Origin of the sequence: Photorhabdus cinerea, from assembly GCF_011189575.1 — a bacterium.
In the GTDB taxonomy this organism is placed as follows: Bacteria; Pseudomonadota; Gammaproteobacteria; order Enterobacterales; family Enterobacteriaceae; genus Photorhabdus; species Photorhabdus cinerea.
This window is the reverse complement of record NZ_PUJW01000015.1, coordinates 1-57,671: the sequence shown is the minus strand read 5'-3', so window position 1 is coordinate 57,671 and position 57,671 is coordinate 1. Positions and strand designations below refer to the sequence as shown.

The 57,671-nt window shown below is 42.1% G+C and carries 54 protein-coding genes, 1 rRNA gene and 4 pseudogenes (1 of these 59 running past the window's edge); 32 read left to right on the top strand and 27 right to left on the bottom strand.

All coding sequences use genetic code 11. The features are described from left to right. Together gdhA and uspA are read right to left on the bottom strand one after the other, a co-directional pair. On the bottom strand, positions 1-926 hold the 5' portion of the coding sequence (gene gdhA / locus C5469_RS15050; RefSeq protein WP_166308236.1) for an NADP-specific glutamate dehydrogenase. 418 nt of this gene lie to the left of the window's left edge; the window shows 926 of its 1,344 coding nt (coding positions 1-926); its start codon is at positions 924-926; its stop codon lies beyond the left edge, outside the window. 259 nt (positions 927-1,185) lie between these two features. Then, entirely contained in the window at positions 1,186-1,617 is a 432-nt protein-coding gene (gene uspA, locus C5469_RS15045) for a universal stress protein UspA (RefSeq protein WP_054478764.1), read from the bottom strand. 879 nt (positions 1,618-2,496) lie between these two features. Between uspA and C5469_RS15040 the strand changes: the two genes are divergently transcribed. Beyond that, positions 2,497-2,925 carry a DUF4225 domain-containing protein gene (locus C5469_RS15040; RefSeq protein WP_166308233.1) on the top strand — a complete coding sequence of 143 codons (429 nt, stop codon included), beginning with the start codon at positions 2,497-2,499 and terminating at the stop codon, positions 2,923-2,925. A gap of 294 nt (positions 2,926-3,219) precedes the next feature. On the opposite strand, the gene C5469_RS15035 is transcribed toward C5469_RS15040, so the two are convergent. Next, the gene (locus C5469_RS15035) at positions 3,220-3,483 is read right to left on the bottom strand and encodes a type VI secretion system tube protein Hcp (RefSeq protein WP_339414505.1); all 264 of its coding nucleotides are present in this window, start codon (positions 3,481-3,483) and stop codon (positions 3,220-3,222) included. A gap of 421 nt (positions 3,484-3,904) precedes the next feature. Between C5469_RS15035 and uspB the strand changes: the two genes are divergently transcribed. Beyond that, complete coding sequence (gene uspB, locus C5469_RS15030) at positions 3,905-4,240, top strand: universal stress protein UspB (protein ID WP_166308230.1); 336 nt, start codon at positions 3,905-3,907, stop codon at positions 4,238-4,240. Positions 4,241-4,293: 53 nt separating this feature from the next. Here the strand turns inward: uspB and pitA are convergent, their stop codons facing one another. Then, complete coding sequence (gene pitA / locus C5469_RS15025; protein ID WP_166308227.1) at positions 4,294-5,784, bottom strand: inorganic phosphate transporter PitA; 1,491 nt, start codon at positions 5,782-5,784, stop codon at positions 4,294-4,296. A 300-nt stretch (positions 5,785-6,084) separates the two neighbouring features. Here pitA and C5469_RS15020 point away from each other — a divergent pair, with 300 nt between their 5' ends. Beyond that, positions 6,085-7,269, top strand: a complete 1,185-nt coding sequence (locus C5469_RS15020; protein ID WP_166308224.1) for an aminoacetone oxidase family FAD-binding enzyme — start codon at positions 6,085-6,087, stop codon at positions 7,267-7,269. A 221-nt stretch (positions 7,270-7,490) separates the two neighbouring features. Here C5469_RS15020 and C5469_RS15015 read toward each other — a convergent pair whose 3' ends face one another. Next, positions 7,491-8,132, bottom strand: coding sequence for an HD domain-containing protein (locus tag C5469_RS15015; RefSeq protein ID WP_166308221.1), 642 nt, complete (start codon positions 8,130-8,132; stop codon positions 7,491-7,493). Between the two features lie 115 nt (positions 8,133-8,247). Here C5469_RS15015 and C5469_RS15010 point away from each other — a divergent pair, with 115 nt between their 5' ends. Further along, positions 8,248-9,237, top strand: a complete 990-nt coding sequence (locus C5469_RS15010) for a GlxA family transcriptional regulator (protein WP_166308218.1) — start codon at positions 8,248-8,250, stop codon at positions 9,235-9,237. 232 nt (positions 9,238-9,469) lie between these two features. Here the strand turns inward: C5469_RS15010 and C5469_RS15005 are convergent, their stop codons facing one another. Both C5469_RS15005 and C5469_RS15000 read right to left on the bottom strand, forming a co-directional pair. Next, complete coding sequence (locus C5469_RS15005; protein ID WP_166308215.1) at positions 9,470-9,943, bottom strand: hypothetical protein; 474 nt, start codon at positions 9,941-9,943, stop codon at positions 9,470-9,472. Further along, a complete protein-coding gene (locus C5469_RS15000) occupies positions 9,943-10,428 on the bottom strand; it encodes a hypothetical protein (protein WP_166308212.1) in 486 nt (161 codons plus the stop codon). Before C5469_RS15000 ends, C5469_RS15005 begins: the two co-directional genes overlap by 1 nt. A gap of 809 nt (positions 10,429-11,237) precedes the next feature. Here C5469_RS15000 and C5469_RS14995 point away from each other — a divergent pair. Together C5469_RS14995 and C5469_RS14990 are read left to right on the top strand one after the other, a co-directional pair. Beyond that, the gene (locus tag C5469_RS14995) at positions 11,238-12,110 is read left to right on the top strand and encodes an alpha/beta fold hydrolase (RefSeq protein ID WP_166308209.1); all 873 of its coding nucleotides are present in this window, start codon (positions 11,238-11,240) and stop codon (positions 12,108-12,110) included. Between the two features lie 26 nt (positions 12,111-12,136). Next, a complete protein-coding gene (locus C5469_RS14990) occupies positions 12,137-13,648 on the top strand; it encodes a flavin-containing monooxygenase (RefSeq protein WP_166308385.1) in 1,512 nt (503 codons plus the stop codon). A gap of 99 nt (positions 13,649-13,747) precedes the next feature. On the opposite strand, the gene cynS is transcribed toward C5469_RS14990, so the two are convergent. From cynS to C5469_RS14965, 5 genes and pseudogenes are all read right to left on the bottom strand, one after another. Continuing rightward, positions 13,748-14,218: a cyanase gene (gene cynS / locus C5469_RS14985; protein ID WP_166308206.1), complete on the bottom strand. Its 471-nt coding sequence runs from the start codon at positions 14,216-14,218 to the stop codon at positions 13,748-13,750. Between the two features lie 351 nt (positions 14,219-14,569). Further along, positions 14,570-17,842, bottom strand: a complete 3,273-nt coding sequence (gene pulA, locus C5469_RS14980) for a pullulanase-type alpha-1,6-glucosidase (protein ID WP_166308203.1) — start codon at positions 17,840-17,842, stop codon at positions 14,570-14,572. 421 nt (positions 17,843-18,263) lie between these two features. Then, on the bottom strand, positions 18,264-18,752 hold the full coding sequence (locus C5469_RS14975; protein WP_166308200.1) for a GlcG/HbpS family heme-binding protein: 489 nt from the start codon (positions 18,750-18,752) through the stop codon (positions 18,264-18,266). Positions 18,753-18,853: 101 nt separating this feature from the next. Then, positions 18,854-19,480, bottom strand: a pseudogene (locus C5469_RS14970) (response regulator transcription factor). Further along, positions 19,480-20,817 (bottom strand): sensor histidine kinase, encoded by a 1,338-nt coding sequence (locus C5469_RS14965; RefSeq protein WP_242689483.1) that lies wholly within the window; start codon positions 20,815-20,817, stop codon positions 19,480-19,482. The pseudogene C5469_RS14970 and the gene C5469_RS14965 overlap by 1 nt, the downstream one beginning before the upstream one ends. Before the next feature lie 563 nt (positions 20,818-21,380). On the opposite strand from C5469_RS14965, the gene C5469_RS14960 reads away from it, so the two are divergent. The 3 genes from C5469_RS14960 to C5469_RS14950 all read left to right on the top strand — a co-directional run bounded on the left by C5469_RS14960 (position 21,381) and on the right by C5469_RS14950 (position 22,431). Beyond that, a complete protein-coding gene (locus C5469_RS14960; protein ID WP_166308194.1) occupies positions 21,381-22,001 on the top strand; it encodes a hypothetical protein in 621 nt (206 codons plus the stop codon). Next, positions 21,998-22,219 carry a hypothetical protein gene (locus tag C5469_RS14955; RefSeq protein ID WP_166308191.1) on the top strand — a complete coding sequence of 74 codons (222 nt, stop codon included), beginning with the start codon at positions 21,998-22,000 and terminating at the stop codon, positions 22,217-22,219. Before C5469_RS14960 ends, C5469_RS14955 begins: the two co-directional genes overlap by 4 nt. A gap of 74 nt (positions 22,220-22,293) precedes the next feature. Then, entirely contained in the window at positions 22,294-22,431 is a 138-nt protein-coding gene (locus C5469_RS14950) for a transposase (protein ID WP_166308188.1), read from the top strand. A 56-nt stretch (positions 22,432-22,487) separates the two neighbouring features. On the opposite strand, the gene C5469_RS14945 is transcribed toward C5469_RS14950, so the two are convergent. Both C5469_RS14945 and C5469_RS14940 read right to left on the bottom strand, forming a co-directional pair. Beyond that, positions 22,488-22,847 (bottom strand): IS3 family transposase, encoded by a 360-nt coding sequence (locus C5469_RS14945; protein WP_166308185.1) that lies wholly within the window; start codon positions 22,845-22,847, stop codon positions 22,488-22,490. 89 nt (positions 22,848-22,936) lie between these two features. Then, on the bottom strand, positions 22,937-23,251 hold the full coding sequence (locus C5469_RS14940; protein ID WP_166308182.1) for a transposase: 315 nt from the start codon (positions 23,249-23,251) through the stop codon (positions 22,937-22,939). A gap of 156 nt (positions 23,252-23,407) precedes the next feature. Between C5469_RS14940 and C5469_RS23665 the strand changes: the two are divergent. Beyond that, a pseudogene (locus C5469_RS23665) lies at positions 23,408-23,566 on the top strand (IS982 family transposase); the annotation flags it as partial. A 6-nt stretch (positions 23,567-23,572) separates the two neighbouring features. Here the strand turns inward: C5469_RS23665 and pyrF are convergent. From pyrF to C5469_RS14925, 3 genes are read right to left on the bottom strand one after another with little or no spacing between them, the layout of a single operon-like run. Then, positions 23,573-24,388 carry an orotidine-5'-phosphate decarboxylase gene (gene pyrF / locus C5469_RS14935; RefSeq protein ID WP_166308179.1) on the bottom strand — a complete coding sequence of 272 codons (816 nt, stop codon included), beginning with the start codon at positions 24,386-24,388 and terminating at the stop codon, positions 23,573-23,575. A 32-nt stretch (positions 24,389-24,420) separates the two neighbouring features. Further along, entirely contained in the window at positions 24,421-24,681 is a 261-nt protein-coding gene (locus C5469_RS14930) for a hypothetical protein (protein ID WP_166308176.1), read from the bottom strand. 22 nt (positions 24,682-24,703) lie between these two features. Then, entirely contained in the window at positions 24,704-25,717 is a 1,014-nt protein-coding gene (locus C5469_RS14925; protein WP_166308174.1) for an IS630 family transposase, read from the bottom strand. 303 nt (positions 25,718-26,020) lie between these two features. Between C5469_RS14925 and C5469_RS14920 the strand changes: the two are divergent. Continuing rightward, positions 26,021-26,326: pseudogene (locus C5469_RS14920) on the top strand (transposase); the annotation flags it as partial. Positions 26,327-26,561: 235 nt separating this feature from the next. Here C5469_RS14920 and pckA read toward each other — a convergent pair. From pckA to C5469_RS14900, 4 genes are all read right to left on the bottom strand, one after another. Continuing rightward, positions 26,562-28,181 carry a phosphoenolpyruvate carboxykinase (ATP) gene (gene pckA / locus C5469_RS14915; protein ID WP_166308172.1) on the bottom strand — a complete coding sequence of 540 codons (1,620 nt, stop codon included), beginning with the start codon at positions 28,179-28,181 and terminating at the stop codon, positions 26,562-26,564. 213 nt (positions 28,182-28,394) lie between these two features. Next, the gene (gene hslO / locus C5469_RS14910; RefSeq protein WP_166308170.1) at positions 28,395-29,261 is read right to left on the bottom strand and encodes an Hsp33 family molecular chaperone HslO; all 867 of its coding nucleotides are present in this window, start codon (positions 29,259-29,261) and stop codon (positions 28,395-28,397) included. Positions 29,262-29,287: 26 nt separating this feature from the next. Next, entirely contained in the window at positions 29,288-29,704 is a 417-nt protein-coding gene (hslR, locus tag C5469_RS14905; protein WP_166308168.1) for a ribosome-associated heat shock protein Hsp15, read from the bottom strand. A 63-nt stretch (positions 29,705-29,767) separates the two neighbouring features. After that, entirely contained in the window at positions 29,768-31,873 is a 2,106-nt protein-coding gene (locus C5469_RS14900) for an IgaA/UmoB family intracellular growth attenuator (protein WP_166308166.1), read from the bottom strand. 342 nt (positions 31,874-32,215) lie between these two features. Between C5469_RS14900 and nudE the strand changes: the two genes are divergently transcribed. Beyond that, entirely contained in the window at positions 32,216-32,764 is a 549-nt protein-coding gene (nudE, locus tag C5469_RS14895; protein WP_166308164.1) for an ADP compounds hydrolase NudE, read from the top strand. Positions 32,765-32,810: 46 nt separating this feature from the next. Here nudE and mrcA read toward each other — a convergent pair whose 3' ends face one another. Beyond that, positions 32,811-35,339, bottom strand: coding sequence for a peptidoglycan glycosyltransferase/peptidoglycan DD-transpeptidase MrcA (gene mrcA, locus C5469_RS14890; RefSeq protein ID WP_166308162.1), 2,529 nt, complete (start codon positions 35,337-35,339; stop codon positions 32,811-32,813). A 120-nt stretch (positions 35,340-35,459) separates the two neighbouring features. Between mrcA and pilM the strand changes: the two genes are divergently transcribed. From pilM to C5469_RS14815, 15 genes are all read left to right on the top strand, one after another. Then, entirely contained in the window at positions 35,460-36,290 is an 831-nt protein-coding gene (gene pilM, locus C5469_RS14885; protein WP_166308160.1) for a pilus assembly protein PilM, read from the top strand. Continuing rightward, entirely contained in the window at positions 36,287-36,841 is a 555-nt protein-coding gene (locus tag C5469_RS14880; RefSeq protein WP_166308158.1) for a PilN domain-containing protein, read from the top strand. Before pilM ends, C5469_RS14880 begins: the two co-directional genes overlap by 4 nt. Further along, a complete protein-coding gene (locus C5469_RS14875; RefSeq protein ID WP_166308156.1) occupies positions 36,828-37,373 on the top strand; it encodes a hypothetical protein in 546 nt (181 codons plus the stop codon). The genes C5469_RS14880 and C5469_RS14875 overlap by 14 nt, the downstream gene beginning before the upstream one ends. Then, positions 37,366-38,400 carry a type IV pilus secretin PilQ gene (gene pilQ, locus C5469_RS14870; RefSeq protein WP_166308154.1) on the top strand — a complete coding sequence of 345 codons (1,035 nt, stop codon included), beginning with the start codon at positions 37,366-37,368 and terminating at the stop codon, positions 38,398-38,400. The genes C5469_RS14875 and pilQ overlap by 8 nt, the downstream gene beginning before the upstream one ends. Before the next feature lie 368 nt (positions 38,401-38,768). Next, the gene (aroK, locus tag C5469_RS14865; RefSeq protein WP_012776266.1) at positions 38,769-39,290 is read left to right on the top strand and encodes a shikimate kinase AroK; all 522 of its coding nucleotides are present in this window, start codon (positions 38,769-38,771) and stop codon (positions 39,288-39,290) included. A gap of 46 nt (positions 39,291-39,336) precedes the next feature. Continuing rightward, positions 39,337-40,437: a 3-dehydroquinate synthase gene (gene aroB, locus C5469_RS14860; RefSeq protein WP_166308152.1), complete on the top strand. Its 1,101-nt coding sequence runs from the start codon at positions 39,337-39,339 to the stop codon at positions 40,435-40,437. Positions 40,438-40,585: 148 nt separating this feature from the next. Further along, positions 40,586-41,503 carry an SPOR domain-containing protein gene (locus C5469_RS14855; RefSeq protein ID WP_166308150.1) on the top strand — a complete coding sequence of 306 codons (918 nt, stop codon included), beginning with the start codon at positions 40,586-40,588 and terminating at the stop codon, positions 41,501-41,503. Positions 41,504-41,587: 84 nt separating this feature from the next. Continuing rightward, positions 41,588-42,400 carry an adenine-specific DNA-methyltransferase gene (dam, locus tag C5469_RS14850; protein WP_166308148.1) on the top strand — a complete coding sequence of 271 codons (813 nt, stop codon included), beginning with the start codon at positions 41,588-41,590 and terminating at the stop codon, positions 42,398-42,400. A gap of 61 nt (positions 42,401-42,461) precedes the next feature. Beyond that, positions 42,462-43,142 (top strand): ribulose-phosphate 3-epimerase, encoded by a 681-nt coding sequence (gene rpe, locus C5469_RS14845; protein WP_166308146.1) that lies wholly within the window; start codon positions 42,462-42,464, stop codon positions 43,140-43,142. After that, on the top strand, positions 43,132-43,836 hold the full coding sequence (locus C5469_RS14840; RefSeq protein WP_166308145.1) for a phosphoglycolate phosphatase: 705 nt from the start codon (positions 43,132-43,134) through the stop codon (positions 43,834-43,836). Before rpe ends, C5469_RS14840 begins: the two co-directional genes overlap by 11 nt. Positions 43,837-43,840: 4 nt before the next feature. Then, positions 43,841-44,878 (top strand): tryptophan--tRNA ligase, encoded by a 1,038-nt coding sequence (gene trpS / locus C5469_RS14835; RefSeq protein ID WP_166308144.1) that lies wholly within the window; start codon positions 43,841-43,843, stop codon positions 44,876-44,878. A 739-nt stretch (positions 44,879-45,617) separates the two neighbouring features. Continuing rightward, complete coding sequence (locus tag C5469_RS14830; protein ID WP_166308143.1) at positions 45,618-45,911, top strand: BufA1 family periplasmic bufferin-type metallophore; 294 nt, start codon at positions 45,618-45,620, stop codon at positions 45,909-45,911. A 24-nt stretch (positions 45,912-45,935) separates the two neighbouring features. After that, positions 45,936-46,862, top strand: a complete 927-nt coding sequence (gene bufB / locus C5469_RS14825) for an MNIO family bufferin maturase (protein ID WP_242689481.1) — start codon at positions 45,936-45,938, stop codon at positions 46,860-46,862. Then, entirely contained in the window at positions 46,831-47,580 is a 750-nt protein-coding gene (locus C5469_RS14820) for an HvfC/BufC N-terminal domain-containing protein (protein WP_166308142.1), read from the top strand. The genes bufB and C5469_RS14820 overlap by 32 nt, the downstream gene beginning before the upstream one ends. A gap of 1 nt (position 47,581) precedes the next feature. Continuing rightward, the gene (locus C5469_RS14815) at positions 47,582-48,061 is read left to right on the top strand and encodes a DoxX family protein (protein WP_166308141.1); all 480 of its coding nucleotides are present in this window, start codon (positions 47,582-47,584) and stop codon (positions 48,059-48,061) included. A gap of 10 nt (positions 48,062-48,071) precedes the next feature. Here the strand turns inward: C5469_RS14815 and C5469_RS14810 are convergent, their stop codons facing one another. Together C5469_RS14810 and C5469_RS14805 are read right to left on the bottom strand one after the other, a co-directional pair. Then, complete coding sequence (locus tag C5469_RS14810; RefSeq protein ID WP_166308140.1) at positions 48,072-48,272, bottom strand: zf-HC2 domain-containing protein; 201 nt, start codon at positions 48,270-48,272, stop codon at positions 48,072-48,074. Then, positions 48,265-48,855, bottom strand: a complete 591-nt coding sequence (locus C5469_RS14805) for an RNA polymerase factor sigma-70 (protein ID WP_166308139.1) — start codon at positions 48,853-48,855, stop codon at positions 48,265-48,267. Before C5469_RS14805 ends, C5469_RS14810 begins: the two co-directional genes overlap by 8 nt. 247 nt (positions 48,856-49,102) lie before the next feature. Between C5469_RS14805 and C5469_RS14800 the strand changes: the two are divergent. After that, positions 49,103-49,372 (top strand): annotated as a pseudogene (locus C5469_RS14800) (recombinase family protein); the annotation flags it as partial. A gap of 90 nt (positions 49,373-49,462) precedes the next feature. On the opposite strand, the gene yiiM reads toward C5469_RS14800, so the two are convergent. Continuing rightward, positions 49,463-50,134, bottom strand: a complete 672-nt coding sequence (yiiM, locus tag C5469_RS14795) for a 6-hydroxyaminopurine reductase (RefSeq protein WP_166308138.1) — start codon at positions 50,132-50,134, stop codon at positions 49,463-49,465. 118 nt (positions 50,135-50,252) lie between these two features. After that, on the bottom strand, positions 50,253-50,879 hold the full coding sequence (sodA, locus tag C5469_RS14790; protein WP_149617406.1) for a superoxide dismutase [Mn]: 627 nt from the start codon (positions 50,877-50,879) through the stop codon (positions 50,253-50,255). Positions 50,880-51,378: 499 nt separating this feature from the next. Here sodA and acs point away from each other — a divergent pair, with 499 nt between their 5' ends. The 4 genes from acs (at position 51,379) to C5469_RS14770 (ending at position 57,095) form a co-directional block, all read left to right on the top strand. After that, positions 51,379-53,334 (top strand): acetate--CoA ligase, encoded by a 1,956-nt coding sequence (gene acs, locus C5469_RS14785; protein WP_166308137.1) that lies wholly within the window; start codon positions 51,379-51,381, stop codon positions 53,332-53,334. A gap of 65 nt (positions 53,335-53,399) precedes the next feature. Then, entirely contained in the window at positions 53,400-53,711 is a 312-nt protein-coding gene (locus C5469_RS14780) for a DUF485 domain-containing protein (RefSeq protein ID WP_166308136.1), read from the top strand. Then, positions 53,708-55,357 carry a cation/acetate symporter ActP gene (gene actP / locus C5469_RS14775; protein ID WP_166308135.1) on the top strand — a complete coding sequence of 550 codons (1,650 nt, stop codon included), beginning with the start codon at positions 53,708-53,710 and terminating at the stop codon, positions 55,355-55,357. Before C5469_RS14780 ends, actP begins: the two co-directional genes overlap by 4 nt. Before the next feature lie 154 nt (positions 55,358-55,511). After that, positions 55,512-57,095 (top strand): phosphoethanolamine transferase, encoded by a 1,584-nt coding sequence (locus tag C5469_RS14770; protein ID WP_166308134.1) that lies wholly within the window; start codon positions 55,512-55,514, stop codon positions 57,093-57,095. 453 nt (positions 57,096-57,548) lie between these two features. Here C5469_RS14770 and rrf read toward each other — a convergent pair. After that, a 5S ribosomal RNA gene (rrf, locus tag C5469_RS14765) occupies positions 57,549-57,664 on the bottom strand. Positions 57,665-57,671 lie beyond the last annotated feature (7 nt).

Below are 57,671 nucleotides of genomic sequence, written 5' to 3'. Positions count from 1 at the left end.
TGTAATCCCTTTAAGAAAGTCAGTCCCCGTTCTTTGGCATACTCTTCCACACGGCCATAGTGTTGGTTTTTAATCTCTTCAAGATGAGCCAATTTCTCCAGCGTGAAACCCTCCTCATCAACCACTGTACCGCCGGAATCAGAAGCAGTAACCACTTTCGCACCCAATGCCATGCATTTTTCGATCGTATATTGCGCAACATTGCCTGCACCGGAAACCGATACACGCATACCTTCAAAGCCCATACCATGGCGTTTCAACATGGCATTGGTGAAATAAACCAGACCATAACCTGTTGCTTCCGGGCGAATCAAACTACCGCCAAAAGAGAGACCTTTGCCAGTGAATACACAAGCCGTATTATTAGAGAGCTTTTTCATCATCCCTGACATAAAGGCCACTTCACGGCCACCCACACCAATATCACCAGCGGGGACATCGGTATCTGGTCCCAGATGGCGGTACAATTCCGTCATTAGCGCCTGGCAAAATCGCATCACTTCGCCCTGACTTTTTCCTTTAGGATCAAAATCTGAACCCCCTTTCCCCCCACCCATTGGTAAGGTTGTCAGTGCATTTTTCAATGTTTGTTCAAAGCCAAGGAATTTCAGAATAGAGAGGTTCACCGATGGATGAAAACGCATACCACCTTTATATGGACCAATGGCCGAATTGAACTGTACCCGCCATGCACGGTTTACCTGAACCTTACCCTGATCATCTACCCAACAAACCCGGAACTGAATAACCCGTTCCGGTTCTACCATACGTTCCAGTAAGCTTTGTTCACGGTATTTTGGGTTTTGTTCAAGAAACGGCCAAAGTGAGGTGAAAACTTCCCGGACAGCCTGGAGATATTCGGGTTGATACTCATCCCTGCGTTGAATTGATCCAAGAAATGAAGACAAAGATAGTAAACAGCTCATTTAACCCTTCCTTTTTTTACTTCGGTTGTGATGTCTCCCCACCATTTTCTGATAATTATTTTTGTCGAAAATGTGAGGTAAGTTGTGTTTGCTCTTTGAATATATCACTGTTCTATATTCATCTTTCAAGAAGTTTTTTTACAGAATGGTAAAAAAAATTTCTTGATTGCACAGGGAACAAACCAAACTACACCACATTTCATCAAAAAAAACGCCTGCATAAGCAGGCGTTTTAATCGAATAGTTTTTCAATTTGTGGTTATTCATCATCACGCAGAGGAACGATCAACATATCAACATGAACAGTGTTAATTAACTGACGAGCAGAAGACATCAGTTTGCTCCAGAAATCCTGATGATGACCACAAACAACCAGATCTATGTCATATTTTTTAATTGCATCAACCAATACCTGCCCCAGATCACCGCTACCACTCAAAGTTTCCTGAATGTCATAATCCGACTCTGTGGAAAGCTCTTTCAACGCATTGCGGGTCTCATCAGTAATACGTTGCTGCATATCACCGAGATTAACGTCAATCAAACCGGTGTAGAGATCGGAATAGTTAACATCAACATGGATCAAGGAAACTTTGGCATTGTACGGTTTTGCCATGGAAACAGCTTTTTGCACCAACACCTGACTTTCCGGGGATAAATCAACCGCAACAAGAATATGTTTGTAAGCCATAAGCGAACTCCTTTCATAATGCTAGTTAATGAGTTGGCAAAGCAAATCGCCACTATGCTATGTTTATTACTGTTTAGAATGTCCTTAAGGCGTTGTTTCGATTACAACTCATCGTATTTAGCTATCGAGCAAAGAACATTCACCAAACAAACAACATATACCACAATGACTATTCCTGCCACTTGATGAATAACAAAATCAAACTCTGGTTTTATGGTCTTTCTTGTCCAATCCATGTTTTTCAATGCTCAAATCGAGTTTTTACGTAGACCCCCAATAATCTGAGGTAGGTATTACTGATACGGCCCGCAAACAGAAACAAGACATCTCCAATTAATCTGTGTTCATTCATTCTAGTACTACAGCCGTACTTACTTTTTTCAACAGAAAAGACACTCATAGAAAAGCTTAATTCATGCGGTTTCTCAGAGTTGTGAGCATCAAGGAAAATGCAACTTTCTGGTATCTACGGCTGTAGTACTAGATTACCCAATGGCCCTTCCGGGAGGGGGATGAAACGTACAGACGTCTGCATCAGACTTTATGCTGCTAAAAATACATTTGAATCCCAGTAACAATGACAAGCGAAGAATTAATAGAATATTTGTTGATTATCGTTAATCCTAATTCACTGTAATGAAATGTAGGTTCATTTTCAGATAATTCCGGCTTATCAGATTTGGATTGCAGATCACTATAATCTGGAAATAGACTTGTTCAATTTGTTTATTTTTATTAATGTAGATAACGATACATGACGATATTTTAAAGAAGAGGATTATGATGGATGTTTTAGATGAATTCTACGGAAGAAATCCGTGAGCCAGAGGATACTTTGATGATGCCACTCAAAAAGAAAGGCAGCTTATGAAGATCCAAATGGATAAACAAAATGAACTGATTATAGTTATGAATAGTGTTGCTAATAAATTTATAAAATGGAGCCTGGCTAAAGATCATTTCATCAATGAAGTTATCGCCTACTCTCAAGATATTACAGCAAAAATAAACACAGGGGAACTTTCAATACTTGAGGCAATAGACTTATTAGAAGAGGAAATAAAATCCTTAAAAGAACAAGATAGAATGATTTCGCAAAAAAATGTAAGGCAAGCGATTGTTGTACAAAAAGAGGTTATAGATAGCCCTAGAAATAGCAAAAGACGTGAATTTGATAAATTAATTATTGCAGGTGTTGGTTTCATTTCAGGGGGGCTTCAAATAGTTGGCGGGTTAACTGTTACGAGACTTTCACGTTCTGGCTATGGAGGATTATTATTAGCTCATGGATATATGAGGAGTAATTAATGGGGTTTCTTTATATATTATTATCTTTGATAATACTAAGACCTACATATGTTTTCATAAAAAAGCTTTTAATATCAGACAATATCTATTGTCATCTTTATGCTATAATATTACCATTATCTCTATCTGCTTTTCATCTTTATGTTTTTCATTTCGATTTTATTCCTTTACTAAATATAGACACAACAAATGATGATTTTCTACATTATGCTTCATTTGTTCTTGCATATTCATGTTGTATCCCATATATCATTGCTCGTCGTAAACACAATACATGAATTATAAATAAGATAATTATCTAAGCACTGGTTCCTGCAATATGATGGGTCCACGTGATACTCTTGTATCGTAAAGAGAGAGTTTCCTGTGGCTCAGAACCTGTATGCGTTTATTATGTGGATGAGTAGCTGTTAAATCGGAGATAGTGGCATCAACCACTTTTATGGTGTAATACAACTCTTGAGCACCTGATTGATTTGTTCTATAACACTCAAAAATAGCATCAAGTACTTCGTTATCTGAAATGGCTAACCCTAAAAGTGGAGATGATTTATCAATAGGTTTTTTTATTACGATAAGGTGATGGCTGACATTCTGTTCTCTGCTTATCGAATGAGATCAGTGGCAGAGGTTTATCTGGTACACAAAAAATCCTTATTTCCCACTACATTGAACTACTCAGTGGTTACAACAACTCAGATAATGGAATTTATGATTAATTTCATTATATAAGCCGTACTTATTATCAAAATATCATCACATTAAAGGATTAACGTTCCTGACTATTACCATCTGGTATCGGCAACAATCACCACAACTTGACCGCCATTTTATGGCTTTGTCCAAATTTAAGCCACACAAAAGGGGTTTTTTGTACTATCTGACTATCTTTCCTACAATAAATATAAGGCATCACCGCCTGCAATTTTGATTTTTTCCTTTTGTGACAGCTCTGGCTAACCATTCTAAGGAGGGGATTATGTTCAGTACAATTGCGCTGTTTTGGGCGCTGTGTCTTGTCTGCATTATGAATATGATGCGCTACTTCTCTTCGCTGCGGGCATTGCTGTCTATTCTTCGCCAGTCCGATCCCTTGCTTTACCAATCAGTAGACGGTAACGGTTTTTTTACTACTCATGGGCAGCTTAATAAGCAGATTCGGTTAGTACGCTATATCAATTCACAACGTTACCTTGACCATCATGATCCAGAAGTGGTTCTTCGCTGTGAAAGGCTGAGGAAGCAATTTATTTTGACAAGTGCGCTGAGTGGGTTAGTTGTTGTTTGCCTGATTTCTATGTTGATTTGGTATTAAAACAAAAGGCGGTATAGTTAACCTATACCGCCTTTCAATTATCCGTTGAACAATTAAATCAATTTCAAAGCGAACCAGTAGAGAGTACCGGACAGCGCGATTGAAACTGGCAATGTCAGTATCCAGGCCAACATGATGTTCTTGATTGTTTTACCCTGAACACCACCACCATCAACCAACATCGTACCTGCAACCGCAGAAGACAACACCTGTGTAGTAGAGACCGGCATCCCGGTATAACTCGCAACACCGATTGAAACAGCCGCAGTCATCTGAGCTGAAACACCCTGCGCGTAGGTCATGCCTTTTTTACCAATCTTCTCACCGATAGTCACCGCAACACGTTTCCAGCCAACCAAAGTGCCCAGAGACAGAGCCAGTGCTACCGCAATGATGATCCAGACCGGTGCATACTCAACAGTATGCAATAAGTCTTTACGCAGTTTATTCAGGAAACGAGCATCTTCACCACTGGTTTCCGGCAGTTTAGCCACAGATTCCGCCGTATCAGCAATACACATCAACATACGGCGCATATTGTTACGCTGTTCAGAGTTCAGTTCACTGTAACTCTGAATGCCCTTCAATATGCTTTCTGTATGATTAAGAACAACCACGGCACGGGTGCTATCACAATGGAATCTCCCTTCCGGTTCATTCTTAACAACAGTTACCGATGGCGTCAGTTTAATGGCATGAGATAACGCTGTGCCATGCTGCTGATAATATTGCTGCAGGTGAGTAACAGCATCGTAAGTACGGGCAATATCATAACCATTAGCATTCATGTTTACGACAAATCCCGCCGGAGCGACACCAATCAACACCAACATAATCAAACCAATGCCTTTCTGACCATCATTCGCCCCATGTGAGAAGCTTACTCCTACCGCAGACAGAATTAGCGCAGTGCGCGTCCAGAAAGGTGGCTTACGTTTACCATCTTTCTTTTCGCGTTCAGCGGGCGTCAGATGAATACGTTTGCGTTTCTTGGTTCCACTCCAATAATGACGCAGCAGAAATACCATTGCCCCAGCGATAATCAATCCAATTAAAGGAGAGAGGATCAGCGACAGGAAAATCTGTATCATCTTCGGCACATTCAACGCATCAACCACAGAAGAACTGGTCACAATGGCATTGGTCAAACCAATACCAATGATGGAACCAATCAGGGTATGAGAGCTAGAAGCAGGTAAACCGAAATACCAAGTACCAAGGTTCCAAACAATCGCAGCCAGCAACATGGAAAACACCATGGCGAGACCATGAGCAGAACTGACATTGAGAAGAAGATCGGTAGGGAGTAAATGTACAATCGCGTAGGCGACACTTAATCCACCAAGAAGAACACCGAAAAAGTTAAATACCCCAGCCATGACGACAGCAAACTGTGCTCGCATAGCACGGGTATAAATAACTGTTGCTACCGCGTTCGCGGTATCATGAAAGCCATTAATGGCTTCATAAAACAGCACAAACAGCAGTGCCAGTACTAACATGAGGCTGGTGTGAAAATCCAGGCCAGTAAAAAGATGTAGCATAAACGTTAAGCCAGTTAGTTGGACATGAACGCGGCGCATTATCAGTGACAAATGCTAGCGGGGAAAGTGAAATATGAACTTTTTTTGATTTTATGACAATCAGACAACAGCAAGAAACAGGAATATCCTTTACATATCATATCGTTATATATATTTTGAAAAATATACAATTTTAAGACAAAAAATAAGTTTACCTGACAAATTCAGGTCATATGGAGCTTTTTCTCCGTAAATTTATCAAAAATGCAACATGTTAGGGGAAATTCCCCACTAAATTATTCAGTTATAAAGAGAAAAATAGTGGAAAGATTTGATGCAATTATTATTGGCGCCGGAGCAGCTGGTCTGTTTTGCGCAGCTCAGGCCGGGCAACTCGGTTTACGAGTGCTGGTTCTGGACAATGGCAAAAAAGCCGGACGTAAAATTTTGATGTCCGGTGGTGGACGTTGTAACTTCACTAATATGTATACAGAACCATCGGCTTATCTTTCTACTAATCCTCATTTTTGTAAGTCTGCACTAGCCCGCTATACACAATGGGATTTTATCGAACTGGTTCAACGTCATGGTATTGCTTACCACGAAAAAACCTTGGGGCAGCTTTTTTGTGATGATTCAGCCCAACAGATAGTTGATATGTTGCTAAAAGAGTGTGAAGCCGGTCAGGTCACTATCCGTCTGCGCTGCGAAGTCAGCCACGTAGAAAAAAAGGAGCAGGGTTTCGTTATCACCGTTAATGGAAAAGAAGTAAGTACCCGCTCACTTGTCATTGCTTCCGGTGGATTATCTATGCCAGGTCTTGGCGCAACCCCTTTTGGTTATCAGATTGCAGAGCAGTTTGGTCTAAAAATCTTACCAACCCGCGCCGCTCTCGTCCCTTTTACTCTGCATAAGCCACTACTAGAACAACTTCATACGCTTTCTGGTGTATCCGTTCCCGCTATTGTCACCGCAGAAAGTGGCACTCAGTTCAAAGAAAATATCCTGTTTACCCACCGGGGACTTTCTGGCCCGGCAATTTTACAAATTTCCAGTTATTGGCAGCCCGGAGAGTTTGTGAGTATTAACTTACTTCCAAATATTGATTTGGAAACTTTTCTAGAACAAGAACGAAGTTCTCACCCAAATCAAAGCGTAAAAAATTCTCTGGCAAAATTATTACCGAAGCGATTGACGGAATGTCTGCAAACGCTCGGCCAGCTGCCGGATATCTCGCTTAAACAACTTAACTCAGCTCAGCAAAGGCAGTTAGTAACCAGCCTTCAATCATGGCAAGTGCAACCCAACAGCACTGAAGGCTATCGCACCGCCGAAGTGACAATGGGCGGCATTGATACTCACCAGCTTTCATCTAAAACGATGGAGGCTAATCAAGTAAAAGGACTCTATTTTATTGGTGAAGTGGTAGACGTCACCGGCTGGCTTGGTGGCTACAATTTCCAATGGGCATGGAGTTCCGCCTGGGCATGTGCGCAGGCGTTGTGACAATCTCGATACTTGTTTAGGGAGCTGCCATGCCAGATGAAAGGCTTTATCCTTCTGGCCGAATTTCGTCTGGATCAGCCCTATCTTTTACAGGAAGTGGTCACAACTCGTTTAAAAGCATCGACCTATCTGTTTTTCAGGCAGATCTTCCCTGTGCCTGCTCCTGTAGCCTCAAAACGGCTAACCTGCACTTGAATAGCAGGTTAGCCACAGCAAGGTACTCAGTTTTTCCAGCGGGAATTGCGGATCACGTGGCAGATATTGAGGGGAACAAGTCCGGGCTCTTTATCCTGTATGACATCCGTATTGAAATTACCTGATATTATCTGGGATTTGTCCTTGATACCGTCATAAAAAGCCTGAATGATATCTTCCTTGAAGTGGTCAGTGCGTGTGTGTTGCTGTACAACAGCACTGCGCTCACTGTCGCTGAACGCTTCGTAATTGATACCTAACACATCCATTTCAACGCCAGCGGTGACGAGCGCAATTTCGGGCGCCATAAACTCCGGAATGCCCGGCGTAGTATGCAAGGCAATCGCCGTCCAGACTTTATCAATATCGACCTGAGCGATTCCGTATCCTTGCAGGAAATGTTTCGCCGCATTCGCTCCGTCAACCTCAAATCGTTTATCACAGCTACAGTGCTCATGTGTCAGGCCGATGTCATGAAACATACATCCGACATAGAGCAGTTCATGGTCCACGTTAAGCCCAAGACGCTGACCAGCCAGCGCACCCCAGTAGTAAACACGACTCGAATGATGAAAAAGCAGGTCAGATTCCGTATCGCGGATGAACATAGTTGCGTCACGAGTTATTTGGGTATCAGGAATACTCACGCTATTAACTGAAAAACTCATATTCTGTCTCCGGTTGATTAAATGAAGGGTGAGCATAAAACATATGACATCCGTCCTGAATTAACTTATAACGACGATTCAGGACACTAAGACTAAATAAGACTTCTACAGAGTAATGATTCACAACATCACCATACTGGCTGTGCCTGACGTTCAGCTGCTCGATGTCTCAGGCCCCTTAGACGTGTTCGCTGAAGCGAACCGCATATTGCATCGGCAAGTCTATTCCCTGAGCGTGATGTCGACCGGTTCAGACATCATCACTTCCTCTTCGGGCGTTAGGCTGATGGCCGATGTGATTTTGAACCATACCGCCAGCCACTCGGCAGACACGTTTCTTGTGGCTGGCGCGCCTAATGCGTACAACCATACCCTTTCAGAACAGGAGCGAACTGCTATCATCGAAATATGTCATCGTAGTCAGCGTTACGGCTCCATCTGTACTGGTGCCCTGCTGTTGGCACAGACCGGACTGCTGAAACAGCGTCGGGTGACAACCCACTGGGCATGTGCCGAACTGCTCGCGAGGCGTTTTCCCGAAATCACGGTTGAACCGGACATGTTCTATGTGGCTGATGGACCGCTGAGAACGGCTGCGGGGGTGACATCCGGGCTGGATCTGGCGCTCCGGTTGATTGAAGAGGATCTGGGCCGCGAGCTCGCTATGGAGGTGGCAGCAAGTCTCGTCATGTTTTTCAAGCGGCCAGTCTGTCAGGGACACTTTATCCGCAGGAGTCAGTTGTCCCTATCCGGGAGAGCTGCTTTTCAGGATTTGCAACGCTGGGCACAGGCCAACCTTCAGGACATAAGTGGCCTACAAGACATGGCCACACACATGAACCTGAGCATCAGGCATCTGGGACGCCTGTTCCGCCAAGAACTTAACATGAAGGCAGGAGTATGGCTGGAGAATGCACGTGTTGAAAAAGCGCGAACGTTACTTGAGGAAGGCAGTCTCCCACTCAAGGCAATACCAGGAGCTTGCGGATACAGAAGCAGTGATGTGATGCGCCGGGCCTTTGTTAAAAATACGGGCATGACCCCCTCTGTTTACAGAAAAATATTCATACAGACACAGCAGACCGGTACAAATAAAGAAAGCTGAGGGCCAGACATGGGACCCTGAGCCGGAATCGCGGAAAATAATGCAGCTTAAATTGCTCCGTCTATTTGTCGGTTACTAACGTTCTTTACACGTCAGTCAAAATTTTGGCATGTCTATCTGGGCTTAAAGGCACAACTGTAACGAAAAGCTAGAGTAGCTAGAATAATTGGAGGAACAAATTTAGCTTCTCTAGGAGTCAACACAAGTGAACGCGACATCCAATCAGATCTTATCACCCAAACCACTTCTCCACTTTTATCGAAAAAGCATGCATGATTGAAATAACGGTTGCACACAAACTGGGTAGTAACATCGTAATAAAACCAAGAATAGTTCCGTTGTTTGCAGCCGAATGATGCTCAGCCATCCCGCCCATAGCCATTTGCATGAAAACAGAGTTCGTCAGGTAGGCATAAACCAAACCACAAATCCCTGTAACCAGCAGAAAACTTATGAACGTGGCGACCACCGATCCCGTTATCTGAGGTAATCTTCCCCTGATTGAATGGATGGCGAGAACGGTCAAGCAACCCGGAGCAAAACCCCATCCTAATATATACCAAATAGCCATTAACCCTTTTAGTGAGACATTGTGTGTCAATTCCAGAATATCAGTGCGCCACAACATAAGATTCAGACATGCAGCCAGCACAGCCAGAAATACGGAAATGGCAAAACTGTTAGGTAAACTCGATTTTGTATTCACTAAAACACCTTCAGATAAGCGAGAAATCTTGCACCTTTTGCAGAATTAAGCAGATAGCTACCCAGAATGCCGGCCAAAAGTGCAGCAGTGTATCCTTTGATCAGGAACAGCAACGGCATTTCTATTGAGCCCCAATAATTCAGACCAACGTTGTGGTCCAATCCCCAACAAAGAGTCTGGCAAACACTAAACAGCAAAGCACTACTCACTGCGGTCATGATATAAGCACTTGTGCTTCCAGGGGTAAGACGAAATGAAACCAGATAGGTCAGCCCCCCAACAGCAGCGCCCATCCCGATACCACATAGACCAAGAGCCCATACGAGACGCCATACCAAGGGGCCATTAGCGGGAAATAAAATAAAGCCCATCAAAAGAAAGCCAAACTCTGCGATAAATCCCAAAGCAATAAACAGTTTAATTGTGCGTATAGCACGTTTTTCACCTTCTGCTATCGCATATTCATTCACGGCTTGAGTAGACATTTTTCATCTCCTGAACAAGTGTGTTAAACATTTCATGATGTCATTCAGTTTTATCTGAAACAGATTATATGCTCTGAATTGTATAAACCGGACCGAGCACTCTGGCAAAATGCGGTCAGATTGAGGAAAACACGGTACAGTACTTTCTTACCTGATTTTACTTACCTGATTCTAATTACTTGCCTTACTTAATTATGTGAATTATTAACCAATAAAGTAAAAACAATAAGAAAATTAAATTATTCAACAAAAAAATAAATCAAACAGGAAAAATAAAGACTATATTCAATGTAATTACTATGGTATGAAGATGAAAACCTGTCAATGCAAAACAAGTAATTTAGAGAAAAGTTAAATATATAAAACCTTTAATATATTGATAATTTATCCGTTTAACTAGACAGAAGCACCACATTAAATGGCCGGTCGATACCCCTTGTTCCTTTAACTAACTTAACAAACGATATGAATCATAATTTTTCCATATTTATTAGCAGGTTAATATTTTATTTTCAATTTTAAATTACCTATAAAATACAATATACCCAATAGATTTCAAATTGCAGCGCGGCGGTAAGTGAACGCAGCCAACAAAGCAGCAACTTGAAAAATGAAGGATATAAACAAGTCCTAATATTGGACTTTATAATAATAATGAAAATATTCAATCACGATACTATTTTAATTTTATAGTTTGACAATAACTCTAGCATTAGTTATTAATTTAATTAAGCAATGATAAGGAAATTACTTAATCATTTATATTTAGTTTCCTCATAACCCATATTTATCAAGAGTGTTTAACTACTATGAATAGATCCGAACAAGAATTCAATGCCAATGAAAGTGTTATAAAAGTAGATGGAAAGGATGTAAAGTTTTTCACCTCTAAACCCTTGGGGCTTAAGGATAATGACAAAAAAAATCCTGTGGTCTTGGTGCATGGTACTGGCGGAAGTACACAAATACATTTCAGTTCTCTGTTTCAATTACTTGCTACAGAACACCGGGTTATATCACTGGATTTTACTCAACCAGTAAACGCAGACGAAATGCTGACTCTTGAACATCTTGGAAAGCAGGTCGAAGCTGTTATTGAAACAGCAGCCCCAGGAGAGTCTGTCACCCTGATAGGTTACTCTTTAGGCGCTGCCGTTGCTGCGGCTGTTGCTGCTAAACGTCCGGATCTGATTCGTAATTTAGTTCTGATCGCAGGATGGATGAAATCAGATTTACAGCTAAAACGATTTGCTGCCGTCTGGCATCAGTTATATGAAATCCAGTCACCCGCTATTACAGACTTTATGATGTATTGTGCGTTCAGAGGTCCCTGTCATGTGAACATGCTTCCAGACCAACTGGCAAACGGATTTGAAAATATCAATCCGGGGGAATTTGATGCATTGCAAATAACTCTTGATTCCCAAGTTGATATCACCCAACTTGTTCCTGCCATAAAAGCCACGACTCTGATTATTGGTTGCAAATATGATCACATCGTTCCTACCTACCATAGCAAAGCACTTTTTGGCGCAATTCAGGATGCACGTTATACAGAGATAGAATGTGGACACGCAGTCATTTATGAACGCCCTTTCCAGTTAGTGCAGGTTATTGATCAGTTCTGTACGGCCCCTTCGTTTTATCCTGCCGGAACCATTATCCCTACAGATCAGCCATAATCTCTCTTACCCTCTGGAGAACTATGATGAATAAAAGTACACCAGACCATAATCAACAAACAGATATATCGCAGGCCACTGATGTAGAAATTATTATCATCGGCGCAGGCTTTGCTGGCCTTGGTATGGGAACCCGGCTTAAGCGCAGATCTCAGCACAGTTTTCTTATTCTCGAACGTGCCGATGATGTCGGAGGCACCTGGCGCGATAATACTTACCCCGGCATAGCCTGTGATATACCCTCACATCTCTATTCTTTCTCATTTCGTCCCAACCCTGACTGGTCCCACGTTTTTTCACCAGGACATGAAATACGTGCCTATCTTCAAGCTACAGCCAAAGATGAAGGGTTATTGCCTCATATCCGTTTGGGCGCCAACGTTAAAAAAGCTTACTGGGATAACCAAGAAGAACGCTGGATAGTTGTCACAACCACAGGGGTTTTCAGTGGTCGATTTTTAGTAGCAGGCACAGGGCATTTGACAGATGAAAATATTCCACAGATTAAAGGACTGAATAGCTTTACTGGGGAAGTTTTCCATTCAGCCCGCTGGAAACATCACATCCCTCTTCAAGGTAAACGCGTAGGTATCATTGGCTCGGGTGCTTCAGCAGCACAAGTAATTCCTGAAGTGGCTAACAATGTCTCTGAACTCGTTATTTTCCAGCGCAGCGCCCCCTACGTCCTGCCACGTCCTGACCGATGTTATTCAGAGGCTGAAAAGCAATTGTTCCGACGCGATCCAGAGTCTATTCCTGCTCTTCGTTCAGATATATTCTGGCACTTTGAGTCGTTATATCCAGTTTGCCGTTCTATTCCGCAATATTTGGCAGAATTAAAACGTATAGCTTTCAATCATCTTAAACAGCAAATCTCCGATCCAGAATTACGCACAAAACTCACCCCTAATTATGAACCTGGTTGTAAAAGAATCCTGTCCGCAAATAATTATTATCCAGCCTTTCTCCGAGATAACGTTCAACTCGAAACATCAGCCTTAAAGCAAGTTGATGGACAAAATGCAATCTCAGTGTCTGGCAACAGTTATCCACTTGATGTACTTATCTTTTGTACTGGTTTTCAAGCCACCCAGCCGCCTTATACCCATCTGGTTCATGGTCGTGATGGCCTTAGCCTCACAGATCACTGGACCCAAGGTATGGAAGCTTTTGCATCAACCGCAGTTACAGGTTTCCCAAACCTGTTTATTATCAACGGGCCAAATGCGACGCTTACCCATAACTCAATTATCTACATAATTGAATCTCAAATAGAATACATTCTTGGTGCTATTGAATACAGCAGGCAAAATAGCAACTATGTCCTTGAAGTTTCTCCCGAAGCTCAGGAGCGTTATGTCACTGAATTACAAAATCAGATTAAAGATACGGTATGGGTTAGCGGTAACTGTACAAGCTGGTACCTTGATCCCCGAAATAAGCGTCTGACACTGGTATGGCCGGATTTTGCTCATACGTTCAGGAAACGCAATAGCAATTTTGATCCTGCTCCCTATATACATCACATTACAACATAATCAATAAACGCCAAAAGCAATGAGCGCGGATATTCATTCTTGAAACGGCAAAGGACTTTTCCTTCGAACTTAGCCCTTTGCCAATATTAATTAATCGCTTTAGAACGGTTTGGTCGGTAAATATTTCCCATCTAGTGTAATTACAGCCCGAGAGCCGCCATTAGGGTCATCGACCTTTTTGATATCAAGTTTGAAATCAATCGCACTGATAATACCATCACCAAACTTCTCATGGACCAACGCCTTCAGCGTTGAACCATAAACTTGCACCATTTCATAGAATCGGTAAATAGTCGGATCAGTCGGTATACCACCGGGGATACTGCCACGCACAGGGATAGTTTGCAGCAAGCGGAGAGCATCTTCGTCAAGTTCAAGTCGCTCAACCACAATCTTCGCAGCGTTTTCAGGTAATGGGTGCTGGCCAAGCAGTGCAGCAGTGACGAATGCGAGACTTAGGCCAGTTCCTTGGGCAATATCCTCAAACGTCAAATTCTTGCGTGTCTTGGCGTCGATGATAGCATCGGTAAGGATCTGGCGGGGAGTTTGGGAATATTGTGATTGTGTCATGATGATTCCTTTAGATTGATGAATTATTCAAGTACCGCGGTAAAACACGGATTGCGTTGCAGAAATAGGCAGATAGCCCATAAATAAAGTCAGGCCGTCTGGAATATTGCTCAAAGCCAGCTTTATATTGGCAATTCGAACAATTGCGTTCTTACACATCATCAAATCAAATTGAATGAACTTTTCTATTATGTCAAAGATCAGATCGTTATTATTTGTATAATACTTTCCGATAGTGACTAGTTAGCAGGCAAGGCCCTGTGCATTTCCCAACCAAATATTGATATCCATCGAAAATTCCCTCAATAATAGGCGGTCCGAATAACCGCCCAGCTTTAAGAAATTTCCGCATTATTTGCTACGGACTGGCAAACCTATGCCACGAACGCCATCTTGCGGTAGAACCAGCACCGCTACTGACCAAGACGGCAACGTGACAGAACCATCTTCAGCTATTCTGATACCCGCCGCCAGAGAAGCATTACCCAGTTCACTCTGAATATCATTCAACTTCAATCCTCTGACGTTAAGATCTCTCACCGTGGCAGGCTGCGACGCAGCATTAATCATCACCACCAAACCGTCAAACCGCAAATCACGGTCATCATTGGTGGCATTACCATCATCTATCGTCATCACCAGCAGTCCAAGTTGCTGATGCGGCCCAACGTTACGGAAATCAACACGTTGTTTAACCGATGCACCATCACCGAGCGTCATCAATGGTGAAAACTGACGCAGGCGTAGCAGTTCCTGATAAAAAGCCGTCATCTGCAACAATTCAGTCTGGCCGGGTTTATCTACCACATTTTTCACTTTTTCAATCAATGCGTAATTTTCGCCATCAACACGCTGATCCGGCATACCAACATCATAGTTATTATCCTGGTAGGTGTAGCTAACACGATTAAACCAATCACCGGAATTATAGGAATCACGGGAAAAAGACTTTGAGCGCAGTAACTCCGATCCATGTTGAGCAAAAGCCAGCCCCTGTCCAAGGAATGTCGTGGCGAGAGATATTGCCTGCATACGAACTCGTGTCGCCAAATCTGCCTCACGCGCCGCTTTGTAGCTGATAATGTCCCACAACGTTTGGTTATCATGCTTAGAGACATAATTGATCACCTCAATCGGATCAGCGGCATAACCGGCTATAGCGCCTTTGTAGTTAATGTCTCTACCCGTTTTTACCGCTCCATCTTTATTAATTATCACAAAATCAGCCAAGTTGCCCGCCATACCAAGACGTACCAAATCCGCCAGATGACGCACCTCATTAGCATCGAACCACGCCATTTCGTTAGGTAACGTTCCAGCGCCGTTGCCTACTCCCTGATTAATGCGAATGCTATCAGCGGAATCAAACGGCCCGCCACCCTGTACCGCATCTCGTAGCCGATCAGAAAAAGTACCAACCCCCGTGCCTTTAAGATTAATCTGTGAAGCAATCTCGAAACGGTCTCCCTGCCCTGAGTTCCAACCTTCACCAAAAAAATAGACCGATGGGTTAATCGCACGTACTTTTGCCAGCGCCGATAAAATCTGAGCCTTCGGATGATAGCCCATTAAGTCAAATCGAAATGCGTCGATTTTATAGTCCTTAACCCAAGTTACCAACGAGTCTTCAATGAGCTTAGCGAACATACGGTGTTCTGGCGCTGTATCGTGACAACAAGTGTTGGATTCAACGTTACCGCTAATTTCATTCAGACGATGATAATACCAAGGGACTACCTTATCCAACACGGAAGATCTGTCTGTTGGACCCGCGGCATTGGTGTGGTTGTACGCTACATCCATGATCACATTCATTCCCAGCTGTTGCTTGATAGCTTGAACCATTGCGCGAAACTCTTTTATGCGTACTGAACCTTCAGCATTAGTGGCATAAGAACCTTCCGGTACCGAGTAATGGAACGGATCGTAGCCCCAGTTATAGGAGTCGGTTTCTGCAATCATTGCATTCAGTTCTTGTACCTGCGGGTTATTAGCGCTGTCACCACTCTTCAGCTCCTGCAACACTTCGCCCACAGTCTGTAAACCATCACAGTAAGCAGCAAAACGGCTGCTCCTCACCACTGCATTGACCTGACACAAACGACTAAATGGGTGATTAAGATCAGCCACTTGGTTGCTAAATTCATTAATGGAAGCCACATCAAATACAGGTAATAGCTCCATATGAGTAACTCCTGCCTGACTCAGCGCCTTGAGATGTTTGAACATATCGCTGTTATTCGCTGTCAGAGCCAGGTATTTACCACGCCAGGCTTCCGGTACCGTGCTATCTGCAATGGAGAGATCACGAACATGAGATTCGTATATAGTCATACGAGCAATATCCGCCGGTGTACTTTGCGAACGCGGCATGATCAAGCTATCCCAGTTCTGTGGTTTCAACGCCTCGTCATCCAGATTAACGACTTGACTGTATTCCGAATTGGTAGACAAACTGTGGGAATAGGGATCGGTAACTTCATAATGCTCCACGTTGCGAGAACGTGGATGGTACACCGTTAGAACGTAGCGGTAGTAAGCCCCGATCAAATCTTTATCGCCTTGCCATGACCAAGAGCCACTAGCAGCATCTCGGTTCATTGCGTAGTTAGCAATTACCTGTTTATCTGTATCGTAGATAACCAACTTTACCTGTTGAGCCGTCGGAGCCCATAAGCGAAAAGTAACACCTGATCCGCTGACCAATGCACCATATTCGAGTGTATCGGCAGCATTAGCAAAACGATCGTCTAATACGCCAGCCGTTTGTACTTGAGTAGCCGATAATAGTAAGCCCTCTTGGTTGGTCGCCAACGCCACCAAATCGCCGGTAAGTAACGTATCAACATCCGCGCCCGCTGGCAGGTGGAATGCTGTCAACTTCGCCAAATGAGGGAACCGATCTGCCGTCTTCTGGCTTAGAGTTGTTGGTGTTAACGTCAGATAGCCATCAGTGAAGTGTCCGTCATCATTAGCGCCAACCTTGCCGTTCTGGTTATGATATAAACGAACATAAGGCTTATCTGCTCCGCCCGACCATAATAGAGTCTGGTTATCGATCCAATGTGCCGAAGCTTGAGAAACGCCAAACACGGAATTAAAAGCTTCCGCACGACTGCCATAGATTTGATGATTGCCTGGTATCACAGAAACGGTACGGTTACTAAAATCGGAGAAGGAAATTTTCAGATCACTGTCGATCAATTTATTGTTGTTACCATCACGCACAATAACATTGATACAACCCTCGTTCTTAGTTAAAAGCACTACCCAGTAAGGCCCATAACTATCGCTACCTGTAGGAGTTGCACTGATATCATTCCAGCTCAACGAGGGAGAATCTAAGGCGTCGCAGCTTTTATCGTTCCATAGATAAAGTGTGTTAGTGCTGTAGTCATGATTTGTTGTTGGACTTTGACCTAATTTAGCAATGTCCACCAAGTGGATCACTGCCTGAAAATTGCCAGCAATAGCAGCTTCACTAGGTACTTTATTAGGAATATACGCCATCGGCTCCTCCAGGGATTTGGGTAAAGAACTATTGTTATCACAGCTTGCCAGTAGTAAAACAAATGTACTGCTTAATAGGGCTAGGTAAGCCTTTTTCCAAAAATGCTCCACCATAATCAGACCTTTTTAATAGAAATAAATCATCGACGATACTATTGTTAATAAAATTAAAATGAAATATTAAATAATGTCTCAGACAGATCAACATCCTCCTACACCTAATATAAAGAGGGAGGAGAACGCAGGGGGAGCTGCTTTTTCGTGACATTGCTCACGATAATAATGTAATTATCTCTTATTACATAAGACTGATGTGAATTTATATATATTACTCCATATATTATATGTTCTGGTAAATCACGGTTATTATCAACCAACCTTCCATTATAATAGGTAATATCAAACGAGTATATAAATACTGTTTCGCACCTAACATTAATAGAGAATGCCTTACGACATTCTCTATTAAATTTATCCAGAATAATGCTTAAATATTTTAATCATATACAAGAGATAATCAATTCAGATTGCATCGTTAAAACTCTGATGAAACCTTTTGAATTGCATCAAAAGCACATTGTTGATCTAAGGAACCACTTGGTGCGCCACCAATACCAATAGCACCAATCACTTCATCATCAGATTTAACCGGAACACCACCAGCTAACAGTAGAAAACCGGGAATATCCCCTAAATATTGAGCGCCAAGATTTGATTGTGCAGTTTTCATTACGTCCTCTGACGTTCTCTGGGTAGATAACGCAGTATAAGCTTTCATTTTACTCGCCTCAACAGTATGCAACCCGGCTTTATCCATACGCTGAACCGCTTTTAAAACCCCGCTTTTATCAACAACAGAAACCGTCACGTGATAATTATTCGATTTACAGGATTGAATTGCCTCAGCAGCTAATTTATTTGCCACCTCAAGGGTAATATTACGCTCGGTAATTGTTGATGTAGCAAAAGCTGTTTGTGCGAATAAACCCGTTGCTAAAATAGTGTAAAAAAGAGAATGTTTCATAGGTAAACCTCATTAAATTGATAAATTATTCTTCTCTAACTTAATGAGGTTTATAGGCTATATCTATTCGGTTGATTACTTATCAGACTTAGTAGAAATACTTAGTCATAAGATAATGATTTAAACAGCTCATACTCTTTTACTAATTGTGGTAAAGAATGTATATCTAATTTATGAAATATATTGGCACGATGAACTTCTATTGTACGTGGTGATAATGCCAATTGTTGAGCAATTTGTTTACTGGTTTTCCCTTCCAGAATAATTTCCATTACCTCACTTTCACGCTCAGATCACTGGCTAAATTTAGATTTCAGCTGCTTATATATTTGACATTGATTAAATATTTTCTGATGAAATAATAATGCATCTGAAACTGTTTCAATCAATAAGTCTGCATCAATAGGTTTAGTGAGAAATTCAAAAGCCCCATTTTTAAAAGCACGGCGACAGATATCAATATTTCCATGCCCTGTCATAATAATTATTGGCAATGTATTGTTGAGTTTCAGAAGATCATCCTGCAATGCCAAGCCAGGTTTTCCCGGCATACGAATATCCAATAAGATACATCCCTGAAGCTCTGAGATATTTGCCTTATTAATTACATTAAGAAATTCTTGAGCACCAGAAAATGAAATTACTGACCAATTCATGGTTTCCAATAAAATAGATAATGAATCACAGATCGCTTCATCATCATCAATAAGATAAATCATTGCCGTCATTATTCCTCCTTGCCTTTATTAGCTGGTAACAAAATAATAAAACGAGCACCGCCTGCCTCACAATTTTCAGCGCTAATATCACCACCAAGTTTCTGAACTAACGTCTCCGTTAAAGTCATTCCCAATCCCATGCCCTGCTGACGTGTGGTAAAAAATGGAATAAATACATTCCTCAACGCTTCATCACTTAATCCAGGACCACCATCTGTTATCACAATTTTTATCATTTCATCAGCATAAATGATATCAATACAGATCCAATTTTTGTGTTCTACCTGACTTTGCTCTTGCTGTGCCTGAATTGCATTGCTTATTAAATTGTGAAATATCTGCTCAATCCACAACGGCTCAGAGAATATCATTGGTAGATCATCACAAATCTGCTTTATGATTTTTATTTCCCCTGCTTTGATTTCATTTTCTAGCAATATTTCAACTCTACCTAATATCGATAGAATATTCACAGGCTGTAAAATAGAGCTACCGGTTTTCAGTTTATCATGATATTGCGTTAATAAATTCGCGATACGTTGAGTTTGCAAAACTGATGAGTCCAATATTGCAATAACTTTATCATATTGCTGATTTTTCATTAGTCGCAGTGCACTCTGGTTATAACTCATAATCGCTGTCAAAGGCTGGTTTAATTCATGAACGATCCCTGTTGCCACTTCATCTATCGTATTCAGGCGAGTGAACTCAAAGAAATGTGCTCGTAAATCAGAAGCCTTTCTCAGTCTTCTATTTTTCTGAATTAAAAAGATAAAACAGATAATTACTGCCCATAAAAAACTGAGACAAGTAATATAACCCCATGGCAGTTTAGACCACTGTTGATCATTACTCGCTTTGAGCACAAAAGGCTGAAAACGACTAGTCAGCTTTTTCTCCCAATGCCAAAAATGCCGCCCTTCTTCCAACCCATATCTAATTAATGGACGGTTATTCCAATCTAATTTTACCGTTCGAAATTGTGACAATAATGACAAATTTTTCATCAGAATATTAAGATCAATCAATAATCGGATACTATTGCGTGTATTATTAAGCCAATATCTTCCCTCTTCCGCTTCACTGATCATAGGGAAAATTAATACATGCACAGGAATCTCTTGTAATCCGACAACTTGCGGAAAATTTTCCTGTAACTGCTTCAATCCAATATTAGCATCCATGAGCGAAACAATGGCATCATGCTGTGCAAGCTTTTCGCTCAATTCTCGATAAAGAATATTAAATGAAACTGTTTGTTGTTGATAATTTTGATTTAATGAATGATTAATCATTCCCCAAGCGGTCAAGACAGTTAATACAATCCACGCAAAAAAATGCCACATATGATTACCTGAAAGGATATCTTTCATGACGTTAAAGACGTAATCAGAATATATAAAGGAAATGGCTATCAGATTCCAGTGCTTGGGTTAATCTTGTTCATTTTACCTACACATTTTTTGACCTAAGATAAAACATTGGCATAGGGAAAAAGCGAGTATTTATAGAGATTTCCGCTAAGTAATTGAAGGTAATTAGATCGCTATTTAGTGAATAGGCTATATGAAATGATTCTCGTTCAATAAATTATCAAGTCTCACTCTAAAAAATACCTTTATTATCAAATAATTAATTAAATACCCTATAATTATTTCCTATTTGATCAGAAAAAACGCTTTACAATCGATAGTGATAATTATTATCATTCGTATCGCTTTCAGATGAACCACCTTCAGGGTACATATGAAGGCACGACATTGCTCACATTGCTTCCAGTGTTTACTTTAGCCAGCCGGGTGCTGGCTTTTTTTTATTGTATCAGTGCGATCATTATTCATTCAAAATATTTGAATCCTAAGGTTAGATTTTTAAGCTTTTATGCTCTCTCTTCTCAATTAGGGGTTCTTTGACCAAAGCCCCGATTTGTTCCCTAACACCCTCCCAACCCTTGCTGTGCGAAACTACTGCACAGGATGATGTGCTTAAATTACCGGAAGCATTGCTCCGTGATTTGTTTAATGGTGCAGTTCAGGCAGATAAAAAGAATCGGCAACGAACAATTAAAGATCTGGATAGAGCTGCGGAGATACTGGCAAAAGCCTGTAAGATGCTTCTTGATAATAAATTACCTGACGAGGATGTTCGGGATAAAATATATAATCTGATCCCTGAAGATGTACTGGCGAATGCCGTAAATAATGTAACCTCGCTCATTCGCCCTGCTAATAATGTTTATTTCAATGAGTTGGATGCTAAATTCCGTACGATTCGTCGCTTTTTACCTGAATTGCTTTCAAAAATTCATTTTGAAGGTAATGCTTCAGCCGAAACACTGATTGATGCACTTTACTGGATTGAAAACAACCTTAAAAAGAAAAAAATAGATAACGATGTGCTCCGTGAAATAATTAACAAACCGTGGCAACAGCATGTTATAAGAAATGATGGCAGTATTGATTTTCATGCTTATACGTTTTGTGCCCTGAAAGAACTTCAGACTACACTGAAAAAAGAGATATCTATGTGACCCCCAGCTGGCGTTACGCTGATCCACGAACAGGACTTATCGAAGGGAGTGAGTGGGAAGCTTTACTCCCTGTTATCTGCCGTTCTCTGGGACTGTCATCAACGCCGACAGCAACATTGTCAGCAATAACAGCAGAACTGGACACGACTTATCGTGAAATGTTGAATCGACTTCCTGAAAACCCGGCCATAAGATTTACGGGCCAGGTGAAAAAATAGAACTGATCCTGAGTCCCCTGGACGCAATTGAAGATACGCCGTCACTTATCAAGCTACGCCAGCAGGTGGCGGATATGCTGCCACGCGTAGATTTGCCAGAACTCATACTTGAAATTGATGCCCGAACACAGTTTACCAGTGCCTTCACCCATGCCTCAGAACAGGGCTCACGGGTCTCTGATCTGAATATCAGTATATATGTGCAATGCTGATGGCAGAAGCCTGTAACAGCGGGCTGTAGCCCTTCATTCGCAACGATGTTGCCGCACTAAAACGTGACCGTCTGGCCTGGACTGACAGTAATTATATTCGGGATGAAACGATCCGCGATGCCAACGCCATTCTGTATAGCTGATATCCCCGCACCAAAGGGTGTTCGGTTCCCCGGGGATAAATCTCGGTTCGGTGACGCCACTGATTCCTCAGGGCAAATCCGATAACGATGTCCCCCCGGTTGGCGACTTATCAGACCGAACTCTTTCATCAGACGACTCACCTTCCAGCAACCTGCCGGAATACCGGCTTTTCTCAATTGGTGCATTAACGTGCGACTCCCCGCCGCCCCACGGCTGGCCGAATGCAGTTCCCTGAGCCGCACCTTAATTTTCAGTCGGTTATCATCAATCACTTTCCGGCTCCCGGCATAATAAGCACTACGGGAAACATTCAAGAGACGACAAAGGTCAGTGACCGGCCAACGCCGACTTAGCCATGTGATTAAAGCGTAAACTTGCCGGGTATCTCGCTCATCAACACGGCTGCCTGCTTTAAAATGGCTTTCTCCATTTCTAGGCGCCTGACTTGGGCTTCCAGCGCTTTAATGCGCTGTTGTTCAGGCGTCAGCGCGATACCGGAAGGGGTAATCCCGTTCAGTTCGGCCTGATATTGTTTTATCCACTTGCGCAAGGTGCTGGGGTCAAGTTCGAGAGCCCGGGCCACATCAGGCACACACTGCCGGTGTGTAATAACTTGTGTAATCGCCTCCAACTTGAATTCCGAGGAGAAGCGACGTTTAGTTTGATGATTGTTCATAGACTACACCTCAATTGACTGTTGTCACATTAACAGGCTTTTGATGTGTCCAGGAATATTAAACCACTACAGAGCGGTATGAGTCGAGAGGCTCACGTACCGTTCTGCAAGAGACTGCGGGGGAAGTTCCTGCAGTCTACTCAACCGGTGGTCGATCAATTAAGAAATATTTCTCAGATAGAGCATTCAAGGCACCGTAGTCTGCTCGGTTTTTTATTGGAGGTTGTGTCAGGATTAATTGCTTACACTTTTCAACCCAAAAAACCGAGCTTAAATTTACGAGGCTCTGACCTAGCCCTTCTTAAGCAGAGCTGAGGTTATTTACCTATACAGATTGATATTATCCCTAATTTCTTTAGCTGTCTGCCTTGCTTTGTCTGCAAAATCGAATTCATTCTGTGAAGTATAAATAATTGAACGAGAACTACTTATTATTAATCCTTTTCCATCTTCATTTTTTCCGTTGATTACCAAGTCTTTAATTGATCCACCTTGTGCGCCAACTCCAGGAACTAGGAAAACAATATTTTTTGCTATTTCTCTAATTTCCTTCATCTGAGTCGGCCAGGTTGCGCCTACTACAGCAAGACAGTTATTATTATAATTCCATTCATTAACTATCAAAGATGCAACTTTCTTATATAATGGTTCACCATCAACAAGTAAATCTTGGATATTTACTGCGCCGGGGTTTGATGTCCGACACAGCAATATAATGCCTTTGTCTTTATAATCTAAAAATGGTTTTAAGGAATCGAAACCAAGATAAGGGTTAATTGTAACAGCATCAGCATTATACCTTTCGAAACTTTCCTTTGCATATTGTTCTGCAGTACTGCCAATATCACCACGTTTTGCATCAAGGATAATAGGGATATCAGGATAAGTAGTTTTTATATAATTGATGATTTTTTCGAGTTCATGTTCTTTACCAGCAGATGAAAAATGAGCAATCTGTGGCTTATATGCACATACTAAATCATGAGTAGAATCAATTATTTTCTTACTAAATTCATAATATCCATCTTTGGAGTTTCTATAATGTTCGGGTAATTTATCGTTTATAGGATCTATTCCGATACAAAGTAAAGAGTTATTTTTATCGGATGAATAGCTAATTTTTTCTACGAAATTCATAATTTCTCAACTATAAAAATATCCAGCAATAATTAATGAGAAAAGAACATATCAAAGGATTCATTATAAAATTGTTCTTGGGAAAAATCAAACTCTAAAAAGTCCCTAACATAATTGGAATCTACATTTTTAATCTTTTCAAGGAATAATGATAATGCCTCCGTTTTATTTTCATTTCCAGTGAAACGATAATTTGGATCAGAAAATTCGATAGGGAAGTTAGGCCAATTTACTTGTTTGATACAATGAAAAAGCTCTTTTTCTGCTGAATCCTCATCTAAATAACTTTTCATAATTATGATACACCCTTTCTTTTTATTCTCTGTGAGCCCGGTAGGAGAATGAATTCAAAAATGTTTTCACTTTTTCGAGCAACTGCCACATATACTGGCAGCAATGATTTCGTGTCACCGTTTCATGCAGGGATTGCCACAGGCGCTCAATTTTATTCAGCTCGGGGGAATAAACAGGTAAAAACAATAGGTTAAATTTAGAATGACGAGTCAGCCAATCACTGACCATCCGGCTTTTGTGAATACTATAATTATCCAAAATTAACGTGAGGGTTTCAACGTGACAATATTGGCGATCAAGTTCTTCCAATACATTGATAAATAATCGAGAATTCTTATTTAACCCGCCAACATAAGTGATTTTCCCTGTTTGAACATTCAGACAACCCGCAAGGTAATGTTTTTGGTTTTTTCCTAGTGTCACTATACGTTTCTGCTGCCCTTTTAAATACCCGTCAGCTCCGATTTTTGGATTTAACTCGATATCAACTTCATCTTCATAAAAGACCGGATGTTTTTCCGAGCACGTTGACAATGCCTCAATAATTTTCGCCATTTTTTCAGGGTATTCGGGATCGGGTAATTTAAGCGTCGGAGCTGCTCTTCGCCAAACGATACCCATTTTACGTAAGTAACGATAGAAGGTGCTGATGGATAATTTTATATTTAATAATGCATTGATTTTCATTATAAAAAGTTCAAGACTCCAACGAGAACGCAAGCAACCCAATTGTTGGGGAGAATGTTGTAATAAAAAAGACAGCAAAGGATAAAGTGGGATTAAATTCCAGACAGCGGGTCTGCCCGCAGGCAGGCTTTTCAAGCCTTCCAGACCATATAAAGTAAACCCATTTATCCAGCGATTGACGGAAGAACGCCCGGCACAAAGGGTTCTGGCGACTTGTGAAACAGACTCGCCGCGATGTAGCATTAACATGGCCATGAGTCTGCGGGCATAATTTTTATCTCGGGTGGTTTGGATAATTTTTTTCATCAGGCGTCGTTCATTGCGGGGTATCAGTGCTATGATAGGCATAACTCAGTCCGTTTAGTGGTTTGGGATTTTTTGCAATTGATCAGATCGCAAAAATTGGACTGAGTTCCCTCCAAGTGATCTACTATTTTGAAAAGTTATTTATAACACCTTTATGTATCATTGAGATTGTTAAATTTAGTTTGTGTATATGTGAATTCCCAACGGCTCTCAACGAAAAAATTCTATTTTATTGTTATTTCTAACCACCTCTTTAAGAGGTGGTTAGATTATTGACAAAGTGCTGGTTTTTTATACGGCACTTTGTTTTAATTAAGTTCCGTTCACAAGACGGAGCTTGCCGCCATGTTAAGAACACCGCCGCCCCAAACTTTCCCGCCAGAAACCCACTCGCTTGACGAGCGGGTCTCCAAAAACCATCTGGTACGTCAAGTTGATGCCGCCCTTGATTTCGAATTTATCCGCGAATTAGTCGCCCCGTTGTATTGCCACAATAATGGCCGGCCAGCCATCGATCCGGTCATGCTGATTAAGATGATGTTACTGGGCTATTTATTTGGTATTCCCAGTGAACGCCGTCTGGTACAGGAAATTCAGGTTAATGTGGCTTACCGTTGGTTTCTGCGCCTCGGACTGACCGGTAACAGCCCAAAATATCAAGAAGATAGCGTTGCGAGTCGCCACGTTTTGTTATTTTTATTGCTGGACACAGGAGGTATATGGTACGGCAAGGACAAAAATGGCGCATCGGTGGGCGATCCCATGGAGCTAATGAGGAAAATGGCCACAACATTTTTCATCATGAAAAAACAAACCCCGTTCTTTTAAACGAGGTTTGTCAGCAGTCTGACCTCACCCATACAGATGAGGTTTAAAAAATTTACAACTACAGTTTAGGGCCTGCTTTTACCAAAGCTTCCCCTGCTGGGGTATCCGTGTATTTATCAAAGTTGTCGACAAAACGGTGTGCTAAGTCTTTCGCCTTCTCTTCCCACTGAGATTTATCTGCATAAGTATTACGTGGATCAAGAATATTGGTATCAACACCAGGCAATGCAGTAGGAACTGCCAGCTCGAAGATCGGTAATTCGATAGTATCGGCTTCCTCAATATCACCACTCAAAATGGCATCAATAATCCCACGGGTATCTTTAATAGAGATTCGTTTCCCCGTCCCATTCCAGCCAGTGTTTACCAAATAAGCTTTGGCACCTGCGGCCTGCATACGTTTTACTAATACCTCTGCGTATTGAGTCGGATGCAGAGTCAAAAATGCAGCACCGAAACATGCGGAGAATGTTGGCGTTGGTTCAGTCACACCACGTTCTGTACCGGCCAGTTTTGCCGTGAAGCCAGATAAGAAGTGATATTGAGTCTGCTCTGGTGTCAGTCGGGATACCGGAGGCAACACACCAAATGCGTCAGCCGTCAGAAAGATCACCTTGGTAGCATGTCCCGCTTTGGAAATTGGCTTAACAATGTTTTCAATATGATGGATAGGATAAGAAACACGCGTGTTTTCGGTTTTTGAACCATCATTGAAATCAACGGTACCATCTGCCAGTACAGTAACATTTTCCAGCAACGCATCACGTTTAATCGCATTGTAGATATCCGGTTCCGCTTCTTCGGACAGATTGATAGTTTTTGCGTAACAACCACCTTCAAAGTTAAATACACCGTCATCATCCCAACCGTGTTCATCGTCACCAATCAGTTTACGTTTTGGATCAGTAGAAAGTGTGGTTTTACCTGTACCGGACAAGCCGAAGAAGACAGCAACATCCCCCTGTTCTCCAACATTGGCAGAACAGTGCATTGAAGCAATCCCTTTCAATGGCAACAGGTAGTTCATCATTGAGAACATCCCTTTTTTCATTTCGCCACCGTACCAGGTACCCCCGATCAGTTGCATACGCTCTGTCAGGTTGAATGCAACGAAGTTTTCAGAGTTCAAACCCTGCTCTTTCCATTGTGGGTTAGTGCATTTTGCACCGTTCATCACAATAAAATCAGGTTTGAATCCAGCCAGTTCTTCATCTGACGGACGGATAAACATGTTTTTAACAAAGTGAGCCTGCCACGCAACTTCGGTAATAAAGCGGACTTTCAGGCGTGTATCTGCATTCGCCCCACAGAAAACATCGACAATAAACAAACGTTTGCCTGAAAGTTGTTTAGTGACCAGCCCTTTCAGATGTGTCCATGTTTCCTGATGTAATGGCTTGTTATCATTCTTGCCTTTTCCTTGGTCAGACCACCATACGGTATCACGGGTTACATCATCACGAACAATATACTTATCTTTGGGAGAACGACCAGTGAAGATCCCCGTATCGACAGCTACAGCCCCCAGGTTGGTCAGAGTGCCACTCTCGTAGCCTTCAAGTGAAGGTTCAGTTTCTTCTGAAAATAACAGCTCATAACTTGGATTATAAACAACTTCGCTAACATCATGGATTCCGTAGCCCGCGAGTTCCTGCGGGGTAATGCCTTTAACACTCATGTTATTGCTCCTGGCTCCTGGGTAGTCACACTTTTTCTGTGAGCAATAATAAATAATTACGATTAATTAACAGCGATTGTTATCAAAAAATTGAAAACCTATCATTTTTTTAAGGTTAATTTGAGGCGGAATGCACGAAAGGAAGACTTTGAATATTATGGATATTGGTAGAAAGGCGCGAACCCGCGCCCTAAAAGATAAAACAGATTAGTGCTATTGACCCTTTTTTTCCGACCTAATTTCAGTGATATCATCAGCATCAAAAATATAGTGTGTACCACAGTACTCACACTCCATGTTAATGTTGCCATCTTTCTGCAAAATATGATGAATATCTTCGTCAGAAAGTGTCACTAACGTGTCAGCACAACGTTGACGGGAACAAGTGCAACGAAATTCAACCGATTGCGGCTCATATAATGTCACATCTTCTTCATGATAAAGACGATGCAGAATCTCTTTAACTTCCAATGAGAAGAGTTCTCCACCTTTAATGGTGGCAGTAAGTTGCACCAGATGATCAAATGCTTCTGTATTATCCTGTTCCGCCGTCGGCAGAACCTGTAATAACATACCCGCAGCCGCGATATTTCCATCCTGAATACCGGTACGGATAAACAGACGGGTTGGTAACTGTTCAGACTGTCTAAAATAATCATCCAGACAGTCCGCCAGAGTTTCACCTTCTAAAGCAACCACACCTTGATAACGCTCACCATGCGTTGGGGTAATCGTAATTACCATATAACCTGTCCCAACCATCTGCTTCAGGCCGCTGTTTTCAGCAATTAATCCATCAATACGAGCAACACCACGCATCTGTTGCTGGTGATTACCATTAATTACGGCCAGTTTCACCGGCCCATCTCCCTGAATCTGAACAGTAATATCTCCATCAAATTTCAGTGTCGCAGTTAATAAACTGGTTGCTACTAACAATTCTCCCAATAATTGTTGTACTGGCTGCGGGTAATCATGATCTTCCAGGATATGCTGGTAAGTTTCACTGGCTAAAACCAGCTCACCACGTACAGAATAATTCTCAAATAAAAAGCGGTGTAATTGGTCTTGTTTAGACATAAATATCTCTCATCTTTATGAGCAAGTTATTCCGGCTCACTCAATTTAGTGTTCTTAAACTTAATCAGCGTGCGCCTTTCTTTTTTATCTGGCCGACGATCAGGATGAGGCATAGTTAATGCATTCATTTTACGAGCTATTACCATTTTCTCCCGGTTAGCAATACTTGCTTCAGTTTCTTGGTAAAGTAACTGAGCTTCTGGCGCACTGCGCCGAGAGCTGCTTAATGCAAGAACTTCAACAATACGTTCATCATTACCCTGACGTAGTTTAATCTCAGCCCTCAGTTCAACTAATTTACTCGGTTTACTTCTTTGACCATTATAATGAACTTTACCACCATCTATCATTTCCCGTGCAACAGCCCGCGTTTTATAAAAGCGGGCAGCCCACAGCCATTTATCCAGACGGACAGCTTGATCGGAGTCTGAATTATCCTTCATCTTTATCTCCCAATATCAGCGCTGGTAAAAAAACAGAGCGTAACACACCATTGCTGATTATCGCTAACGCGTAGGCGGGGAAGTCATATTGAAACAGTTATCGTAATACTGCCTGATTTTGCTGAAGCGTTGCTTGTTTTGCCGATTTTTCTTAACAACGAATACAAGATTAATGATCAAAGTAACAAAAAGGGCCAGGAGTAAAAGGGTTGTACTAATACAACGAGCAAGTGTCATAGAATCCAGCACACTGTGCAACACAATCCGACGGGTTCCACTAGTATCCTCAGATAATTCCGTGATAATTCCCGTTGTCTCAAAAGGCGTTTGCAACAACATTTCTGATAACCGCTGTAAATCACGCCACTGTTCCAACGCATTATGATCATAAGAAATGATTAACGGCATCATATTTTCAACCAACTGTTTGCCTTCATCACTGATCAGCAGAACCCCTCCCGGAGAAGGGCTATTAAGCAACATTGCTGCTTTGTCTATTTCCCGATAGATAAAGGACGATGTAGTAGCATCAACTAGCTTTCCCAAAGCTTCAGCCCCTGCTGGACGCAATAAAACGTGGGTATCATCAAACTTGCCACTTTCTGCATCTTTTAACAAAGTTGCCCAATCATTGGCACTGCCAAGGTTAACCAAAGCATTCTTCAATCGAAAACAGTCTGCGTCTTTCCCACATAAATTTTTAGTTTTCAATATGATATCAGAGAAATTATCCAACAAAATCATACCAGATTTGGAAATTTCCTGAGCAAGGCTTGGATTAATTACATCACTGTTTTCCTGTAAGCGCAGTTGCTTATTAACGGTTGCAATGAGTTTAGCCGCATCTTCTATAATTTCTGATTTTGGCATTGGCGGTGGGTTAGCGCTATTCCAATATATTCCTGAGCAATCGAATGGAGAAAAATGAGCGTCTCCTTTGCCATTCATATTATTCGGCGACACATAACACATACCAACTCCTTTTGCTTTCAAGACATCCCCGACTCGCAATTCCATCCCTTCCATCACATTAGCATTGGTGACAACCTTTGTACTGCTCCCATGCAACCAGGCAAAACTCAACTTCATTGGGGCACTAATTGGCTGATAAAAATAGAGCAGTAACATAATAAGCAAGCTGCTACCAATCATCATCAGATTTTTTCCATAACGGTGATAAGGATAATTCTTCTCTTCATCATGCAGAGAAAGATAATGCCCTTGCCTGACTACCTGACCATTAGTGTAAATATCAATATTGGTTTTTTGATCAAGATTGTGAATAACATAAGGTTCCCAGTGAGGTGGATAAATCAAATCAATCCCACCAAGAGAAATATTACTCATTTGTCCTTGTTCAAACTCTCCAAATAATCCCCATCGTTTTGGTATGCCGGTAAAACAATGAATATCCTGACGCCGACGTACCGAGAATGGGCAGAATAACAACCAGAAGCTAACAGCCATTAAACTGCCTGCAATCAATATCAGCCAAGGCAAAAATAATGCAGGTGAAAACAAAGCAAGGAGCCAAATAAAAAATCCGACACACAAAAATCCCCCTTCCCAAACACCCGATGAGTGATTCAACCGGTATTCTTCCGGCGTCTCTTTGCGGATGTTCTGTAATCTTACGCTGGTATCACCATTTTTCTGGATCGATGCCTGTTGATGAGGCACATCTGAAACGACCAGAGCTGAAAGGAAATCTCGCTGAAAATCTTTTAAAAAATGACCATTAATCGAAATGACAAGCGGTATTGTCGCAGTATGAACTACGTCAATAATATTCTGCTGTTTGATAAAAGGCTCAAAGAAAAACGGCAAATGAACTTCTGCCATATCAATATAATAACGCCAGCTATGTGGTTCATCTGTAGCAATAGCAAACCGGGTAATGGAATTACAGATAGTATAAATCGTGTCATTTTTGCCTACCTGGACTGGCCATGTTTTATTGATACGATCAGTCATAACCGGAGGTAATACACGATTCAGATAACATTCAATAGCCTGATATTCATCAGCATTAAATTTACGACAGGTTGGCTCAGCAACAGAAGGCAGATAACGGACATTATCATGCAGCTTCCATCTGAAAATCAGAAAGGAAGCCATTATAATCAGGCTAATGATCAAGATAGCCAATATAATGACCGTTACGCTCATTTCTCCCCCACATCCATGACAATATTACTGTTTGCAGAATAACAACCACACGTTAAGTTCTGAATCAGACCATTCCCATTTTTTAATCTACTTTACAACAAGTTATATAATCACACCCTGAACTATTTATAACATAACTCTATTCCCTATGAGGATTAAAGATAGCAGCAACAGAAATGACAAGCGATAATCACTATCATTTATTAAAATAATCGGCCATATTTAGTCAAGCTATGGAGTGTCTCTAATTTCGCCATGAAATCTAAGGTTAACAAAACAATTCATGATGTAACGATGCATAGATACTCAACTCAACCAATATTAATACCATCAGGGGCAATTATGAATGACCCGAAAAACCCTAAAATCTTGAACATAGAGAATATTGCCCATTCACGTTTATTCCATATTCAATCAGTAGATCTCGAATTCAGTAACGGTGTAAAACGCGTTTATGAACGGATGCGTCCAGCCAATCGGGAAGCTGTTCTGATAATCCCAGTCCTTGGAGACGAATTGTTACTTATTCGTGAGTATGCAGTAGGTATTGAACAATACGAATTAGGTTTTCCTAAAGGTGCTATCGACCCTGGTGAAAGTATCTTTGAAGCAGCTAACCGTGAATTGAAAGAAGAAGTCGGTTTTGGTGCGCAGAGAATAGAACAATTAGCCAAACTCACCATGGCCCCCTCCTATTTTTCTAATAAAATGAACATTGTTATTGCTGAGAATCTCTACCCAGAAAATCTGGAAGGAGATGAACCTGAACCATTGCCACAAATACGCTGGCCAATAGCAGATATGATGTCATTACTGGATCACGCTGACTTCAACGAAGCACGCAATGTTAGTGCCCTGTTTCTGGCACAAAAATACTTACAGCATCGCTGAAGTTAACAGGCACAACAGATCTTTCCCAGTTGTGCCTGTCTTATTATCAGAACAATTCCTGGCTTTCACCATCTTCAATCAAGGTTGTGCCAACTTCCTGTACCGCACTTTCTGTAGGCTGAGTTCCGTCAATGAAGTATTCACTGCGAGTATCCCCACCTCCGCTAGCAAGTTTCCCTGTCTTACGATCTATCACGACAGAAACGATACCTGGAGGAAGTGCTATTTCTTTTTCAGGAACCCCCTCCAGTGCCACTTTCATAAAGTCATCCCAAATTGGCTGTGCACTCTTCGCGCCCGCTTCACCACCACTGGCGGCAGTACGGCCAAGGCTTCTACGGTGGTCATCAAAACCAATCCAGACGGTTGTCACAATATCCGGCCCATAACCTGAGAACCAAGCATCCTTTGAACTGTTAGTTGTACCGGTTTTGCCACCAATATCACGACGTTTCAGATCACGCGAGGCACGCCAACCCGTACCAGTCCAACCCGGTTCGCCAAAAATATTGGTATTCAGGGCATCATGGATCAAAAATGCCAGAGGAGTACTGATAACATGAGGAGCATATTTTTGCTCATTTTCATTACCATCAATTACCGGCGCTTTTTCCAATTCAGGTAACGGCAATATCTCCTGTTGGCTAACATGAGATTGAGCTACATTTTCAATCGAGTTTTCAGAAAGTTCGATTGAACGTGCAGTATCACCATAAATCACTGGAATATCGCATTGCGGACATGCAATCTTAGGTCTGGCTTCAAATAGAATATCTCCATCTTCATTTTCGATCTTAGTAATGAAGTAGGGATCAATCAGATAACCTCCATTAGACATCACCGAATATCCACGTACCACCTGCATTGGTGTAAACGATGGAGCGCCCAACGCGAGAGATTCTGTACGAACAATATTTTTCCCTGGGAAGCCAAATCGTTGTAGGTAGTCCGCGGCATAATCAACTCCCATTGCACGCATTGCGCGAACCATCACAACATTCTTCGATTGCCCTAACCCTTGACGCAAACGAATTGGCCCGGCGTAAGTTGGTGGTGAGTTTTTCGGGCGCCAATCGGTACCCGCTCCCGCATCCCAGCGGCTGATTGGCAGGTCATTGAGCAAAGAAGCCAGTGTCAGCCCTTTATCCATCGCTGCCGCATAAAGAAACGGTTTAATATTGGAACCAATCTGACGTAATGATTGGGTGACTCGATTAAATTTACTCAAGCTGAAATCAAACCCACCCACCAACGCCTTCACTGCACCATCATTAGGATCAATAGAAACCAGAGCAACATTAACTTCCGGTATTTGTGCCAACCACCAGATATCTTTTACTTTCCGCACCCAAACCTGCTCACCCGCCTGAACCACTTCATTCACACTACGAGGAACTGCACCCTGCGCACTATCAGATCTGAATTTTCTGGCCCAGCGAACACCAGCCATTGGTAATTCGACATTGCTGCCATCAGCCAATATCACTGTTGCCTGATCAGCACCTGCTCTGATTACCACTGCCGGCATTAGCGGGTCATAATTTGGCAGTGTCTTGAGCTTCTTAAGGATCTGCTCCTGAGACCAGGCAGGTTCACCTACTTTCCACAAAACCTCCTGCTCCTCACGGTAACCATGACGGACATCATAATCAATGATGTTATTACGAGCCGCCTCTACGGCTGCCAACTGAAGTTTACGGGTAATGGTGGTATAAACTTTATAACCGTCTGTATAAGCATTCTCACCATAACGTTCAATCATCTCCTGGCGCACCATCTCAGACAAATATGGAGCAGAAAAAGCAATTTGAGGAGCATGGTAATTAGCCACCAGCTTTTCACCTCTGGCTTGATTATATTGCTGCTGAGTAATGTAACCCTGATCGAGCATACGACTCAAAACCACATTCCGGCGGTTAATTGCCCGATCATAAGAATAAAGCGGGTTAAAAGTAGAAGGTGCTTTTGGCAAACCGGCAATCATGGCTATTTCGCTCAGAGTCAACTCATTGACATTCTTACCAAAATAAACTTGAGCCGCAGCTCCGACACCATAAGCCCGGTAACCAAGATAAATTTTATTAAGATAGAGTTCGAGGATCTCATCTTTATTCAGTAACTGCTCAATCCTGATAGCGAGAAAAACTTCCTTGATTTTACGCGTCAACGTCTTTTCAGGGCTGAGAAAGAAATTTCTCGCCAGTTGCTGAGTAATAGTACTTGCCCCTTGCGAAGCACGTCCTGAACTCAGTGCTACAGATGCAGCCCGGATAATCCCTACCGGGTCAACGCCGTGGTGTTCATAGAAACGACTGTCCTCCGTTGCAATGAATGCTTTCACCATAATCGGTGGAATTTCGGACAACGTAAGAGGCATACGGCGCTTTTCACCATACTGAGCAATAAGCTCACCATCCGCACTGAACACCTGCATTGGTGTTTGTAGTCGAACATCTTTTAATGTCGCCACATCAGGTAACTGAGGCTCGATATATTTGTACATACCAAAAATCGAGACCGTTCCCAGAAAAATGCAACACACAACAAAGATTAGAAAATACTTTACGAACTTCACCTGAAATTTCCCATGCCACGTTAGTTGGGTGGTTTATAAACAATCGGCGCGTAGTATAAAGGTTACACAGCACCTTGAATATGGTCTTTTATTAAAATTACTGATACGGAGATCACCAATATGTACTCACCAAAGTGGTATGTCGGACTGGACATACAAAATGGAATCATTCGTGCCGTCGCAGCCATAAAACGCCGTGATGGTTGGCAGCTTCGCCATTGCTGGCAATATCTTTTACCTGATGTGGTTATGCCAGAAGGTCGTTTACAACGACCTGAAATACTACGTGATATTTTAAATCAATGGCGGCAAAAATTACCTAAAAAAATCAGTTTCAGACTCGCCTTACCTGTACAGCAAACGTTGCAGCGGAATCTGATTTTACCTTCAGATATTAGTCTTAAAGAACCGGAACAAGGTTGGTTTATCAATGCCAGTGCCGAAAAACAATTTCCCTTTAACACCCGTGAATTGACATTGGATTATCGTATTATTGAGCAAAATGCCTATATCAGCGCAGCTCGCCAGAAAGATCTAGAACTCTGGCTACAATGTCTTGCACAAGCAGGAATATGCCCAGATGCCATTGACATTGCTCCCTGTGCACTACGCTATATGGCGCAATATTCTGGCGTTCCAATTAATAGTTGGTTGTTACATAGGCAACAATCCGGTTGGTTATGGGTATCTCCTGCCAATGCACCTTTTGCCTATGATTTGGTATCAGCAAATACTGTTGTCTCTCCACAACAGGTTATTAGCCAATTACCGGCTTCATCCATTACTGAAAAAAATATTTATTACAGCAGCTTCCAGCAGGAAGCTTTACCTGAAGGAACCTGCTCCTGGGACATGCTGGCAGCATTCCGTCACTATCATCCCCCGCTTCCAATTCAACTAATGGAGTATGTGATAGCCGGTGGTTTAGCACTCAGACCGGATGATAAATGATGTATCAAGTTAATTTTCTACCCTGGCGACAAACCCGGCTGAAACATCGCTGTCGCTGGTGGGTTGTTCTTCTCTTACTGCAATTGGTGTTGTGGCTAATCGTATTTATTTGGATCTCTTTTAAACAACAGGAAACGATTAATCAGCATCAAAGGCAACTGCAACAACTCAACCAGCAGCAATTACATTTGCAACAACAGATAACTCAGACAGAAGAGGCGTTCAATCTTCACAACAAGCTGGCCTATAAATTAAAGCAACAACAAACACGGCTGAAACAGAATCAGCAGCATTTGAAATTATTTAATCAACTACCGGATTTACTTCCGGAAGGGAGTTGGCTGACAGCTTTCGATGACCATGCAGGTCAATTGAAACTCGTCGCTAATAGTCTGGATTATTCCAGTATGACATCTCTACTGGATAATCTTGAAAACAACGAACAACTTTCTGAAATACAACTAAAAAAAATGACCACAACCGAGCAACAAATCAGGCAGTTTACTATTGACGCTAACTGGCCGGTGGAGATACCCAATGATAAAAAGTGATTATTTATGGTGGTTTGCCAAACCAGCCTGGCTACTCTTTATTTGGCAGCAAACGATCATTACCCCATTTCTAATTCTATTTTATTTTTTCTTCTGGCAAGAGAGAACTGAACAGGAAATAAGCCTGACACAGAAAATAGCAGCCCAGGAAATTAATACAAAATCAACTAATGATCGGCTAAATCAGTTACCTCTATTGGAAGATATACAACAACACATAAACCAAATAGGAAATGAACTGAGTAAGCCATCACAAAATACCGTGAAAATTTCCGCAGTAAAACAATTACAACAACCATTGATGAATTCTGGTGGGCAAGTTCTTGAATGGCAGCGTAAAAAAGAAGGAGAAAAAACGCTCTGGCAAATAGTGATTTATTTAAACTACGAACAAATGTTGGACTTTCTTGGGGCATTACAAGCGGTATATCCACCGCTGTTAATCAAACAATTTTCTGTTTCGCCGTCAGGCGAGTCTCTAAATGTCAAAATGACCTTGTCAGAAACCTCACATGAGGAACTTTATGACTAAGAAATTTATTCTATTTATCATTTTTCTGCCCGTTATTTGTGTTGCAGAGATAAGAAATCCTTTTGCTCCCCCCATAACAGAGGCAGAAGAACAACCTATTGAGCTAATTACTCAGTCAGTCTATGAGACTGAAATTCAGTACCTTGCAACAGCATTACAATATGCAGATGCAGAAAGAATTGCCCTTAATCTCAGACAAAATATACCCGCACTCATGACAAAAGAGGGTAAAGCTGATTTTGATCCTGAAACTAACAGCCTAATTTTACAGGATACTCCTATCGCAATCGCGCAGATAAAAAGTTGGCTGAAAGAAATAGATACTCCACAGCAGCAGGTACAGATTACTGCACATATCGTGACCAGTAGCAGAGAAGCACTACATGAACTGGGAATTTATTGGGGAATGCCGATAGGAGAACAACTTAATACATCAACAGGTATAAATCGCCTCAATATCAACCAAGCAGCCAATGACAATATGCATCGATTTGCGCTCAATATTGCCCGTATTCACACCAGCTTGCTGGAACTAGAACTCAGCGCCCTAGAACAAGAAAATCAACTGGATATCATCGCTAGCCCAAGACTGACAGCCTCACATCAACAGTTAGCCAGCATTAAGCAAGGCTCGGATATTCCCTATGTTAGTCAGGAAAAAGAGAAAAGTACCGTGCAATTTAAAGAAGCTGTACTGGGAATGGAAGTCACCCCCCATATACTCAGAAAAGACAAAATCAGACTCTCTCTAAAAATTAGTCAAAATATGCCAGGAATCTCAATAAGTCAGGGAGGAGGTGAGAATCTGACCATCGATAAACAGGAAATAATGACTCAAGTTACCGTGAAAAATGGCGAAACACTCATCCTCGGTGGGATTTTCCAACAAAAAAAAGGTGAGAAAACTCAGAAAGTACCCTATTTATCAGACATCCCTCTGCTTGGTTCATTATTTAACCAGAAAGGTCATAAACACAGCCGTCGTGAGCTAGTAATATTTATCACGCCTCAACTGATGGATATTTAACCAAAAAATAGAATAAAATCGTTATATCAATGAGTTGAAAATAAAAAAAACGACTATTCAGTATGATCATGCGCAGATTTTTTCAGCTAACCTTGTTTATAGATTTGACGCTGAGTCCGATTTAGCATACAAGGGTTAGCTAATTGAGCGGTCGGGTTAACATCACAATAATAAGCCAATAAAACTAGGGCTTCTGCTACAGGAAGCTCATCATTGATTTATATAGTTGCAAAACTGGCTGGTGAACTGAGATAATTTTATCATCTGATCTCACATTACCGCTCATGAGGTTTCAGTTTAGGTCCCGCTGCTGATTTGATTAGCGGGGCGGGTTATCATTAACGAATAGTCTTAGTAATACCAAAAACATGGCAGAGAAACGTAATATCTTTCTGGTTGGGCCTATGGGTGCCGGCAAAAGCACTATTGGTCGTCAGTTAGCTCAGCAACTCAATATGGAGTTTTACGACTCCGATCAAGAAATTGAGCGACGTACCGGAGCTGACGTGGGCTGGGTATTCGATGTGGAAGGCGAAGAAGGCTTCCGCGAACGCGAAGAAAAAGTGATTAACGAACTCACTGAAAAACAAGGCATTGTACTGGCGACTGGTGGAGGCTCTGTAAAATCCAGAGAAACCCGAAATCGTCTGTCTGCCCGTGGTGTCGTAGTCTACCTGGAAACCACCATTGAAAAACAGCTAGCACGCACCCAGCGCGATAAAAAACGTCCTTTACTTCAAGTTGATGCACCAGCACGTGAAGTTTTAGAAAATTTAGCGGACGAACGTAATCCTCTGTATGAGGAAATTGCTGATGTCACTATCCGTACCGATGAGCAAAGCGCGAAAGTTGTTGCTAACCAAATCATCGAGTTACTGGAAAAAAACTGATTTAGGCAAGTCTGTACAGCGATAAATAATTAAGGCTAAAGCTGCTATGGAAAAGATCACTGTTACTTTAGGGGAGCGTAGCTACCCGATTACCATTGCAAAAGGATTGTTCGATGATCCTTCTGCTTTTGCACCACTAGAAGCAGGCCAGCAAGTTATGCTGGTGACGAATCAAACACTGGCTCCACTGTATTTGGCAAAAGTAAAAGCCACTTTGCAGCAAGCCGGGGTTCGGGTAGATGAAATTATTCTGCCTGATGGTGAACAGTACAAATCTCTTTCCATATTAGACGATGTATTCTCAGCTCTACTGGAAAATAACCACGGTCGAGATACAACACTTATCGCTCTCGGCGGCGGCGTAATCGGTGATTTGACCGGTTTTGCCGCTGCCTGTTATCAACGTGGTGTCCGTTTTATTCAGGTTCCTACCACTCTTCTCGCTCAGGTTGATTCTTCTGTTGGAGGAAAAACCGCAGTAAATCATCCTCTCGGCAAAAATATGATAGGCGCGTTCTATCAGCCCGTTTCTGTGATGGTCGATCTCAATTGCCTGCAAACGCTTCCAGCCCGCGAACTCTCTTCTGGTCTGGCTGAGGTCATTAAGTACGGCATCATTCTCGACAGTGAGTTTTTCAGCTGGCTTGAAGATAATATGGATAAACTGCTTGCTCTCGACAACAAAGCAATGGCTTACTGCATCCGTCGCTGTTGCGAATTAAAAGCAGAAGTTGTCGCCGCAGATGAAAAAGAATTAAGCGGCCTGCGTGCCTTGCTGAATCTTGGTCATACATTTGGTCACGCAATTGAAACAGAAATGGGATATGGCATCTGGCTACATGGAGAAGCTGTTGCTGCGGGAATGGTTATGGCGGCAAAAACAGCCCAGCTCGCAGGGAATTTCTCTGAGCAAGACACTCAACGTATTATCCGATTGCTGAGAAGGGCAAATCTACCTGTACACGGGCCACAGAACATGCCGCCGGAAACCTATCTTCCACATATGATGAGAGATAAAAAAGTTATAGCAGGGAAATTACGTCTGATTCTTCCAACTGCAATTGGCAAAGCTGGTCTATGCTCAGATATTGGACATGATTGTGTTCTTGAAGCTATTCATCAGTGTTTACCATCCGAGAATGTGTAATTATCAATAAATTAAATGTTTTTTTGCATACATCTGGTTGTTGTGTCATAAAGTAGCTACTTTAATGACGAATTTTCATTCTAGTTAGGTCAACCTACCGGACCGATTTTAATTGCAATTGGCAGTATTAGCTCTGTTTGGAGGGCATATGGACGAATTCAAATCAAAAAACGAGCAAAGGGCAGATAGCGAGTTTAGACCAGATACCTCAGATCGCCGCCCTTCACGATCGCGTCAGCAATTAAACAAGCCCAAGTTTGCAGTTTCACGCCAGCAAATGATGATCGGTATTGGGATTTTAGTACTGCTACTACTGATTATAGCTATCAGCTCTGCTCTAAAAGCGCCAACTGAACATGAAAAACAGCAATCACCAAATGTTGCAGAGAGAAATATTGATTTATCGGGTTCATCATCCAAGGATGATAACCATCAATCCGTAACATCAGAGAATACCACCACAGATACAATTAACAGGTCACAGGAAATTAATATTCCCCCTGTCAGTGGTACTCCAACGCAACCTCAACAGCCCCAAGTTAACAATGGCGAAAGCCAACGAATTGAATTATCCGGAAAGATTCCTGATGCTTTGATTCAGCAACAAAGTAATATAAACCATGCAGTGCAGAATCTGAATCAAACCCAGCAACCGCAAACAGTAACACCGCCACCCGAGGTACAACAGAAACCGGAAAATATCCGTCCACTGAAACCAGAGGAATCGGCTAAATCAAAACCATCAACAAGTCACACTAACAGTAAAAATAATGTGGCCAACACTGGCAATAATCTGCTGAAAACCCCGGTAAGCCACTATACTTTGCAATTAAGTAGTGCCAGCCGTTCAGATACCCTGACTGCTTTTGCTAATAAGCATAACCTCATCCACTACAAAGTTTACGAAACTAAACGTAATGGAAAAACCTGGTTTGTCTTGATTCACGGTGATTACAGTTCCGTTTCTGAAGCGAAGCAGGCTGTTTCATCTCTACCGGCTGAAATTCAGGCAAAGAAACCTTGGGTCAGAACGATGCAACAAGTGCAACAAGACCTGAGAAAATAAAACAATATTTATTAGGCGCTGATATGCTGTCCTAAACAGAGTACAATCTGCGGCTCTGGAATGATTGAGTAATTAATTGACAGCATGAAAAAAAAACGCGCTTTCTTAAAATGGGCCGGTGGAAAATACCCGTTGGTAGATGACATCAGACGTCATCTGCCAGCCGGTAGTTGTCTGATAGAGCCATTTGTTGGCGCAGGTTCTGTCTTTCTGAACACAGACTATGATTCTTACATCCTCGCTGATATCAACAGTGACCTGATTAATCTGTACAACACAGTAAAATTCAGGGCTAATGAGTTTATCATTCATGCGCGCCCTCTGTTTACCCAAGAATACAACACAGCCGAACATTTTTATCAGTTACGGGAACAATTTAACCAAAGCACTGACCCGTTTCACCGCAGCGTGTTATTCCTTTATCTCAATCGCCATTGTTACAACGGCCTCTGCCGTTATAATTCTCATGGAAAGTTTAACGTACCTTTTGGCCGTTATAAAAAACCCTACTTTCCTGAAGATGAATTATATTGGTTTGCTGAAAAAGCCCAAAATGCGACTTTTATCTGTGAGCACTATCAATACACGTTGGACAAAGCACATAAAGGCTCGGTTATCTATTGCGACCCACCCTATGCTCCTTTGTCAGCAACAGCAAACTTTACGGCTTATCACACCAATAGCTTTAACATTACAGATCAGGAAAATCTGGCAAATATTGCATTTAAGTTATCATCAGAACGTGCAATTCCTGTTCTGATATCCAACCACGATACGCCAATGACACGAGAATGGTATTACCAGGCTTCACTTCATATTGTCAAAGCACGTCGTACTATCAGCAGGAATATCCTTGCTCGCAGTAAAGTAGACGAACTTTTGGCATTATATCGCTGACTGTTATCCACCCCCTTTTGCCTCGCAATTAAGGGATGATAGAAACGATTTGGAGAAGATAATGAAAGATTTTCTAATTGCCCCATCCATTTTATCTGCGGATTTTGCGCGGTTGGGTGAAGATACCGCTAAGGTACTGGCAGCAGGTGCTGACGTTGTTCACTTTGATGTCATGGACAATCATTATGTTCCTAACCTGACTATCGGGCCTATGGTCTGCCAGGCTCTACGAAATTACGGCATTACTGCACCAATCGATGTTCATCTGATGGTAAAACCGGTTGACCGCATTATCCCTGATTTCGCCAAGGCAGGAGCCACTTACATTACCTTCCACCCAGAAACTAGTGAGCATATTGACCGTAGTCTACAACTTATCAAAGAACATGGCTGTAAAGCAGGTCTGGTATTCAATCCTGCAACTCCATTAAGTTATCTTGATTATGTCTTGGATAAACTAGATATTATTCTGTTGATGTCAGTAAATCCTGGTTTTGGTGGCCAATCTTTCATTCCTGGAACACTGGATAAGCTACGTCAGGTTCGTAAAATCATCGATAAAAGCGGTTATGACATTCGTCTTGAAGTAGACGGTGGTATTAAGGCTAGCAATATTGCAGCGGCAGCAACCGCGGGAGCAGATATGTTCGTCGCAGGCTCTGCTATTTTCAATCAACCAGATTACAAAACAGTAATTGATAATATGCGTAGTGAATTGTCAAAGGTATCTCATGGCAAATAAGGTATTAAAAGGTATCCGTGCTATCGCCTTTGATCTAGATGGTACATTAGTAGACAGCGCTGGCGGTCTAGCCGATGCACTAGATCAGGCACTGTTAGCCAAAGGTTTTCCCGCTGTGGGAAAAGAACGAGTTGCTGTTTGGATCGGTAACGGCGCTGACATTATGGTCGAACGTGCACTGACATGGGCTAAAGTCGACTTGACTGCACAATTGCATAAAGAAACCCGTGAACTGTTTGACCATTTCTATGAAACAACCGTAACAACAGGTAGTCAGTTGTTCCCGAAAGTCAAAACCACATTAAAAGAATTGGCAAAACACAACCTGCCAATGGGTATCATCACCAATAAACCCACCGCTTTTATTGCCCCCCTGCTGGCTTCTTTGGGCATCAGTGAATATTTTTCATTGGTATTAGGTGGTGATGATGTTAAAGAGAAAAAGCCACACCCAGCACCTATTTATCTAACAATGGGCACATTCGGACTACGTAAGGAAGAATTGCTCTTTGTCGGTGATTCTCGTAATGATATTTTAGCGGCGCAAGCGGCAGGTTGCCCTTGTGTTGGTTTAACCTATGGATATAACTACGGTGAATCTATTGAATTAAGCAATCCAGACTACCTATTAACGAATTTCTCGGATCTGCTATCCACAATTGGACTCCCATCTTTGAAACTTCAGGAAGCATAATAAAATGAGTGAACCCACTGTATCTGAAAAACCAAACTCCCAAAAACCTATTGTATTCAGCGGCGCACAGCCTTCCGGTGAATTAACCATCGGTAACTATATGGGGGCGTTACGTCAGTGGGTTAAAATGCAGGGTGATTATGACTGCATCTATTGCATCGTCGACCAACATGCAATTACTGTCCGTCAAGACCCAACAGAACTGAAAAAACGCACTCTGGATACACTGGCACTCTACCTGGCTTGTGGTATTGACCCAGAAAAAAGTACTATTTTTGTCCAATCTCATGTCCCACAACACGCTCAGTTAAGCTGGGTTCTAAACTGTTATACCTATTTCGGCGAACTCAGCCGTATGACTCAGTTCAAAGACAAATCATCCCGCCATTCCGAAAACATCAACGCAGGCTTGTTTGACTACCCAGTTCTGATGGCTGCGGATATCTTGGTATACCAAACAAACCAAGTTCCAGTAGGTATCGATCAAAAACAACATCTCGAACTGAGTCGTGATATCGCTCAGCGATTTAACGCTATCTATGGCGATATCTTCGTTATACCAGAGCCATTTATCCCAACAGGTGGCTCCCGTGTTATGGCTCTGCAAGACCCAGAAAAGAAAATGTCCAAGTCAGATGATAACCGCAACAACGTTATCGCTTTGTTGGAAGATCCAAAATCAGCCGCTAAAAAAATAAAACGCGCAGTTACAGATTCAGAAGAACCCCCTCGTGTTCGCTACGATCTGGAACAAAAGCCGGGGGTTTCCAACTTATTAGATATCCTCGCGGGTGTTACTGGCAAAACCATTCCTGAACTGGAAGCGGAGTTTGCAGGCCAAATGTATGGCCATTTAAAAGGTGCTGTGGCTGATGCTGTTTCTGGAATGCTGACTGAATTGCAGGAGCATTTCCATTATTTCCGTAATGATGAGGCTCTACTGAATAAAATCATGGCAGAAGGTGCCATGAAGGCAAAAGCCCGTGCTCAGATTACGCTAGATAAAGTGTACGAAGCTGTTGGCTTTATCGCCCATCCTTAATTAGAAATTAAAATGTGCACGTGGTAAACGTGCACATTTCAAGCCACAGAAAAGCTATACGATTGGACAGACTAAAATAGTGTAAAACAAGCTTAAACTGACCTATTTAAAGTATTCTGATTTTTCATATTCGATTATTTAACTGGTTTATTAAAAAATTTATTCTATGATTGAAAATATTATTAAAGCGGTTCATTTTGGAAAATATATTATCTAATCAACCTATTCATATTCTTATTTACTTTTTTTTCTGGGGATATAACCATTAACAAAACCAATCTTTGCTTCTCATTTTCCATTGATAGTTTTATGACGGGCCGATTTTAAGCCATTATTAAAGGCCGCTGTTTTACCTTCTAGTTTTAATCGGTATAAGGTTTTAACCGTTGTTTTTACCACTTTTAACGCCTGCTTTTTATTAGGTTTAATCGGACTTTCTTTGACATCCTGATACAGATGTACTACGACGCCCCCTCCCCACTTTCACACCTACTACAATGAACATGAAGGGATGCGCTTAGAAAACGGAAAATATCCTAGAACAATCTTGTTTTTTGTACAGACCGATATCTGACTCACAAAAATAAGTCATTAAAAATCAGTTAACTATAAAAAAATCATTTTTTTTCTCATATTCGCTGTAAGAAATTGATGTGTGGTGCGACTAATTGAGTGAAGCAAATGCTTGTTTCAGCAAAGCAGTAATTCACCTTCTGCATAAATATAAAAGGAACGTTCTATGACTAAGCAAACGACAAAAGCATTACTGGCCCTGGCTTTAGGTAGCGTATTCATTACGGGAAGCACTTCAGCAATGGCGGATTCAGGCAGCAAAATGGAGAAATGCTATGGCGTTTCTCTGAAAGGGAAAAACGACTGTAAAGCAGGTGCAGGCACCACCTGTGCTGGTACCTCAAAAACGGATTATCAGGGTAATGCTTGGAAAATGGTACCGGCGGGTTCCTGCGTAAAAATGAAGTCTCCGACCTCCCCGACCGGTTTTGGTCAACTGGACGCTTTTAAAAAAGTGTAATTCCGGCATTAGGCAGGAGCTCATATGATGACAATTTCTTTACCCTCACACAGCGTCTCTCGTGATGCTCCTGACCGCCTTATGCTAAATAGGCTTCCGGCCAGAGCAGGGATAGGGTTAAAGCCGGAGCATTTTCGCGCTATTCTGCGCGATAAACCCAACATTGGTTTTTTTGAAATTCACGCGGAAAATTATCTGGTTGCGGGAGGTCCGTTTCATCAGGCACTGACTGCCATTCGCCAAGATTATCCGCTCTCTATTCATGGAGTGGGCCTGTCCATCGGAGGAGAAAATCCTCTGAATCAGACCCATTTACAATGTGTTGCTGCGCTGGTTGAACGCTACCAGCCAGCCGTTTTTTCTGAACACCTTGCCTGGTCGACGCACAACGATCTATTTCTCAATGATCTGCTGCCACTGCCTTATACCGACGTCACGCTGACGCGGGTCTGCGAACACATCGATCAGGTACAGAATATGCTGCGTCGCCCCATTCTGCTGGAAAACCCGTCCACCTATGTCGAGTTCAGTGCCTCAACCATGAGCGAGACTAACTTTATCTCCGAGGTGATACGCCGCACCGGATGCGGGCTACTACTGGACGTGAACAATCTCTATATCAGTGGCGTCAACCATAATCGCTGCCCGTGGCAAATGCTATTCGAGCTGCCACTTCACTGTGTCGGTGAAATTCATCTAGCGGGTTATACGGAAAGCCGCGATGGGGCAAACGACCTACTGCTGATTGATTCACACGACTGTCATGTTACCGGGCCTGTCTGGGATCTCTATAACAAGACCCTGCGTGAAACGGGGCCGATCGCTACCCTGCTCGAATGGGACAGCAATATTCCACCATTAGACGTGTTGCTGAACGAAGCGAGCCATGCCCAACGCTACATTACGGAGAGCACGAAACATGCAACAACAACTGTATCAAGCACTTCTTGACCCCGACCTCATGGTACCAGAGGGGTTGACAGCCTGGAACGGTAGCGATCCAGCGGTACGTTTTGCGGTTTATCGTAATAATGTCATAGCGTCGCTGATCGACGCACTGGCCGAAAACTGCCCCGTCCTTCTCGCCCAGCTCGGAGAGTGCTTTTTCCGTGCGATGGCGGCGGAGTTTATACGTCAACAACCGCCCTCTTCTCCTGTTTTGGCGGGCTATGGCGCGCAATTGCCGGACTGGATTGCGACGTTTCAGCCGTTAGCAGACTGGCCCTGGCTGAGCGATCTCACCCGGCTGGAAATGTTGTTTATTGAATCTCTGCACGCGGCGGACCCTACCGAACAGACGGCAGAAGCGGCCCCCGTTGACGATCCCGCACAGTTACAGATGGTGCTCCATCCTTCGGTACGGCTCTTCAGTTCAGATTATGCCGTCTTCAGCCTGTGGGTCTCACACCAACAAAGTGAAAACGAGATGGCGCTCGACCCATTCCAGCCGGAACATATGCTACTGTGCCGCGTTGACGACGACGTGCGAATAATGTTGCTCAGCCGTGCGGAAATGCAATTTGTTGCCATGCTCCTGTCCGGTCGGTGTCTTACCGAAGCCCTAGATATCGCCGCCAGAGAAGATGCAACTTTTGAGCCTCAGCCGGTTTTACAACACATGCAGCACTACGGGCTGATCCTTTCTCTATATAGCAACACGGAGCGCTAAGATGGCATTACTCAAAATATTAGTGTCAAAAGGGCAACACATTGCGCAGGAAAGTGTTATCCCCCTTTTGGCGCGCATTAGCCTTGCCGCAACATTCTGGCTGTCGGGCCAAAGCAAAGTGGTAGGATTAAACATAGATATTCTGGAGACACGCACACCCTGGCAACTGGGGATTCCGCGCGTTACCGATAGCTCTGTGTCGCTCTTTACCAGCGAGTACAAGCTTCCTCTGCTGCCCCCCGATGTTGCTGCCAACATGGCTGCGACCGCAGAACACTTGTTTCCGCTGCTGCTGATTGTCGGATTAGCGACACGCTTCTCCGCGCTAGCATTAATGATGATGACGCTGGTAATTCAGATATTTGTTTATCCGGATGCCTGGCCTGTCCACGCTACCTGGCTGACAGCTCAGTTGTATCTGGTGACTTATGGCGGTGGGAGGTTTTCGCTTGATCGCCTGATTTACCGCCATCGTACCTGACTCCTCCTCCCTACGTTACTTTATTTTGATTCTCATTTTCGCCACGAGCGAATGCGGAAGTGATAGTGCGTAGGTCGGCAAGCTGTTGTCTGAAGTTTCGGCACCCGTCGCACATTCTCAAATGCAGCATCAACTGAACATGTTCAGAAAGCACGATTTTTTCATCCAGCTCCTGAGACATCAAGCGTGTAGCTTGATAACAACTAAGCATATTTACCCTCCTGGGAAAACCAGCGTTGTAACAAACATTCGCGTAAACGCATACGCGCACGCCAGAGCATCACATTCAGGTTGCTGACAGAGAGCGCCATCTCCTGACAGATCTCTTGAGTCTCAAGACCAATAAATTCGCGCATCATAAATGCCCGCGCGTTTTGCATTGGCAACTGTGTCAGACAAAGCTCGAAAACCGCCCAGAATTGCTCCTGCTCAGCCGCCTCATCCGGTAAATGCCAGCACTGAGGGTGCTCGTTTCGCGGCCAATGACCAGATTCATCAAACAACGCTTCGAAATTTTGCTTATCAACATCATCAGCCAGTTGCACGCTGCTGTGCCGATAACGCATACGCAAGGCGTCCGCGATTTTGTTACGTAAGATCGTAAACACCCAGCTCTTCCAGGCGGCTCGTCCGGCAAAAGAAGCGGCATTCTTCATCGCCCCTTCTAGCGCCTCTTGGACAACATCTTCTGCCTGATGAAAATCATTCAACTGCAAGCTGGCAAACTGCAACATTTGTTTATGCAGCATGGAAAAAAACTGCGGATCTCGCAGCAAATTACTGATATCGGACATCTTGGTTTCTATCTCAACAGGATTGTTCTGTATAACCAGGTATTATTGGCGGAATCGTTTAAATTCACGCACATGACTTAGGGGCTGTTTGGGGGAACGAAGGTAATTCTAAATTAAATCTGTTTTTTGTACAGCTGGGGAAGTGTCTTTTTCCCAGAGCAGCTTATTTTTCGTTCACCCCCATTGAGTCACGGAGGAAAGTATCAATGGTTCAGTAACTGCTAGCTAGCGACCTAGGTTTAACCGTCTGTTGGATCACTCGGAGGCTGGAGACATTCTTGTCGTTACCCAACTAATAGATTAGGACGAAATACAATGGATATCAGAAAAACAGTGGAAGAACTAACTACTAGGGAAATCAGGGTTCATTGTTTCGCACTCGGAGGAGTGGATCTGACCAGTTCTGCAGAGAGAATGACCATGCAGATAATAGCTGCGATGATAGAGTTTGAACAAAATTTACTGATAGAGCGCACTCATTCTGGTATTGCAAGCAGGAAAACGCATAGGACGCCCTTAGGTACTTAATGAGGAACAACAACGGGTGGTGATTGAACATCTGAAAGCAGGAAAATGGTGTGCACGTTTTCACCACGTGCACATTTTATTATTTCCCAAACAACCTGCGATTAAAATCTTCAATCTTTCCAAACCTTACCCTCTTTTGCATAGTAAAGCTCCAACTGGCAGAAAGCGCGGCTGCGCTCATTAAACGCCGATACTGCTCTTCATCAAATGGCATATTAAAAGCAATAGCTATCGCTTCTTTAACTAAAACATCGCTATTACGGGAAACAAGAACAAGAGGCTCATCCGGGCTGATATTTCCCGAAGCAATGACTCTATAAAGCCAGCCACAACGGCCGCTCTCCTGCATAATGACAGAAAAATTGCTGATACCGGAATGAGAATTGAGCTTATAACAAGGTGAACGAGGCTGAGTTACCTGAATCATTGCCTCTCCCCAACTGAAAATATCACCTATACAAACATTTTCTTCAGTCAGCCCGATTGTAGAAATATTTTCACCAAATGCCGGTGCAATAAAAAAATCTTCCAGCTCTGGAAATTGACGTTTCCAGAAATCATAGTGTTCTCGAGGATAATGGCAAAGCGCCCGATCAGTGCCTCCGTGGAAACGAGTTTCAGCCTGTTCATCACCTTCTAATCCAAGACAAGTCAGATGCAGGCGGCCATCAACCATCCGTTTGTTAATTGCACTGGCAGACAGTTTTTCTGATATTTCAATTTTGCCTGTATATACCTGCGGATAATGCATAATTCACTTTCCTTAAATTGAAATCAGCCCGGCATCATCATAAACTAATACCTAACCAATAAAAATGCCGGCAGTAATATCAGCCGGCATAGCAGAAAAGAGAAAATGGGTTAGAAAATTATTTCACTTTTGCCTGATAGCGGTCTGCTGCTTCATCCCAGTTAACAACATACCAGAACGCTTTGATGTAGTCAGGACGACGGTTTTGATACTGCAAGTAATAAGCATGTTCCCAAACATCCAGACCAATAATCGGATAGCCAGATGCACCAGAAATAGCTTCACCCATTAATGGACTGTCCTGATTAGCAGTAGAGACAACCGCCAGTTTACCATCATCTTTCAGCACCAGCCACGCCCAACCAGAACCAAAACGGGTAGCTGCCGCCTGCTCAAATTTTTCTTTAAAAACATCAACACTACCGAAATCACGTTCAATAGCTTCTTTCAATGGGCCTTTCAGCGTTGTTTCTAATTTCAGTCCCTTCCAAAACAGACTGTGGTTAGAATGACCACCAGCATTGTTACGTACAAAAGTACGTTTATCCGCTGGTATCTTATCTAATTGCTGGATCAAATCATCAATATCAAGCTTTGCTAGCTCAGGGAAAGCCTCCAGAGCACTATTGGTATTATTAACGTAAGTCTGATGATGCTTGGTATGATGAATTTCCATCGTCTGCTTATCAAAATGAGGTTCCAAAGCGTCATAAGAATAAGGAAGAGAAGGTAATGAATAGCTCATATCATGTACTCCAGTCATATAAGAATGATTCCAAGTCCACATCTCTGTGAACAACATGATCATTATAGTTAATTAAATATTATTGGAAATGATTATCAATACCATAGTCTCACTATGGTTTTATCATGCAACTGTATTCCAGTGACTTATCAGCCAATTTATCTATACCCTTCATCTTTCAAGCTGCTGCTTTGTTGGCTGCTTTCACTTACCCCAGTCACATCGTTATCTATGCTCCTGGGGAGGCGTTCACTTGCCACCGCGCTGCAATTTGAAATCTATTGGGTATATATTTAACATTATTATTGGATTAGGATTTTAAATTACTATTTTTGGTTAGCGATTAAACCTAAATAAACCAGCCACACTAAATGACAACATTGTGAAAAATATTCTTTTTATTGCGTGATCTTCCGCGCAAAAAAAAAACAAAAATTCTCCTTACACTTTAGTTAACTTTGTTTTGACATAATATTAACATTCGCAAGGAGAATATAATATGACCCAAATAATGAAATACCCCATTCCTGCTACCATTGCAGAACATGCCCTGATGAATAAACAACAATATCAGCAAAACTACCAATTATCACTGCAAGATCCGGAAAGGTTCTGGGGTGAAAAAGGTAAAATCGTTGACTGGATTAAACCCTACACCAAAGTAAAGAATACCTCTTTTGATCCCGGACATATCAATATCCGCTGGTTTGAAGATGGAACACTAAATCTAAGCGCAAACTGTCTCGATCGTCATTTAAAAGAGCATGGCGATCAAACTGCTATTATTTGGGAAGGCGATGATCCAGCAGAGTCCAAAACTGTAACTTATCGTGAACTACATCATGATGTATGCCAGTTTGCTAATGCATTGAAAAATATAGGCATTAAAAAAGGCGATGTTGTTGCTATTTATATGCCGATGGTGCCAGAAGCTGCAGTTGCTATGTTAGCATGTGCCCGTATTGGTGCTATCCACTCTGTTATTTTCGCAGGTTTTTCTCCTGATGCAGTATCTGGACGTATTATTGATTCAAATACCAAACTGGTCATTACCGCCGATGAGGGTTTGAGAGCAGGACGTACCATTCCCCTAAAAAAGAATGTTGATGATGCATTAAGTAACACAGCTGTTGTCAATGTATCCAATGTGATTGTTTTCAAACGCACGGGAAATATTGGTAACTGGCACCCTGACCGTGACCTTTGGTGGCATGAATTGACAACAAACGTTAGTGCTGACTGTCCAGTCGAAGAGATGAATGCAGAAGATCCTCTGTTTATTCTCTATACCTCCGGCTCTACAGGTAAACCTAAAGGCGTGTTGCACACGACCGGGGGCTACCTTGTATATGCATCCCTGACATTTAAATATGTATTTGACTATCATCCGGGTGAAATCTATTGGTGCACAGCAGATGTCGGTTGGGTTACCGGGCATAGTTATCTTCTCTATGGGCCACTTTCCTGTGGTGCTATTACTCTGATGTTTGAAGGTGTACCAAACTATCCTTCAGCTAACCGTTTAAGTCAGGTTATTGACAAACATCAAGTTAATATCCTGTATACAGCACCAACAGCGATTCGTGCCCTGATGGCAGAGGGAGATAAAGCCATTGAAGGAACGAAACGTACTTCCCTACGTATTATGGGATCAGTTGGTGAACCTATTAACCCGGAAGCATGGGAATGGTATCACCAGAAAATTGGTAATAAAAAATGCCCGATTGTTGATACTTGGTGGCAGACAGAAACCGGTGGCTTCATGATAACGCCACTACCAGGAGCAACCGAACTAAAAGCAGGTTCCGCAACTTTACCTTTTTTCGGTGTTCAACCAGCACTGGTTGACAATCTTGGTGAGCCATTAGAAGGTGCTTGTGAAGGAAATCTGGTTATTACTGATTCCTGGCCAGGACAAGCACGTTCACTGTTCAGCGATCATGATCGTTTCGAACAAACCTATTTTTCCACCTTTAAGGGCATGTATTTTAGTGGTGATGGCGCACGCCGTGATGAAGATGGCTATTATTGGATAACTGGCCGTGTTGATGATGTGTTGAATATCTCTGGTCATCGTCTAGGTACTGCTGAAATTGAATCTGCTTTAGTTTCCCATCCCAAAATTGCAGAAGCCGCTGTCGTAGGTGTCCCACATAACATTAAAGGCCAAGCAATTTATGCCTACGTCACGCTAATTCACGGCGAGGAACCTTCTCCAGAATTATATACCGAAGTCCGTAATTGGGTGCGTAAAGAAATCGGCCCAATCGCTACACCAGATATCCTGCACTGGACAGATTCCTTACCAAAAACTCGCTCAGGAAAAATTATGCGCCGCATCCTGCGCAAAATTGCCTCCGGCGATATTAGTAACTTGGGAGATACTTCAACACTGGCAGATCCAGGAGTAGTAGAAAAACTATTGGAAGAAAAACAAACAATGAGTATTTCGTGACAGACAATGCCGCCGCAAGGCGGCAGTAATCAATTAATATAATAAATATAAGAGGATATACTCTAATGAATGACGCCATTTACCAAGGGATTGAGAATAACCCCCGTTTCAAAGAATTAGTTAAAAAACGAGGTCGTTTTGCATGGTTGCTATCAATAATTACATTAGTTTTGTATGTCAGTTTTATTTTCATCATTGCATTTGCACCTGAATGGCTAGGTACTCCCCTTTACGCTGGCTCCCATATTACCCGTGGGATACCAGTTGGCATTGGCTTAATTGTTATTTCATTCATCTTAACCGGCCTATATGTAATCAGAGCTAATAGTGAGTTTGATTCTCTTACCTCACAAATTCTCAGCGAGGTAAAAAAATGAAAAATTTTTGGCTGATAGTCATACTACTATTTTCTAATCTCACTTGGGCCGACGCAATCTCTGGAAACGTAGAAAGGCAACCAGTCAACATTCAGGCCATTATTATGTTCATCCTGTTCGTTGGCTTCACACTCTATATCACATACTGGGCTTCAAAAAGAACGCGCTCCCGCACCGATTATTACACCGCAGGCGGACGTATTACTGGATTCCAAAACGGAATGGCAATTGCAGGTGATTTTATGTCCGCAGCATCATTCCTTGGAATTTCCGCCTTGGTCTATACATCTGGTTACGATGGACTGATTTACTCTATAGGCTTCCTGATTGGCTGGCCCATTATTCTGTTTCTGATTGCCGAACGATTAAGAAACCTTGGGCGTTATACTTTTGCAGATGTTGCTTCTTACCGGTTACAGCAACGTCCAATCCGTACATTATCTGCAATTGGCTCACTGGTTGTTGTTGCTCTTTATCTTATCGCTCAAATGGTTGGAGCAGGTAAGCTTATCGAATTACTTTTTGGTCTGGATTACCACATTGCAGTCGTATTGGTTGGCATCCTAATGGTGTTTTATGTTCTGTTTGGTGGAATGTTGGCTACTACTTGGGTGCAAATTATCAAGGCCATTCTCTTGCTGGCTGGTGCCACCTTTATGGCTCTTATGGTCATGAAAGCAGTCAACTTCAATTTCAACACACTGTTCAAAGAAGCTGTTGCCGTTCATTCAAAGGGAGAAGCTATCATGAGTCCGGGAGGATTAGTTTCTGATCCGATCTCTGCACTCTCTCTGGGCCTTGCGTTGATGTTTGGTACTGCTGGCTTACCACATATTATTATGCGCTTCTTTACCGTAAATGATGCCAAAGAAGCACGGAAAAGTGTTTCCTATGCTACTGGTTTCATAGGCTATTTTTACATTCTGACTTTTATCATCGGCTTCGGCGCTATTTTACTCGTTAGCCCAAACTCTTCATTCAAAGATGCCACAGGTGCTCTTATCGGTGGTACTAACATGGCGGCAGTTCACCTTGCTAGTGCAGTTGGAGGTAACTTATTCCTTGGCTTTATCTCCGCAGTAGCTTTTGCCACTATTCTGGCCGTTGTAGCTGGTTTGACACTAGCTGGTGCATCAGCTGTATCACATGACTTGTATGCAAATGTCATTAAACACGGTAAAGCCAATGAACGAGATGAATTGAAAGTATCAAAAATTACTGTTGTGATACTTGGGCTTGTCGCAATCGGATTAGGTATTTTATTTGAGAATCAGAACATAGCTTTCATGGTTGGATTGGCATTCTCTATTGCTGCAAGCTGTAATTTTCCAATCATTCTGTTGTCTATGTACTGGCGTAAACTTACAACCCGTGGCGCATTAACCGGAGGGTGGCTTGGGTTAATCACAGCTGTGGTTCTGATGATTCTCGGTCCAACAATTTGGGTTAGCATTCTCGGCCATGAAAAACCAATTTATCCTTACGAGTATCCAGCACTATTCTCAATGATTGTCGCTTTCATTGGTTCATGGCTATTTTCCATTACCGATAATTCACTACAAGGTATACAGGAAAGAGAACAATTTAGAAATCAGTTTATTCGATCACAAACAGGGATTGGCATCGCTCAAGAAAAAGCACACTAATACGATTTTATACCTAACCTCTCCTTCAGGAGAGGTATTTTTATTAGGAAGCATTCTGAAATCGGAGCTATTTCACAAGTTAGGCTCTTGTTTTATTCTTAGGTTAATGATTAACTTTTTTATTTCAATTCGTTACTTAACATTATTAACCTATATGCGAAATAAATGGCCTATTCTTATTATCTTCGTTCTCGCTTTACTGCCAATAATTTTTATTGGCAATATAGCTAATGAGTATAAGTTAAAGATAGTATTATTCGGTTTCTTGCTAGCAGGTACTAACGCTTTTTTCTATCGTTTAAAATATTTTAAACCTTTAGTTTTACTTACATCTTTATTATGGTCCATCAATACATCCACATCATTTTTTTTCTCCAACGAACACCAGATAAGTTTTTCCTCAACTATTGCAAATACGTTTATCAATACGAATAGCAATGAAGCTGTAGGTATGTTGTCCTACAATAAATACTATGTATTCTTCTTTATTTTCATGCTGTTAATATATTTCTTGTCTGTTCGATGGCTCTCAAAAAATATAGATAACCGATTACTTAGATCCAGTGTATGGGCTTTGTTCTTTGCCTGCCTGTTAGTACCTATTGATTATTATATTTCAGGGAAAAAACATTCCGGGAAAATTATTTTGTCAGAACACTTTTTAATGGGAACACCATTCTATAACTCATCAGCAATGGTAAGGGCAATATACGAAAATCAACAAATCAGGAAAATCGCATCTGTTAGAGTGAATTTCAATTATATACAAGAAAATAAGGATATTGATCTTTATATATTACTGATAGGAGAATCTGCAAGAAGAGACCATATGTCCCTGTACGGTTATGATAAAACTACAACACCAACGTTGGACATGATGCGAGAAAATATGCTGATATTTAATCAAGCTATTTCTCCAGCACCAGTGACTATATTATCCGTACCTATTTCACTTTCTAATATCACCTTATATCAGCTCAGAAATAAAACTCACTATGCCGACAATATTATATCATTAGCTAAAGATGTAGGATTTAAAACAATCTGGATAAGTAACCAAGGGAAAGCCGGGAAAAGTAACAGTCTGATCACAGCTATTGCTAATATGTCTGATAATCAAAAGTGGAATAAATATATTGGATATGATGAAGAGTTACTACCCTATTTAGATGATACACTAGAACAGAAAGGTAAAAAACTTATCATCATGCATATCTACGGCAGTCATGAACCATCCTGCAATCGATTTCCAGACAATAAATTAATTTCCTTCTCATCAAATGAAGATGATAACTGCTATGATAGTTCAATAGCTTATACAGATCAGTTAATAAGAAAAATAGTTAATAAAATCAAAGGAAATAAAGCATCTATTCTCTATTTTTCAGATCATGGATTACAACGTTTAGATAAAGATGGTAATATTCGTTATCATCATGGTGTCAGTAATCCACGAAAAGATGCTTATAATATCCCTCTATTTATCTGGTATAACAATAATGTTAACCCACAATATCGCCACACCGGCGTGATAAATACCCATTTCTCAACTTCAGATAATTATTATCTTATTAGTGATTGGCTAGGTATTCATCATAAATCTCCAGAACACTGCCGCTCTCCATTAAGCAACTGTTTTAAACCACCAAAAGAATTAATGGTAATAGATGGCAATAAAAACCTGATGCAATATAGCAATCTCCCTGACGAAAAAGATATCAAAGCTTCAAACAAGTGATTTCTAGATGCTCAGATCTATTGCCTCTAGCATCAACTTAAGAGAATAATTCGTAGACATAAGATAAGGATAACTAATCCGTAATTTTTAAAACTCTTAATGCAATAGTAAACCATATAACGGGCAACTGTAGCATGCCATGCCCCCTTGTCTATCCGCCTGCAGAAACCGGGTTTCAGTTATTTTTCGGGCCGGCTATGACTATAACGGGTTTTGATGATCCACAGGCAGACAATAAAGAGGGTCAATCCGAAACCGCTAAGCGCGCGTTTCCGCATCCCCCTCCGCCCGTGCCCTGCCAATCCCGGGCGTCAGAAACGGTTCTCACCGTCCTATCCCCGGTTACCTGCCCCGGGCAGAATGAACCGCCCGGCGCGCCGGCATGTCATCGCTTCTCCGGCACACAAACGCAAAAACCCCCAGCTTCCGCTGAGGGTTTTCCCGGTATGTAAAGCCTGGCAGTGCCCTACTCTCGCATGGGGAGTCCCCACACTACCATCGGCGCTACGGCGTTTCACTGCTGAGTTCGGCATGGGGTCAGGTGGGACCACCGCGCTATCGCCGCCAGGCATATTC

Coding starts and splice junctions, on each gene's coding strand:
- pilM (WP_166308160.1), top strand. CDS start 35,460: ATGTACTCACCAAAGTGGTATGTCGGACTGGACATACAAAATGGAATC.
- uspB (WP_166308230.1), top strand. CDS start 3,905: ATGTTCAGTACAATTGCGCTGTTTTGGGCGCTGTGTCTTGTCTGCATT.
- uspA (WP_054478764.1), bottom strand. CDS start 1,617: ATGGCTTACAAACATATTCTTGTTGCGGTTGATTTATCCCCGGAAAGT.
- C5469_RS14950 (WP_166308188.1), top strand. CDS start 22,294: ATGCTGCCACGCGTAGATTTGCCAGAACTCATACTTGAAATTGATGCC.
- C5469_RS14770 (WP_166308134.1), top strand. CDS start 55,512: ATGCGAAATAAATGGCCTATTCTTATTATCTTCGTTCTCGCTTTACTG.
- actP (WP_166308135.1), top strand. CDS start 53,708: ATGAAAAATTTTTGGCTGATAGTCATACTACTATTTTCTAATCTCACT.
- C5469_RS15015 (WP_166308221.1), bottom strand. CDS start 8,132: ATGAGTTTTTCAGTTAATAGCGTGAGTATTCCTGATACCCAAATAACT.
- C5469_RS14855 (WP_166308150.1), top strand. CDS start 40,586: ATGGACGAATTCAAATCAAAAAACGAGCAAAGGGCAGATAGCGAGTTT.
- C5469_RS14940 (WP_166308182.1), bottom strand. CDS start 23,251: ATGAACAATCATCAAACTAAACGTCGCTTCTCCTCGGAATTCAAGTTG.
- C5469_RS14780 (WP_166308136.1), top strand. CDS start 53,400: ATGAATGACGCCATTTACCAAGGGATTGAGAATAACCCCCGTTTCAAA.
- trpS (WP_166308144.1), top strand. CDS start 43,841: ATGAGTGAACCCACTGTATCTGAAAAACCAAACTCCCAAAAACCTATT.
- C5469_RS15040 (WP_166308233.1), top strand. CDS start 2,497: ATGGATAAACAAAATGAACTGATTATAGTTATGAATAGTGTTGCTAAT.
- pitA (WP_166308227.1), bottom strand. CDS start 5,784: ATGCTACATCTTTTTACTGGCCTGGATTTTCACACCAGCCTCATGTTA.
- C5469_RS14805 (WP_166308139.1), bottom strand. CDS start 48,855: ATGTCCGATATCAGTAATTTGCTGCGAGATCCGCAGTTTTTTTCCATG.
- pulA (WP_166308203.1), bottom strand. CDS start 17,842: ATGGTGGAGCATTTTTGGAAAAAGGCTTACCTAGCCCTATTAAGCAGT.
- dam (WP_166308148.1), top strand. CDS start 41,588: ATGAAAAAAAAACGCGCTTTCTTAAAATGGGCCGGTGGAAAATACCCG.
- C5469_RS14820 (WP_166308142.1), top strand. CDS start 46,831: ATGCAACAACAACTGTATCAAGCACTTCTTGACCCCGACCTCATGGTA.
- C5469_RS14815 (WP_166308141.1), top strand. CDS start 47,582: ATGGCATTACTCAAAATATTAGTGTCAAAAGGGCAACACATTGCGCAG.
- acs (WP_166308137.1), top strand. CDS start 51,379: ATGACCCAAATAATGAAATACCCCATTCCTGCTACCATTGCAGAACAT.
- hslR (WP_166308168.1), bottom strand. CDS start 29,704: ATGAAGGATAATTCAGACTCCGATCAAGCTGTCCGTCTGGATAAATGG.
- rpe (WP_166308146.1), top strand. CDS start 42,462: ATGAAAGATTTTCTAATTGCCCCATCCATTTTATCTGCGGATTTTGCG.
- hslO (WP_166308170.1), bottom strand. CDS start 29,261: ATGTCTAAACAAGACCAATTACACCGCTTTTTATTTGAGAATTATTCT.
- C5469_RS14965 (WP_242689483.1), bottom strand. CDS start 20,817: ATGTGGCATTTTTTTGCGTGGATTGTATTAACTGTCTTGACCGCTTGG.
- C5469_RS14830 (WP_166308143.1), top strand. CDS start 45,618: ATGACTAAGCAAACGACAAAAGCATTACTGGCCCTGGCTTTAGGTAGC.
- C5469_RS14880 (WP_166308158.1), top strand. CDS start 36,287: ATGATGTATCAAGTTAATTTTCTACCCTGGCGACAAACCCGGCTGAAA.
- cynS (WP_166308206.1), bottom strand. CDS start 14,218: ATGACACAATCACAATATTCCCAAACTCCCCGCCAGATCCTTACCGAT.
- C5469_RS14840 (WP_166308145.1), top strand. CDS start 43,132: ATGGCAAATAAGGTATTAAAAGGTATCCGTGCTATCGCCTTTGATCTA.
- bufB (WP_242689481.1), top strand. CDS start 45,936: ATGATGACAATTTCTTTACCCTCACACAGCGTCTCTCGTGATGCTCCT.
- C5469_RS14810 (WP_166308140.1), bottom strand. CDS start 48,272: ATGCTTAGTTGTTATCAAGCTACACGCTTGATGTCTCAGGAGCTGGAT.
- C5469_RS14930 (WP_166308176.1), bottom strand. CDS start 24,681: ATGAAAAGTTATTTAGATGAGGATTCAGCAGAAAAAGAGCTTTTTCAT.
- C5469_RS15010 (WP_166308218.1), top strand. CDS start 8,248: ATGATTCACAACATCACCATACTGGCTGTGCCTGACGTTCAGCTGCTC.
- sodA (WP_149617406.1), bottom strand. CDS start 50,879: ATGAGCTATTCATTACCTTCTCTTCCTTATTCTTATGACGCTTTGGAA.
- C5469_RS14990 (WP_166308385.1), top strand. CDS start 12,137: ATGAATAAAAGTACACCAGACCATAATCAACAAACAGATATATCGCAG.
- C5469_RS14925 (WP_166308174.1), bottom strand. CDS start 25,717: ATGCCTATCATAGCACTGATACCCCGCAATGAACGACGCCTGATGAAA.
- yiiM (WP_166308138.1), bottom strand. CDS start 50,134: ATGCATTATCCGCAGGTATATACAGGCAAAATTGAAATATCAGAAAAA.
- nudE (WP_166308164.1), top strand. CDS start 32,216: ATGAATGACCCGAAAAACCCTAAAATCTTGAACATAGAGAATATTGCC.
- C5469_RS14900 (WP_166308166.1), bottom strand. CDS start 31,873: ATGAGCGTAACGGTCATTATATTGGCTATCTTGATCATTAGCCTGATT.
- aroB (WP_166308152.1), top strand. CDS start 39,337: ATGGAAAAGATCACTGTTACTTTAGGGGAGCGTAGCTACCCGATTACC.
- C5469_RS14995 (WP_166308209.1), top strand. CDS start 11,238: ATGAATAGATCCGAACAAGAATTCAATGCCAATGAAAGTGTTATAAAA.
- C5469_RS15000 (WP_166308212.1), bottom strand. CDS start 10,428: ATGTCTACTCAAGCCGTGAATGAATATGCGATAGCAGAAGGTGAAAAA.
- pyrF (WP_166308179.1), bottom strand. CDS start 24,388: ATGAATTTCGTAGAAAAAATTAGCTATTCATCCGATAAAAATAACTCT.
- aroK (WP_012776266.1), top strand. CDS start 38,769: ATGGCAGAGAAACGTAATATCTTTCTGGTTGGGCCTATGGGTGCCGGC.
- pilQ (WP_166308154.1), top strand. CDS start 37,366: ATGACTAAGAAATTTATTCTATTTATCATTTTTCTGCCCGTTATTTGT.
- C5469_RS14975 (WP_166308200.1), bottom strand. CDS start 18,752: ATGAAACATTCTCTTTTTTACACTATTTTAGCAACGGGTTTATTCGCA.
- pckA (WP_166308172.1), bottom strand. CDS start 28,181: ATGAGTGTTAAAGGCATTACCCCGCAGGAACTCGCGGGCTACGGAATC.
- C5469_RS14875 (WP_166308156.1), top strand. CDS start 36,828: ATGATAAAAAGTGATTATTTATGGTGGTTTGCCAAACCAGCCTGGCTA.